The sequence below is a fragment of the Bacillus sp. AK128 genome, assembly GCF_053903075.1.
In genome coordinates, this window is sequence record NZ_CP096379.1 from 4,149,290 (window position 1) to 4,206,960 (window position 57,671).

Here is a 57,671-nt window from a genome sequence, read left to right on the forward strand (position 1 = left end):
GCTTCGCCTAGTTGGAATCCCTTCACCAGAAAAACGTTCAAAGCAATATCCGTTTGAACTTTCAGGTGGTATGCGTCAACGTGTTATGATTGCGATTGCGTTAGCCTGTACTCCAGAGCTATTAATCGCTGATGAGCCAACGACTGCATTGGATGTTACCATCCAGGCACAGATTCTTGATCTAATGAAAAAGCTACAAGAAGAGCTTGGTACTTCATTAATGTTAATTACACATGACCTTGGTGTTGTAGCGGAAATGTGTGATAAGGTTGCCGTTATGTACTGTGGTAAGATCGTTGAATATGCAGATGTAAAAACAATTTTCACAAATCCAAAGCATCCTTATACAGTTGGTTTGTTAAACTCAGTTCCTAAGCACGATCGGGATTACGAGGGAGACCTAGCCGTTATTGAAGGCTCTGTTCCAAGTCCATTTAACCTGCCTAAGGGTTGCCGTTTTGCACCACGTTGTCCTCATGCTAAGGCCATTTGCCACGCAGAGCTTCCAGAGCTAGCAACGCAAGAGGACGGGGATCAAGTAAGATGTTGGATTCATACTGAGAGATGGGAAAAAGAGGAGGTAGGGGCAAGTCATGAGTAAAAAGCCATTATTAGAAGTAAAAAACTTAAAGCAATACTTCCCTATCACTGGTGGTCTTTTTGGAAGAACCATTAATCATGTTAAAGCTGTTGATGATGTTAGTTTTACTGTATACGAAGGTGAAACAGTTAGTATTGTAGGAGAATCTGGTTGTGGTAAGTCAACAACAGGTCGCGCAATTCTTCGTTTAGATAATCCTACTTCTGGTGAAATTAATTTCGAAGGAGAGAACCTTCTTTCTTTAAGCAAGTCAAAAATGAGAAAAAAGCGTAAAGATCTACAGATCATTTTCCAGGATCCTTATGCTTCACTAAACCCACGTCAAACCGTTAGTCAAATTTTAGAAGAAGCACTTGAAATACAAAATGTTGTACCTGCCAACCAAAGACGTCAAAAGATTGTCGAACTTCTTGAAACTGTTGGTATTGGTGGACACCAAATTGACCGTCACCCTCATGAATTTAGTGGTGGACAACGTCAACGTGTCGGGATCGCCCGTGCACTTTCAGTAGATCCAAAGTTAATCATCTGTGACGAGGCTGTTTCAGCTCTTGACGTTTCTATTCAAGCACAGGTATTAAACCTATTAAAGGAATTACAACGTGATTTCCAATTAACCTATTTATTTATTTCTCATGACCTTGGGGTAGTACGTCATATTTCTGATCGTATTATAGTTATGTACCTTGGTAAGATCGTTGAGATTGCAGATAAGAAATCCTTATTTGAAAACCCTCAACATCCTTATACAAGAGCATTACTATCAGCAATCCCAAGTACGAACATTGAGGCAAAGAAGGAACGTATAATTTTGCAAGGAGATGTTCCTTCTCCAATTGATCCACCAACAGGTTGTCGTTTCCATACACGTTGCCCATTTGCCATGGAAAAATGTCGTACGGAAGAACCGAAGTTACAATCAGTTAACGGTGAATCACAACAGGTAGCTTGTCACTTAGTTGATGAAGGTCAACCAGTAGATTACACAAAGATTGTAGCTAATTACTAATTTATTTATGAACTGTCAAAAAGAAGAAGGCATTGCAATTGCAATGCCTTCTTCTTTTGTATTTGTCCCATCTACTGTTCGGTGTTATTTTTAATAAAAGCTAATATACGTTGCTCGGCAACTTCAGGTCTTACCCATAGGTCAGGTTGTATTCCAACTGCTTCAATCTTAATAAGATCAGGATGATAGTTGAAGAATGCTGGTACTTGCAATTCAGCTTTTGAATTTGGTAACATCCAATACAGTGCATCTCCACTAATGATTGCGCCCATTGTATGCATACCGATAACAGTTGTTTGATTTGTAAGCCTTAATTTATATGTCAAATGCTCAGCGGCAGATGCTGTATTGTTGTCCGTTAATACAAAAATATGAGTATCATGATCATTTACACTATGAAACTCATTCTCTATTACTTCCCAAGTTGGTTCAATTGGGAAGTCATACTTTCCTATGAAGGCTTTCTCTTTAAAAAATTCCTCCTCTAAGTTTTGTTCTGAGAGTCCATTTTCCATCATGTGATCAATAGTATCCTGCAAAAACGCATGAGTGGTATTAGATATTAAGTAAATATACTGTGAGGTCCAACTTGGAGGTACTTCAAAAAATTCCTCCAGCCACATTTCAACCATATGCATATTCCCTCCAGTATTCCCCCTTAAATCTAATACGATATACGGTTCATTTTTAAGCTTTTTAGCTGTATTAATGATATCATAGTAATCATAAGGGCTAGCCTCGCCGACGAACATGCTTCGTATTTGTAACCAAGGTACGCCCTCTTTTTCTTCCAAAGAAAATGGTACACCTAACCGTGATTTTGACAATTCTTTTGATTCCACTTTTAACGAGATGATTTCACTTTGTTCTTCTTCATCCTGTTGAAAGACAACTTCCCATTCTCGGTCATTACTACTCAGAGATTCTGAAAAAGTAGCCAACATATATACGATCTCACCATTTTCATTGATTGTCGGCTTTAAGTATGATTCTAGATTTACATCTCCATTAATATTAAGTAATTTTTTAGCTTTCTCTCCTGTTGTCCAAAACTCGCCATTTTGATCCTTAGTAAAGCTGTATAATGAAGTTACATATAACTCGTAATCCGATAGAATAATAGATTCATGTTCGATCCAAAAATGAGTGTCTACAATAAATTGATAATGCTCTCTTATCATGTCTACAAACCTAGATTTTGTCATGGTCTCTTCTTGATGTGACTCAATATCGCTAATAACCTCATCCTTAGCTTTATTAAACGCTTGATCCCCTCCAAAAAATTGATACATAGGATACATATACTTTAAGGTTTGATTAAAGATTTCGATATCTTCTGTCAGTTGTTCTTTTGTTAGATTACTCGATACGTTTTGAGAAGGTCTATTTTTAATCCTCAAAGTTTGTAATACATCATTTGACAGTTCCACATCATCACTATTAGCAAAGTCATATAGAAAGTTCGGATCTTGGACGGCTTTTTCAATAGGGCTTCGGTTTTCTTTCGCAATGGTATCTAAGGAGGAACTAGCTTCTTCTGTGAGTAATGGATTTGATGTACAACCTGTAACTACTAAAAGTATGATTACGATTAGTCCTTTATAATTCCTCATAATACTCTCCCTTCTTCAACTGTTGATTAAGTTATTATGTAAATTTTACCACATTTTGTACAGTATAACTTAAATGAAAAGATAGGTACACTTTGCAAAGCAAAATGTACCTATCTACCTTATTTCTCTAGTTGTTGTATAGAAAACAACTCATAATAAGCACCTTTTTTCTCCATTAACTCTTCATGTGTTCCGACTTCTTTAATTTCTCCGTGATCTAACAACACAATTTTATCAGCATGAGTGATGGTTGAAAGACGATGTGCAACTACACAGGTTGTTCTGTTCTTTGAAAGAAGTGTTAGTGACTCTTGAATTAAATGCTCACTTTCTAAATCCAATGCCGACGTTGCTTCGTCCAATATTAGAATAGGAGGATTTTTCAAGAATACTCTTGCGATTGAGACTCTTTGCTTTTGTCCCCCCGAAAGCTTCACACCACGTTCGCCAACTTTTGTATCATATCCATCTGGAAGTTCCATAATGAAGTCATGAGCATTCGCTGCCTTCGCAGCTTCTATTACCTCTTCATCAGTTGCATCAGGGTTACCCATTAATATGTTAAACTTGACGGATTCACTAAAAAGAATTGAATCCTGTAGGACTAGCCCAATATGGTCTCGTAATGACCGAACCTTGAACTCCCGAATATCTACCCCATCTAGCATAATTGAGCCCGCTGTTACATCATAGAATCGCGGGATCAAACTGACTAGAGTGGATTTCCCTCCTCCACTCATTCCGACAAATGCTACCGTTTCACCCTGCTTCATATGAAGAGTAATATCCTTTAACACCGGTGCTTCTTCCTCTGTGTATTGAAAAGAAACATTATGAAACGATAGTTTACCATCTACTTTAGTAATTGGCTTAGAAGATGATTGGTCCTCAATATCATACTTTTCATCAATAAATTCAAAAACACGGTCCATCGATGCCACCGCTTGCGTTAGTGTAGTCGATGAATTTACAAGTCTTCGCAATGGGCTATACAATCGATCCATAAAAGCAATAAACGCCACCATTGTACCAATTTTAATATCTCCTAGAATTACTTGATAGCTTGCATAACCAATAACAAGTAATGGTGCAACATCCGTAATCGTATTTACCACCGCGAACGTCTTTGCATTCCATCTCGTATGCTCTAATGCTTTCGTTAAAAAGTTTTTATTTTGATGGTCAAATTCCTTCTGCTCATGATCCTCAAGTGCAAACCCTTGAATGATTGGCATCCCTTGTACTCTTTCATGTAGATGTCCCTGCACATTAGCTAATGCTTGTGAGCGGACTCTAGTCAACATTCGCAATTTGCTGTAAAAATATTTCACCGAAAACCCGTAAAAAGGAAATAATAATAACGCAACAATTGTTAAGGTAACATCCATGGTCAACATGATTATAATGGCGATGATGATGGTAATTAAATCCAACCACACATTCATAAGTCCTGTTATGACGAAGGTCTTTGTTTGTTCAACATCATGAATGACACGAGAAATAACTTCCCCTACTCTTGTATTTGCATAGAAACGCAAGCTCAATTTTTGGAGATGGGTAAATAATTGATCACGTATATCATAGAGAATCTTGCTCCCAACCCATTGAGCATAATATTGTCGTATATATTCAATCGGTGGCCTAACTACTAAAAATAAGAAAAACGCTCCACCCATAATGAAAATCAAATGATCAATCTTCTCTTGTTTTGTTAAATTATTCCCATTTATTACATCATCAATTAAATACTGTAAAAGGAGAGGGATTAACAAAGGGATCGTGAATTTGACAACCCCAATCATAACAGTTAAAACAATTTTCCAACGATATGGTCTTACAAACCTCATATAACGCTTTATACTATCCATAAAACACCCATTCCTAGCTTTTTAATCCATTCAGGAACAAAAGGCGCAAGCACCCCGTTTTGCCCCGACAAGCAAATGTTCCTTTGACAAAGAAAAGGCGGTTTTACCTTTTATTTGTCAAAGGGTTATTTGACCTCGAGGGGCTGGGTGCTGGAGTTAGATTACTACCAACACCGTAAATCACTAGACTACAAATTGATATTAATTCTGATATTATTAAAAAACCTGTTGAGTATTTCAACAGGTCATTTTTTTTATGAACGATATAACAAGTACTGTTCGTACCAATTATCAACAAAATCAGGAGCAAAGGGACCCTTTCTCCCGTGTATCCATTGAAGTAAATAATCTAAGTTTCTTTTTAATATATGATCAATTACCTCCGGATATTTCATTTCTTTACGGTGCCGTTCATATTCATCCTCATCTAATAATACATAGGTCATATCAGGAAATACCTTTACATCTAAATCATAATCAATGTATTTCATGGCCTCTTTGTCCCATATAAAAGGAGAACTAATATTGCAGTAGTAGTAAATCCCATCTTCCCTTAACATCCCAATAATATTAAACCAATAGTTGGCATGAAAGTAACATACAGCTGGTTCTCTTGTTATCCATGTACGTCCATCTGATTCTGTTACGGTCGTCCGATCATTCCCACCAATTACAATACTCTGTGTTCCTTTTAGGACAATTGTCTCTTCCCACACTCTATGTATTTGTCCATTATGCTTGTAGCTATGTATCTGAACCTTCTCTCCTATCATGGGAAAACCCATATAAGCTCCCTTCTTTCATTGCCTGTCCCACCTAGCATTTAGGGGTACCATGGTAAATGGTTTAGATAATGTACAAACATTATCCTTTTTTGTTTTTTTATTTAAACTTTTCCGTATATATTTTTCACTTCTTACTATTATAACGGTTCTAGTAATAATTTAAAACAAAAGAGCCACTAAAATTTAGTGGCTCTCTACTTTACAATGCAGTTGTTAAACTAGATTCATGATGCTTATAGGCAGTAATGACATCTTCTGTTTGACGTTCAAAGGTCAGTTGAATTTCTTTTAACTCTGCTTTCATCTTATGAATTTCATCCTTTAGCGATTGCATTTCCGCCTTATTTTGCAGCTCTTTCAACTCGCATTCCAACTCCTGACAGCGCTCAAGCTCCGATTGTAAAAATAAAAGCTTATCCATTGTTTGAAGTTGTTCACGAACCAATAAATCAAAGCGAGACATATGGTCAGCTCCTCTTATAGTCTTTGTATACTAAGTAATTCTTGATATGCTATCAATTCCCTTTGACTATCTATGTAGACTCTTGAGAGGTTTTGTCAAATTGGATAGTTTGGTCGGTTTGAGCTGTGTTTTTATTGTTGTTACTAACTAAATTTCTAGCTTATAAAGTCATTTTTCCAACCAAAAAGCACTTCCCACCGGAATGGTAAGAAGCGCCTTTTTTTGTTAAGTATTAAGAGTTTTGACCTTTATTTGCTTCGGCTTGTGCATTTTGTTGGCGCACTTCTTGAGCGTTAGTTTCAGAAGCGAATTCAGTTCCGAAAGAACCTTGGCCAGCAGATGCAGCGTTTTGCGCACGTACTTCAGAAGCATTAGTTTTAGAAGCTTGACTCTTCTTTGCCATGATTATCACCTCCAACACCTGTTAATCTATCCAGAGGTGAAAATCTTATGCGATAAATTCATTAATTTTTTTCTGTATAAATTTTTAACTTTAGACTAAAAGTGACCTACCGCCATCTACAATAATCGTTTGACCACGAATCATATAGGCTTGATCAGAAAGTAAAAACATGACCGCATTCACAAGGTCACCAGGCTCGACCATTTTTCCGGCAGGTGTATTTTTTCTCGCATCCTCTAAAAGTTCTTCACGATTAGGAAAATGCTTGAGGGCATCTGTATCTACTGCTCCACCTGATACGGCATTCACGACAATGTTCTTTGGTGAAAGCTCCACGGCTAAGTATCTTGTTAAAGATTCTACTGCTGCTTTTGATACACCAACTGTTGTGTAGTTATCAAGATATCTAATCGATCCTAGTGAGCTCAGGCTGACAATATGTCCACCACCACTTTTTTCCATACGCTTAGCTGCCTCTTGTGCACAAAATAATAAGGCCTTGCTATTGATATCCATCGTCCAATCCCAATGTGATTCCTCTAGCTCCATAAGCGGACGAAGCACACCTGAAGCTGCATTACTGACGAAAATATCCAAGCGATTAAAATGCTGATCAATTTCGTTAAACATTTCCTTTATTTTTTCCGGCTTCCCTACGTTTGCCTTTATTACTACTGCTTTCCTACCTAATGCTTCAATTTCTTTTGCTGTTTCCTCTGCGGCAGCACGACTTCTAGCATAGTTCACGATAATATCGTAACCTTTTTCAGCTAACCTGATGGCAATCGCTTTTCCAATCCCTCTACTACTACCAGTTACTAGTGCAACTTTTTGTGTCATATGATTCACTCCTGTTTTTCCATTTCATGTCTCATATTGTACCTTTTTTTAACTAATTTTCACAATTTTTATTGTATAGAGGTGAATTCCCAAACAGAAAATAAGAAGCAGCCTATTTGTGAAAGGAGTGTTCACTATGTATGTTGGACGAGATATGACTGAGCTTTCAATGATGCCTAAAACAAATTGGAAGGATAGCGAGCTTGCATTTTTCCATCATTCTTTTCAACAAATTGTCCCCTATTTAAATGTCGAGGGCCAAACCATCCATCGAGAAATTATTGAGGAAATTGTAGACCGAGGTGGAATGAAGCGAGAAGAAGCAGATTGGACACATGGAACTAGAGTTCAATACGATTAATACCAAGGACATCCAGATTAAACTGGTCAGATAAATGAGCTAGTAGAAAAACAGGAGGCAGCTTAAACGGCTGACTCCTGTTTTCTTTGTAAATATTGCTTCCATATTTTTTGGTGAGACACGGAGAAGGCATATTGTTCTAATTCTTCTCTACTAACCAGTTTTACCTCATCGTTCTCTTGTATATCTTTGCTAATTAGACCTTCATATACAGTCATATTCCATACCAGATGAGTGAACACATGTTGAAAGGTCCCTAACACTTCGTCTACCCTTGGACTATGCTGGTAATTTTCTTTCACATAGTCATGAAGCTGTGTTTTCGGCGTGTTTAACTCCTTGCTAAGTTCCACATTTGGAAACTCCCAAAGCCGGGCTAGTAGACCCGATTCAGGACGTTTATGAATTAAGATTTTCCCCTCTTCTGTTTCAAACACACCCACAGCTAGCTGTAGCTCCTTAGTCGAGTTCTTCTTTGTCTTTACTGGGAGTTCAGCTTGAGTACCTTCCTGAAACGCCTTACAGTGGTCTCTGACTGGACAAAGTAAACAAGACGGAGAGGTTGGTGTACAAACTATAGCCCCTAGCTCCATTAGTCCTTGATTGAAGAAAGATGGATTGTTTTTACTAATAATCACTCTAATAATCTCTTCAAAAATCTTTCGTGTTTTTGGTTTCGCAATATCCTCCCAAATGGAAAATATTCGCGATAACACCCTCATCACATTACCATCCACTGCTGGCTCCGGCACTCCATATGCGATACTTAATATGGAACCAGTCGTATAAGGTCCAATTCCTTTGAGCTTTGATATCTCGCTTGGTGTGTTCGGGACAATGCCGCTGTAGCTCTCATGGACTTCCCTTACAGCAGATTGTAAGTTTCTCACTCTTGAATAATAGCCCAGACCCTCCCAAGCCTTTAAAACCTTTTCCTCATCAGCTTTAGCTAAAGCTTCAATAGTTGGAAATTGTTCAATAAAGTTATGGAAATAAGGAATCACCGTATCCACTCTAGTCTGCTGCAGCATAATTTCAGATACCCAGACCTTATAAGGATCCTGATCTTTCCTCCACGGCAAGTCCCTCTGTTCTCTTTCAAACCAAGTGATGAGGTCTGCTTGGAATTCATCTATTAAAAAATCTTGAATATACTCTTGTCCCTTCATGCGTTATCCCCCATGATGTGTTGTACAGGTAAGAAATTAGAAATAATACCTATCTTCTATTGTACCTTAACCGCATGGATCTGGATATTTTCTAAACCACCTTCTACAAATTGGTCGAGCAGGCCAAAAATGGAATGTCTTTGTTTATTTCTAAGTTTCTTTAACGCCATATAATGAGAGGCAGTTGGTACTGAAAAGCTTTCTAAATAAATATTTTTTTCATAGCTATACCAATTGATTTGATTGGCTCCAAATGATGGTAAATAACCAATTACCTTTTCCATCAAACTTTCATATTCCTTTACATATATAGGGTTTACTTTATATTGGATATAAATTTTATATGTCTTATTCATTAGAGTCTCCTTTTTAAATCCACATAATTTGCACATATTAGTTAGTAGTGAATAGGTTTACTTATATCTAAAATGAGATAAGTAAATATAAGTACCTATTTTTTGAAGGGAGGAATCATCTTACGCATGGATACTGGCACTCACTTTGTGATGGGGATTGCTCTTGGTGGTATTGCCACTGTTGATCCTGTCATTAGTCAAGATCCCTTAGCTCTCGAGGCAGTATTGCTAGGGACTATACTTGGCTCTCAGGCCCCAGACTTAGATACGGTTCTTAAGCTAAGAAATAATGCTAAGTACATCAGGAATCATCGAGGAATTACTCACTCTATTCCCGCTGTCCTTCTTTGGCCACTGATTATTGTTGGTGGAATTAGCTTATTTCTTCCTGCTATAAATTTATTGCATATATGGATTTGGACATTCATCGCTGTAATCCTCCATGTTTTTGTCGACATTTTCAACGCTTATGGGACACAAGCGCTTCGTCCTTTTTCGCATAAATGGATTGCTTTAGGAGTTATTAATACGTTTGACCCGTTTATTTTTTTCGTCCACATCGTGGGAATCATTGTGTGGCAGTTGGGTGTAGAACCTCTCCAAGCTTTTACAGGAGTCTTTTTAGTCGTCGCTGTTTACTATGTAGTCAGATACCAAATGAAGCGAAAAGTGAAGGATACTGTCGAAAAAATTATACCTGAAGTAGAGGAAGTAATTGTATCTCCCACTATTCGATTCAACCAGTGGCATGTTGCTGTAAAATCTAAACATCATTTTCATGTAATTAAGGCTGTTGATGGGACGATTGTGGTATTAGATACATTTGACCGAAGACCAATACCCAAAACCCCTCTTTTGGAAGCAGCTAAACAAGATGACAATATCTCTGCCTTTTTATCCTTTTCTCCTGTTTATCGTTGGGAGATTGAAGAGTACTCGGGTTATACAGAGGTTCGCTTTATTGATCTTCGCTATCGAAGCAAGGACTACTATCCCTTTGTTGCAGTCGTACATCTTGACCGTGACTTTAACATTTTAAATTCCTACACAGGCTGGATTTTTAGTGAGAAGAAGTTGCGGAAAAAGTTAGATATTATACCTTCTAAATAATATAAGGCTCTTTTCTAAAACATAAAAAGCAACAGTCGATATGAAAACAGCCCAATATAAAAAGCACTAAAAGTGTGAGAAACGCTTCACTACTTTTAGTGCTTTAAATGATCTTCATTATTTAATAAAGCTGCATATTTCGGGTTGGTCGCAACAAAGTCATGAAGGTGTGAACCATACCTCATCACCCACTGTGTGACAATTCTCTCGGCCATTTCACTACCCATATAAGGGGCTCCTGCCTTTGCAGAGGATGCCTCAAAATCAGACCATAATAATTCAACCCAGGTTCTTGCTTGGGATGCTGATAAAGAATCGTTCTTCTCTAACAGTAAATCCGTTAATTTGGCAATTTTCTCCTCCATCCAAAATCCTCCTTTCCATATATTCTTTATTATATCGATTCCATACATGAGTCATACTATTACTACGTGCTTAGAAGACCTAAGAAATTCTTTTTAGCACGAGGTTTGTTAATTTATAGAGGAGGTTCTCACAATGGTACGTAACAAAAAACGAGGGTTCCCAAATCAAAGTCATAACAAGTTTGAAGGAGAGCCACGAGCTAAGGCAGAATATGCTTCTTTACGTGCTGATGGGTCAATTAATACTCATCCTCAAGAAAGAATGAGAGCGTCTAATTTAAGATCCGATGAATAGTTAGGGGCATTTTTCAAAAAACAGAAGTCAGGAATTATTTTCTGGCTTCTGTTTTTTTCAGCATAGAAATGGGCAAAGCATCTACTCTTTCCTCACCTGTTAGCTTTGTTCCCCAAGCAAAAATTCCATTCATATACTTGATCTTAAAAAACGTCCCCGGGTCTTGCTCAATTTCATATATTTCATCTGGCTTGAAATCCTCAGGGTTTAACAAATAGGCTTTCGCCATAAGTATTTTACGCTCAAATACTGCTAATTCATTGAGCCTCCCCATTTGTTCAGCCTTCCTAGCTTGTTCATTTAATTGACGAATCTCTTGTGTTAGTTCGAACTCGGTCATTCGGCTGTATCTTTTCTCCATTGTATTCACTCACTTTTTAGTCTATTGTCGGATTTGGACAATCCTCTGATTGTAGGTACTGATCAATTAACTCAATTGAAAACCCTTTTTGATAAAGGTACTGCTTCATTTTTTGAGTATACTCATAGCCACTGAATTTATGGTTCTTTCTGTGAGCTTTTTCCCCCATCTTACAAATTGCTTCCCACTCATTCTCTTCATCACGTTCTGGCATCGTTTCATCTAGAACCATCCTGATGACACCCTGGGTAAAACCTTTACGTATCAGTGAATCCATCATCTTTTGCTTCTGCATTTTTTCCGAACTAGAAGAAGTTTTTCGGTATGTTTTTTCAGCGTACTTTTTTGCAAATTCTATTTGGTCTTCCATTGTATATTGAGATAATACAAGGTCAATTATACCAGCAGATATTCCTTTTTGACCAAGCTCTTGTTTCAACACAATAGGTCCTTTTAAGGAAACCTTGGCATTAGTATTGACATAAGCAATTCCAAATTCTTCATCATTCAGATACTTTAAGCTTGTAAGCTTATGAATCACCTCTTGAATGACAGCATCCGGGTATTCTTTTTCTTTTAAATTTTGAATAACCTCTAATGTTGCTCTCATACGATAGGATAGGAATACAAGCGATTGTTGGAAGGCTTTTGTTACATCATCTGAGAAGCTGATTTCTTCCAAATCAAATTCATCTACTTCTTTTCCTTTTTGTAAGGAATGAGTGATCAATACATCCTCGTGGACACTAAAAGCATATCTTTCTCCTGCCCCATCATCTAGAAAGATATTATATCGGTCTTTACGTTTTTTTTGAGTCGTGATCTTTGTAATAATCGCCACTTCATTCACCTCATGTTTAAATATAGCACATTTTGTGAAAAGGATATGGTAAGAAGAAATAGAATATTATAATCAAGAAGGAGGGGGTTCGGATGAATATAGCGATAACCGGTGGGACTGGCTTTGTTGGTAAAGCCCTTACTAATTCTTTTATAGAGAATGGACATCACGTATATATATTAACAAGAAGCGCTAATAAAGAGGCAACTGCTGAAGGAATTCATTATGTTCAATGGTTAACAGAAGGAAGTGAACCTGAACAGGAATTGAATAATATAGATGTTTTTATTAATTTAGCAGGTGAATCCTTAAATAGTGGAAGATGGACTTCTGAAAGAAAGGCGAGAATCGTAAATAGTCGAGTTACTGCAACCAAAGAGGTTATTCGAATTTTGCAGCTTTTACAAAAAAAGCCTTCTGTGCTCATTAATGCTAGTGCAGTCGGCTATTATGGGATCTCTCGTGAAAAAGAGTTTACCGAAGAAAGTCAGGAACATGGGAATGACTTTTTAGCCGAAACAGTTATAACTTGGGAAAAAGAAGCGTCGGAAGCAAAGAAACTTGGGGTTCGAACAGTATTTACTCGGTTTGGTATTATACTAGACCGAGATGAGGGAGCCTTGCCTAAGATGCTTCTACCCTATCGTCTATATGCTGGTGGAACAGTCGGTTCTGGTGAACAGTGGCTATCTTGGGTACATATTGATGATGTTGTCGGGATGATTCAGTTTGCGATTGATGAATCGAAGATAGAAGGACCATTAAACGTTGTGTCCCCCCAGCCTGTAAAAATGAAGGAATTCGGTAAAACTATAGCTCGAGTAATGAAGAAACCTCATTGGCTTCCTGCACCAAGCTTTGCCTTAAAAGCATTACTCGGTGAAATGAGTATCCTTGTACTAGAAGGGCAAAAGGTGCTGCCAAAAAAAGCAGAACAATATAAGTATGATTTTGTCTATCAACGTCTGGATGACGCCTTAACGAACATTTTAAAATAAACTAATTGTAACGAAGAAAGAGGAATATGAATGAGAACGTTATTTAAACATGCAACCATTTACCCGATTACTTCTGCTCCAATGCATCATGCTGATTTATATGTGGAGAATGGTAAAATTAAAGAAATCGGGTACGAAATTCAACCTTCAGATGACATGTTTGTCATTGATTGTAAAGATCAGTTACTATTCCCTGGGTTTGTTGATGTACACACTCATCTTGGGCTATATGATGAAGGTACCGGCTGGGCTGGAAATGATGCGAATGAAACAATTGAACCACTTACACCACATATACGTGCCTTAGATAGTCTTCACCCTCTTGATACTGCTTTTTCCGACGCTATTCAGCACGGGATTACAACCGCCCATATTATGCCTGGTAGTGCGAATGTAATTGGCGGTACCACGTCTGTAATCAAGACACATGGGCGAAGTGTGGCTAAAATGCTTCTTCAGGAAACAGCTGGTTTAAAAATTGCCCTTGGTGAAAATCCAAAGCGGATTCATAGTCATGGAAGCAACGACTCGATTACTCGAATGGGAATTATGGGTATGCTGAGGGAGGCCTTCTATAAGGCAAAGTACTGTGACCATCCTGAGAACATTAGAGTTGCACCGATTTTAAAAGCTCTAAAAAGAGAAATTCCTGTTCGAATCCATGCTCACCGTGCAGATGACATTATGTCTGCCATGCGTTTTGCAGAGGAGTTTGACTTGGATTATCGAATTGAGCATTGCACAGAAGGACATTTAATCCCTGGTGAATTTGAGGGCAAAAATGCAAAGGTTAGTGTAGGACCAACCTTAACTAGAAGAAGTAAAATCGAGCTGAAAAACAAATCTTGGAAAACCTATCAGGTCCTTGCTGATGTCGGGGTTGAAGTTTCGATTACGACAGACCATCCTTACACTCCTATTCAGTACCTCAATATATGTGCTGCACTAGCAGTTCGGGAAGGTTTAGATGAACAAAAAGCAATTGAAGGTATTACGATTACTCCTGCTAGAAATCTCCGTGTAGCGGACCGTGTGGGCAGCTTAGAAGTCGGTAAGGATGCGGATCTCGTTCTCTGGAGCCATCATCCATTTCATTACTTAGCAAAGGCTCGTTTAACGATGATAAATGGAGAAATAATTTACAAAAAAAATTAACAAAAAAGTAGTATCTTTTTTGAGATTTTTATCGTATTATACTTTAAGTATTCATAAGAATAATCTAATAAACCTAAAATTTTATAGGCACATTTTATAAAATTAGGGAAAGGCAAATGGTGCGCCACCAGCATGACTGGTCCTAGTGGGTTCGATTCCCACCCCGAAATTTTTTTGATCAACATTATAAAAAATTTCGAGGGTGGAGTCCTACCATAGCTATGGACTTTTCTGCCCTCATGATTGGAGGGAATCAGCATGCTGAAAAAACGTGAACTTCACGACTGTCAGGCTCTTTATGAGTTAATGGTACACCCGGATGTCTTTCCTTTTGTGCGTCAAAAGGCTACTACCTATGAAGAGTTTCTGTTTTTAACGAAGCAAACCATCGAAGCTGAAGAGCGCGGTGAAATCATCTCGAGAACGATTTTAGATGAATGGGGAAATCCAATCGGGACCATTAACTTGTTTGATGTTCAAGATCAAGCAGGCTTTCTAGGAACTTGGTTAGGCAAGCCCTATCACGGCTTAGGCTATAATAAACTGGCAAAGGATGCATTCTTCGAAGAGCTTTTTTTCGAATTAGGAATTGAACGGATTTTCATGCGTATTCGTAAGGTCAATGCTCGTTCTTTCAATGCTGCTGAAAAGCTTCCCTACTCCATCTTTGCCAATGAAACAAGAAAAAGCCTTTTCGATCAGCTAAACGCGAAGGAAGATATTTATAATTTATTTGAGATTCCAAAGGATCTTTATAATCTTCATTCTATGAGACAGCCATTTATGTTCCAAGAGGAGCATTTAAAGGAAGCATAATTCAAAGTCTGCCAATACGGCAGACTTTTTTATTTTTTGTGCATAAGTAAGAATGAAAACGGTAACGATGATAATAAGTTCATCGAAAAGTGAGGGATAAAGAATGGCTGATAATAAAAATAAAAGAAAAGACAAATCTAAAAGTACTTTAAGCAGCATGCAAGAAGTTACATATTCACGTGAGTTCAGAATGGCAGACAGAGCTGGTGGATTTATCAGCAATAAGCGTTAATTCCTAATAACTTCCGTTAATAACTTTTCCCCTTCGTGAAAAGATAATCTAGAACAAAGATTAAACTTGTATGGAGGGATCATTAAAATGCCAACAAATCATGGACATAGTAACCGAGATAAGAATACTGCATCATTACCACAAACACCAAGCTATGCAAAATTGCCATCCGATGGCAGAGATATTGAATTTGCACAAGAGTTTGCCGATCAAGACGATTTACAAGCTCAGGCAAGATCAAAAGCAGCTGATGAAAGAGCTAAAGCAAGAAAAGGTAAATAAAACAAAAGGAGGTGGAAGTTTTCCACCTCCTTTTGTTATACACATATTTTGTTATCCACAATACACAGAGGATTGTGGATAACTTAATTTTACCTTTTATTCATAGCTATTTGAAGTTTCTGCTATAAATGTGGATAACTTTAGGATAAAATGTGGATAATGTGTATAAGTCTGTGTAAAACTTTATTTTATAGGTATTTAGGCTAGTTCTCCTCTGTGGATATCTAATTGGGCAGTGAATCGTTAGTATTATTTGCAAATAGTATTGATTAGATTTTTCGGCAAACGTTTTTTTTAAGTAATGGAATTATATTATCCCTTAGGCTCTTTTCGTAAAGATTTTTGCTATTTTTAAAGCTTTGTTAAAGCACTGAGTTGATTGGAGCGAAAGGCACTCGACTCCTGTGGGAGTAGCGGGACAGGTGAGACCCCGGAGGCGAAGCCGAGGAGGCTCACCGCCCGCCCCGCGGAAAGCGAGTGCCTGCAGCGGAAATCAATGGACCCAGTATATAAATTTATTTTTTTGTTAATATTGTAACAAATATGCGGAAACAGACTATTAAAAATGGACGTATTTCAAAGACCAAACAAAAAAACGCAAAGGAATAACTCCCTTACGTTTCTCCGTGTATGATCCTCTTATTTACTTTCTTGTTTAACTGGCCAGCTTTCTACCCCTTTTAAGCCTTCGATATCGTTTGCATAGAATACAGGGTCCATGCCTTTCTTTCTTTGATCTAGATAGTTATCCAATGCTTTAAAGGCATATTTCCCTAATAGACCAATTGCAATAAGGTTAGTAAGTGCCATGATTGCCATAGCAAGGTCAGCGAAGTCCCAAACAATTTGTAGACTAGCTAATGCCCCAAACATGACCATTCCTAGTGCAAGGAGGCGGTATACAAATAGAGCCCCCTTACTCTTGTTGACAAATTCAATATTGGCTTCCCCATAATAATAACTTCCTATAATTGAACTGAAGGCAAACATAAATATAGCAATTGCCACAAAGATACTTGCCCACCCACCAAAATGCTCAGTCATTGAAGCTTGGGTTAACTCAATTCCTTGTAAACCAGTTTTATAAGAATCTGATAATAGAATGATTAACGCTGTTGCTGTACATACAATAAGTGTGTCGAAGAACACCCCTAGTGATTGTACAAATCCTTGTTTAGCTGGATGGGATACAACTGCTGTTGCAGCTGCATTGGGTGCACTTCCCATACCAGCTTCATTCGAGAATAACCCACGTTTAACACCCATCATAATAGCTGAACCTACGCCTCCACCAACTACCTGTTCCAAGCCAAAAGCACTTTTCACAATTAAGGCAAATACAGCCGGAACCTCAGAAATATTAGTGAAAACGATAAAAGCGGCTAATAACAGATAAAAGAATGCCATAATAGGAACAATTGTAGCTGAAAACTTAGCAATACGTTGAACTCCTCCAAAGATAATGACAGCCGTTAATACTACTAGTAAGATTCCTACTACTGCTTCACTAACATTAAAGGAGTTTGTAAATGCAGCAGCTATGGTATTACTTTGAACCGCATTAAAGGTTAAACCGAATGAAATGATGATTCCTAAAGCAAACAATGAACTTAACCATTTTGCACCTAACTGCTTTCGCATATAGTAAGCAGGTCCACCTTTAAATCCTCCGTTCGGATCCTTTACCTTATAGATTTGTGCAAGGGTACTTTCAACAAACGCACTAGCACCACCTAGAATCGCAACAATCCACATCCAAAAGACTGCTCCAGGACCACCTAATGCAATAGCCATCGCCACTCCAGCAACATTACCGGTTCCAATTCGAGTAGCTGCTCCGATAAAGAATGCCTGTAAGGACGAAATCGATTTTTCACCTGGTATCGTTTCATTTTTATCTTTTAAAACTCGTAACATCTCACCTATTTTTAAAAGCTGTACAAACCTCATCCTAATCGTAAAGTACAACCCGAGCCCTAACAATAAACCAATTAGTATATAAGACCAAAGTAGATTGTTTGCATAACCGATTAACTCATGTATAAATTCCATATGATGTTCCCTCCTGATGTCGAATGTTGTAGAATTTTTATAATAGTTGAATTATCTAAAAATTTTGTCCGTTAGTCAATAAAAAAATTAACTAATTGTAAAAATATCTATAATTGGGGCACATCTTTTACCTTCCCCTATGGAAACATTCTTTATTAACTGCTACAAAATCTTGGTTTTAGCGAATAAAAAAGACCTTTGCGAACAATATTAACAATGCTTACCATCAGAAAGGGAGGTGTTCACATGGATGCAAAACGTACACAAGAGATTGCTTCATCGCCTACAATGAAGGATGTTTATTATAATGGGGAAAAGGTTTATATTGAGCATGTCGATCAAGATAAAGGATTAGCGACAGTCCATCCGATCAATGACCCAACTAATAAACTAAGTGTCTCAGTTAACAGCCTAGAAGAGTCTTAATCATCATAAAACTAACCTAAAAAAGAGGTTGTCTCAAGAAGGAACCGTGGAACCATGTCCTTGTTTTTCTTGAGACGACCTCTTTATCGTTTATTTAACGAGAAATTCGCTTTAATAACCCCTATTTTATCATTACGTGCATTGAATACTGGGGCATGAACATACTCTTTGAGCTGATTAAAGAGCTGCTCATCGCCAAGTCCCATTTGCCTAATTACTTCCATAGCTACTACGCTAGTTGCTCGGGGAGTCCCGTCTTCAACTTTAATCGCAATCCCAAGTCCATTTTCAACGATTCCAAAGCATTGAACAGCCTCCGCTCCAGCTTTTGCAACTATATTACCCTTGAAAGCGTTCATTACATCTGTGTCAAAACGGTTTGTTCCTCCGACCATTTCAGGATATTCCATCATAGCATTACGGATTGAGAGTAAGGTTTCCACTCTTTGTGCCCCAAGGTTTGCTTCTGGGCTTGCTAGGAGGGCAAATCCTAATGCTGCATTATACAGAGGTAATCGGTGGACAGGAACTCCACAACCATCCACACTTAATTGAATCTGATCCTTTGGAATCTGGCAAACCTCTTCAATCGCATCTAAAATCCGTTGCTGAACAGGATGTTCTACCTCACGATAACTATATATATCTTCTCGCATATGAACAGCTGTTGCAAGCATTCCAGAGTGCTTTCCTGAGCAGTTACTGAATACAGGTGTGAGTTCTTTTCCTTCCTTAATAAGCTGTTTATAGCTTTCCATATCTCGTGGTATATGAGTTCCACACTGTAAGGCATCTTCCTCTAGCTGGATTCTAGCCATAATATCTAATACCGTTTCTCGATGGAACACTTCTCCACTATGGGAAGCGCAGCTTAACGATATTTCTTTTGGACTATAATGAAATGCCTTAGCAGTACCTGTTTCTACTAACGGGACTGCCTGAAATGGCTTCATACTTGAGCGCGGAAAAGTCAGTCTATATGGATCACCATATGAATATAGTAGTTTCCCTTTATGATCTACTACTGCAATATGAACATCATGGGTACTTTCTATATATTCTCCTCTGTACACTAATATCGGCTTCTCCAAAGAATATCCCCCTTATATAAGATCAAACTGTTATTTTGCTAAATTATAAATGGCACGGGCATAGATGGCAGTTGCCATTAATAGGTCTTCTATTTCAATATACTCGTCCTTTTGATGGGCTGTCATTTCTTTGCCGGGGAAGCATGCACCAAATGCAACACCATTGTTCATAAACCTAGCATAGGTTGCTCCTCCAGTTGATAGAAGAGTTGGTTCAAGGCCTGTTTCACCTTGATAAGCCTCCTGCAAAGAATGGATCATAGAATGATCAGCACTCACATGATGAGGCTTAGATTCTTTAATCTCTTCGACTTGTAATCCCTTTTCAGCAATTGTTGAAGTCAATCTATTCTTTGTTGCTTCAAAATCAGTAGTAACAGGACAGCGGACATTTAGATGAACATGTCCACCTTGGCCTTTTTCATAATAAAGAATACCTGGATTAACTGTTAATGGACCTGTCACTTCATCTTGGTACGAAATTTCTAGTGTTTTCCCTTCAAAATCTTCATGTAATTCGTCTAGGAAATCAAGATAAATAGCAGAGTTACCAGTAAAGTCAAATGCTCTTAGGAAGCTAGCAAGCGTTGTTCCGGCATTTTGACCAACATGAGGCTCCATTCCATGAGCAGATTTTCCAAATAGAGTAATCTCTACCTCATTATCCGTGTGATTAATTCTTCGGCGTAGTCCGTTCTTATTACAAAATCCTTCAAATTCAAGTACTAAATGATCCACATTCCCTTGTATGACGGCTACCGCTTGTTCAGGAACCATATTGCCTCTTTCTCCTGATTTAAAAGAAACGAGTTGGACTTCACCTAATTGATCTTCATTGCTTGAAGGAACGTTTACTTTTACATTTAGCTGACCTTTTTCTGCATTGATAATAGGGAAATCAGCATCAGGTGCAAAGCCAACAGAAGGCATTTTTTCCACCTGCTGATAATGCTTCATACAACTCATACCACTTTCTTCGTCGGTACCGAAAATGATTCTAACCCGTTTTTGTAGAGGTAGCCCCAATTCCTTCACAATTTTCATTCCATAAAATGCAGCCATCGTTGGCCCTTTATCATCTATAGCACCTCTAGCAAAAAGCTTGCCATCACGAATGGTCGGCTCAAATGCAGGACTTGTCCATTCCCCAGTAGCCGGGACGACGTCAACATGGCATAACACACCAACCATGTTCTCAAGATCACCCTCACCTAAATCAGCATAACCTGCATACCCATCAAGATTTTTAGTCGTTAATCCGGCTTCCTCTGAAATTGAGAGCACGTAATCGAGTGCCTCTCCTACTTTCCTTCCCATCGGGTACTGACTAGACTTTGTAGTTTCATCCTTAATACTTTCTATCTTCAATAGACCTTCTAAATCCTTTAAAAGCTCATCCTTTCTTGCTAAAACCTCTTCGTACCAATTCACCATTCTACTCACCTCTTTTATTAAAATAAGCTGCACAAATTAATCCAAAATACGTAGGAGCTTCATACGATAAGAATTCAGTGTGTCTCTCCTCTTTTGGTATTGCACCTGCTAGTACTAGTGTTTGCCAGATTCCATCTGGCTTTGCATGTTCTATGTAAGTTGGGTCAAACTTCGTCATCTTTTCGAGCTCATTGTCTTTGATAAGTTCAACCACTTCAGTGTCTAATTGGTTAGCTGCTTCATGAAAACCATAAGGTCCTGCTTCATCATGAGCATGTGACCAATCACAGCTTGCAATCAATGCAATTCTTTTAGTGGATTGTTGAACCACAGCTCTAATCATTTTTCCAAATTCAATATGCCTCTCAAACGATAGATCTCTAGAAGGCGTAATAATAACAACTGGTACATCTGGCATAAATCGCAAAGGCACAATCGCACCCCAATCCAGTGGTAAGCAAGAAAATGGTCCAGCACTTGTCGCATAATTAATTAAGCCTACTGGAATCTTTTGCTTCTTAGCTTCCTCCCCAAGTGCATGTGCTAATTCTCGATCAATGAAACGCTCCATTTCAAAAGAAGCCCCATTTTCTTCAACTGCTCCAAACATTCGCTCTGAATCCGTAATCGCAAACTGACCATTAATTCTCGTTCCATGAGGTGTTAACAAAATAATCGTATCTGGCTTTGCTGTTGCCATCGCTTGACCAAGTCTTACCATACTCTCTCTTGTCACACTCATTCTAGACGGATCTGATCCCTGAAGCTCAGGAATGATTTCACCACCATGTGGAGCTATACATGCAAATACAAATGGATTCAATTTGAACACTCCCTTTTATTGGACTTATCTTATTACTGCCATAAATTGAGGGGGCGGTCAAGATAAAGGTGTTGATTTGTGTGTTGTATTTGTGTATATAGTCGTAGGTGCTTAATTTGTTGGAGTTAGATGGTTGCAGTTTATTCTAGGAGTTACTTTAGTCGGTGCAAGATATAGCTTCTGGGGCTGAATTATGGCAAGATGCCGATATTTCGTTGAAAATGGCCGATATATGGCGGAAAGTCGCCGATATATTCGAGAAGTTGCTGATATATGCCCTGAAATGAACGATATGTTAAAAATGTCGCTGATATAAGATATTTTCCACCGCTTTACTCAGCTGACTGATCAATCTTCTTGGCAAATTTTCAAGATATCTACTCAAAACACAAAAAACCGCAGAGCCAAATCGCCTGCGGTTCATTTCCATTATAAAACCTTGCTTAAAAATGCCTTAGTTCGATCATTTCTTGGATTGCTAAACAGCTCTGAAGGTATATTTTCTTCTACAATATAGCCTCCATCCATAAAAATAACACGATCTCCTACCTCACGTGCGAAGCCCATTTCATGGGTTACGACTACCATGGTCATTCCCTCTTGCGCAAGCTGTTTCATAACCTCAAGTACCTCTCCTACCATTTCAGGGTCAAGAGCTGACGTAGGTTCATCGAACAGCATAATCTTCGGCTCCATTGCAAGAGCTCTTGCAATCGCAACACGCTGCTTCTGACCACCTGATAAGGAATCGGGATACACACGTGCTTTATCTTCTAAGCCGACCTTCTTCAAAAGCTGCATCGCCTTCTGTTCTGCATCCTTTTTGTTCACTTTACGTACATTCATCGGGGCCATTGTAATATTTTCTAATACAGTCCGATGCGGGAATAGGTTAAATTGCTGAAACACCATTCCTACTTCCTTCCGTACGTCATTTATATTAGTAGAAGGGCTGGTTAGGTCAACACCATCAATCAAAACCTGTCCACCTGTCACAGACTCTAACAGATTTAAGCAACGTAAAAAAGTTGATTTCCCTGAACCAGAAGGGCCAATTACCACGACTACCTCTTGTGACTTTACTTCAGCATTAATGTCTTTTAACACCTCAAGCTGACCAAATGATTTCTTTAAACCTTTTACTTTAATCATTGGGTATTAAGCCTCCTTTCCACATAATTCAATAGATAGGTTAAGGAAAGCGTTAGAACCAAATAAATCAAGGCGACGGTTAAATAAGGTTCCCATACACGATAATACTGCCCTTGTGCGGCACGTCCCCAGTACATTAATTCTGGAGCCGCAATAATCGCTAATAATGATGATTCTTTTAGTAAAACAATGAACTCATTTCCTAATGGAGGAATCATTCGTTTAACCGCTTGTGGTAAAATGACAAGCTTCATAGCTTGAACATGTGACATCCCTAATGACCTAGCAGCTTCCATTTGTCCCTTATCAATAGACTGAATCCCAGCTCTGAAAATTTCAGCAATATACGCTGCAGCATTCAGAGAAAGTGCCACGACCCCGGTTGCAATTGGATTAACAGGAGACATAAAAATTGGCATAAGTCCAAAGTGTATGAGCAAGATTTGAACGAAAAACGGTGTTCCTCTAAATAGGTTAATATACCAAATAAAAGGCAAACGAATAATTGCTATGGATGACATTTTTCCTAAGCCTATTAATAATCCTAAAATTGTCCCAATGAGAATACCTAATAAAGACAAAAGGATTGTCCACATCGCTCCTTGTAAAAAGAACGGGAGATATTCTAAAACGATATTGAATTTAAAATCCATGGTCGGCCCCCTTACTACGAACTTCACTCTATTTTATCATGCACAAATTAGTGTTGCTCATTCTTTCATAAACTCTGTTAAACTTTGTTGTTGATTTTCGTTACAGGACACCCGCTTTCCGCGGGGCGTGCGGTGAGCCTCCTCGGCATTCGCCTGCGGGGTCTCACCAAGGACAAAGCGAATTCCTTTGTCCCTATGTCACGCTTGCTCCCGCGCTTGCACAGGATGTGCTGACCTCTACGTTTGCCACAGGACGTGGCAGCCCTTAGTAGAGGACCCCTATATATTCGCGTCCTTCCACTACAATCAACTGTGCAAGGAACTCAACATTGTACATTAACAGAGCCTTCATAAAAAGAAGCGCAACGTATAATACGTTACGCCAACCTTTTCATTATTCAGCGGCTAATAATTCTTCTACGTTTGGCTCTTTACCAAACCACTCTTTATAGATTTCTGCATATGTTCCGTTTTCAATTACTGTTTTGATCGCTTCATCAAATTCAGCTTTTAATGGACTACCCTTAGGGAACATTAAGCCGTAAAATTCAGAATCAAAGTTTTCAGGATCTTCAATTGCTTCTACTTTTGCATCTGGATTATTCTTTACATATTCATTTGCTACAACATTATCCGTCACAACTACTTCCACGTCACCATTAGCAAGTGCCATGAATGCAACTGCCGTTGTTTCGTACTTAGAAATATTAGCGTTGTTTGCACCTACGATTTTTTCTGCAGCTGATTGACCAGTGGTTCCATTTTGAACACCAATCTTCTTACCTTCAAGGTCATTTGCACTTGTAATGCCTCCGCCCTCATTAAATACGATCATATGAGTAGATTGGAAGTAAGGAGTTGAAAAATCATACGTTTCCTTACGATCATCGTTAATTGTGATACCTGAAATAGCTAAATCAACCTCTTCACCTTGGACAGAAGCGAATAATGGATCCCATCCGATGTTGTTTAATTCAAATTCATAGCCTGCTTCTTCCATTACTGCTGTTAGGAAATCTACGTCAAATCCAACGATTTCACCCTTGTCCATATACTCGAACGGAGCGAATGCTGCATCTGTTCCAACTGTAAGTGTTTTCTTTGCTTCCGTATCTGTTCCTTCTTCTGGCTCTGCTTCACTACCCGTATCACCTGTACCGCTAGTTCCACATGCTGCAAGAACTAACATGAACATCATAGCCAGGATCGCTAATAGATAATTTTTACGTAATTTCATAATAAGTGCCCCCTATATTTTTATTGGAAAATTTAAAATTATTATACCATTAATAAAAGCATAAGTATAATTATACACAATTTTGGTTATTCATCAATAATATTGTGTCGTATTTTGTTGTATTTTATTTATATTTTAATAACCGTCTCTGCAAGATTTATCTGTTCTTCTACCTGATTTGGAGCTGTTCCACCATAGCTTTTACGTGCTGCAACCACATTTTCTGGTGCTAGAACTTCGAAAATATCCTCTTCGAATAAAGGACTAAATCCTTTATATTCTTCTAAGGTTAAATCGAGTAAATACTTCTTTTCTCCAATTGCATATAATACAATCTTTCCGATAACTTCATGGGCATCACGGAATGCTATACCTTTTGTCACTAGATAATCAGCAATATCCGTTGCGTTAGAAAAATCTTGGTTAACAGCACTGCGCATTTGTTCCTTTTTGACCGTCATCGTTTCAATCATTGGGGCAAGAAGCTGTAACGAGCCTTCTAACGTTTCTACAGTATCAAACATTCCTTCTTTATCCTCTTGCATATCCTTGTTATATGCAAGTGGTAGCCCTTTTAGGACAGTTAATAATCCAAATAAATTACCATACACTCGGCCTGTTTTAGCACGTAACAGTTCTGGAACATCTGGATTCTTCTTTTGTGGCATGATACTAGAACCTGTACAAAAAGAATCATCTAACTCAATAAACTGAAACTCTTGACTCGACCAGATCACAAGCTCTTCTGACAATCTTGAGATATGAGTCATCAATAAGGAAGCAATCGATAAAAGTTCTACAATAAAGTCGCGGTCACTTACTGCATCCATACTGTTCGGATAAACCGTTTCAAATCCTAATAGTTCAGCTGTTCTTTCACGATTAATAGGAAAAGTGGTCCCTGCTAAAGCTCCCGCTCCGAGTGGTGACCAGTTCACTCGTTTTAAGCTATCTTGGAAACGCTCCTTATCACGTTGGAACATCCAAAAATAGGCCATTAAGTGATGCGCAAATGAAACCGGCTGTGCACGTTGAAGATGTGTATAACCCGGAATCATCGTATGCACATTTTCTTTTGCCTGGTTCAGAATTGCCTCCTGAACTTCATTTACAAGAATAATTAAAGCTTCGGTTTTCCGTTTTGCATAAAGGTGCATATCAGTAGCTACCTGATCATTACGACTTCTACCTGTATGAAGCTTTCCTCCAACCGGTCCAATCGTATCAATGAGAAGCTTTTCAATATTCATATGAATATCCTCATGCTGAACAGAGTATTCCATTGTGCCAGCCTCTATCTTTTCCTTGATCACTAATAATCCATTCGTTATTTTCTCAACATCCTCCAGTGGAATGATTCCACATTCACCTAGCATTTGGACATGAGCTAGACTTCCTTCAACATCCTCGTTCGCTAGTTTTTGGTCAAAATTGATTGAAGCCGTAAATTCCTCAACGAGCTTATTTGTTTCTTTTGTAAACCGACCACCCCAAAGCTTAGACAATACCATTTCCCCCTATCATTATCCCAGGCCTATTGCTTTTACAAAAAGAAAATAGCCATAGCCATGAAAAAACTCTTAAAAGAAGAAGAGTCTCCTTCCTCTTTTAAGAAGTTTATTTTTCTGGCTATCAAATTAGTAGCAATTAGTTCTTCCCTATTTTGTTACTGACTCTGTTTCTTTATGATTAACCTGTGAATAAACCTTTGTTGTTAATCCCCATAGCTTAATGAATCCAACTGCTGCATTATGGTCAAAAGCATCTCCCTTTGAGTACGTTGCCAGCTCTTCATTATATAGGCTATGCGGTGATTTACGGCCTACTACAGTGTGAGTTCCTTTATGAAGCTTCACGCGAATTGTACCTGAAACAACATTCTGAGTTTCATCGACGAATGCTTCAAGAGCATTTCTTAGTGGTGAATACCATAGTCCCTCATATATGATCTTAGTCATTTGTTGTTCAACTGAAGTTTTAAATTGAGTGATTTCACGTGGTAGTGTTAAGAACTCTAATTCCTTATGAGCGTTGATTAAGATAAGCGCACCTGGATTTTCATACACTTCACGAGATTTAATTCCTACTAAACGGTTTTCAATATGGTCAATTCTACCTACTCCATGCTTTCCGCCAAGTTCATTCAGCTCTTCAATAAGAGCAACAAGACCCATTTCCTTTCCGTTTAACGACACCGGAAGTCCTTTTACAAACTCAACCTCAACATACTCTGCTTCGTCTGGAGTAAGGTGGATTGGATTCGTCCAGTCATAAGCCGCTTCTGGTGCTTCTGCCCATGGATCTTCTAGGACACCAGCCTCACAAGCACGCCCCCAAATATTTGCATCAATAGAGAAAGGATTATCTAGGTCAACTGGAATCGGAATCCCTTTTTCTTCTGCATAGGCAATTTCTTCATCCCTTGTCATTCCCCATTCACGCACAGGTGCGATTACTTTCAAATCAGGGTTTAATGCCTGAATAGATACTTCAAATCGTACCTGGTCATTTCCTTTACCCGTACAACCGTGAGCAACTGCTACTGCACCTTCCTTCTCCGCTACTTCTACTAGTAACTTAGCAATAAGTGGACGTGATAAAGCAGAGGATAGAGGGTATTTTCCTTCATATAAACAATTTGCCTTTAGAGCTGGAGCAATATATTCTTCAGCTAACAATCCCTTGGCGTCAATCATATAAGCCTTAATGGCACCCACTTGAAGTGCTTTATTTTTAACAGTCTCAAGATCTTTACCTTCTCCTACATCAAGACCTAGCGCAATTACATCATACCCATATTTCTCTTGAAGCCATTTTATAGAAACAGAAGTATCTAATCCTCCTGAGTATGCTAACACGATCTTTTCTTTTGCCATTTTTTACAATCCCCCTAAAGCTTTTATCGAATTAATATTTATAATAATGTATTTTTATTCATTTTGCACTAAAAAAATTTAACCATTTTAATCCATTAATGCTTTTAAGATTGCTTTCTGGGCGTGTAGACGATTTTCCGCTTCATCGAAAACAACTGAATGTGGGCCATCGATAATGTCAGACGTTACTTCTTCACCACGATGTGCGGGTAAACAATGTAAGAAGATAAAATCTTTTTTCGCATGCTCACAAAGCCCTTGATTAACTTGAAAAGGCTGGAATGCTTTTAGACGCTCTGCTTGTTCTGCTTCCATTCCCATTGACGTCCATACATCCGTAACAATGACATCTGCACCTGTAGCTGCCTCGATTGGATCTGATGTTACCTTAACCGATCCACCTGTTTGCTCTCCATCCAATGCTGCTTGATTTAAGATTTCTGCATTTGGTTCATATCCCACAGGCGAGGCTACACTAATATGCATTCCTACCTTAACTGCTCCTTCAATAAGGGAATGGGCCATATTATTGTTTCCATCTCCTACATAGCACATTTTCAAACCAGCTAGCTTTCCTTTATGCTCAAGGATCGTTTGTAAATCTGCAAGCACCTGACAAGGGTGGTGTAGATCTGTTAACCCATTTATAACAGGAACCGTCGCATTCTTTGAAAACTCTTCAATGGATGAGTGACTGAATGTTCGAACCATCAAACCGTCCACATATCTTGATAACACCTTTGCTGTGTCAGAGGCTGTTTCTCCTCTTCCCAACTGAATGTCCTTTGAACTAAGGAAGATCGCATGTCCTCCTAATTGAAGCATCCCCACCTCAAAAGAAACCCTTGTTCTTGTTGAAGATTTCTCGAAAATTAACCCTAACACCTTACCGCTCAAGTAAGGATGTGGGATACCTTGTTTTTGGAGCTTTTTCATATGGATAGCATCTGATAGTAAAGACAAGATTTCCTCAGATGTACACTGACTGATTGCCAGAAAGTCCTTTTGATTCATTTTTGTTCCAACCCAATCCTGATGCTGCCACTTTACCTTATTTAACATAATGTCCACCCTTCTACATGCTTATTTTTTCGTGTTTACTTACGTATTCCTCTATCGACTTTACTTGAATGGTTTGATTAGTTTTTAGCTTCATCACCATTTTAAAGGTGTCTAAACTTGTGAAGCATGGTATTTGAAAGCGAGTCGATAGCTCTCGGATGAAGTAGCCAAGCTTTTGGTCATTTCGACCTTGAGTTGGGATGTTTAGTACGACCCCTAATTTCCCTTCCTTCCAAATTGCCTCTAGCGTATCCTTTGTATTTGTTACGACCTCAGCGTCGATTCCATTTTCTTTTAAGAAAGAAACCGTTCCTTCTGTCCCAATAATTTGGTAGGATTGCAAGGCAAGTTCTTTCATCACGTCTAGGCTTTCTTGCTTGGCAACCTCAGATACTGAACAAAATACTACCTTCGTGTTGATTTGATGCTGCTTATCATCAAATAGAATAGCTTTTTGTAAGGCTTCCTCTAGGGTATGCCCGACACCTAATACTTCACCAGTCGATTTCATTTCAGGACTTAAGATATGATCAACACCCTTTAGCTTTGTAGCAGAGAAAACAGGTGCTTTTACTGAGTAATAATTCGGTTCCTGTAATAAACCTAGCTTCATTGATATGCTCTTTAATGAGTCACCAAGTTGAACATTGGTTGCCCATTCTACCATCGGAATGCCTGTCACCTTACTCATGATTGGAACTGTTCTAGAGGAACGTGGGTTCACTTCTAATACATAAACCGTTTCATTTGAGATAACAAATTGAATGTTCATCATTCCAATAATTGATAAGGAAGTGGAAATTCTTGTTGCATAATCAATTAATGTTTCTTTTATTTGTTCTGATAATGTAACAGGTGGAAAAACGGTTACACTATCACCCGAATGGACTCCTGCTTTTTCGATATGCTCAAAGATTCCTGGAATCACTATATCCTTTCCATCACTAATTACATCTACTTCACACTCTAAACCAGGAATATACGAATCTACTAATAACGGCCAAATCCGTTCATTTCCACTAGCTAGTAATCTTGAAATATAGCTGATTAAATCTTCTTCTTTATGGAAGATGTACATGGACTGACCACCAATTACATAGGAAGGTCTTACTAAAACAGGATATCCTAGTGCATTTGCCTGTTGTATCAGTTGATCCGGTTTGGAAACCGTTTCCCCTTTTATATGAGGGATTTCAAGTTTTTGTAGCGCATCATAAAATTGCTTCCGGTCCTCTAGGGTATCTATGGCTTCTACAGAAGTACCTAGTAAATGAACGCCTTCTTCCTTTAATGACTGTGCTAGATTTATAGCCGTTTGACCACCAAATTGAATGAGCACACCATGTACCTGCTCTTTTTCAATCACATGAAGGACATCCTCAGTCGCTAACGGTTCAAAATATAATCGATCGGCAACCGAATAATCCGTGCTAACTGTTTCTGGATTATTATTAATAACGATTGCTTCGTATCCTTTTTTCTTTACGGCTAACGCTGCATGGACAGAACAGTAATCAAATTCAACCCCTTGACCAATTCGGATTGGACCTGAGCCAATAACAAGGATTTTCTTCTTAGATGAAGATACTTGCACTTCATCACTTCCCTGCCAGGTTGAGTAATAGTATGGCGTTACTGCATCAAACTCAGCCGCACAAGTATCAACTAGCTTATAGCTAGGCTTCCAATTTAGTTGTTTTAGCTGATCTCTGATTTCCTTCTCAGGAATGTCAAAAAGCTGAGCTAATCGGTTGTCTCCAATATTTTTACGTTTCGCCTCTTTTAGTAAAGTAACAGGAACTTCTTCAAACACATAGGAGTTTAGCTTCTTTTCAAGACTCACAATGGATAATAGTTTTTCTAAAAACCAGAGATCAATACTCGTCATGTCATGAAGCTCTTCCACGGTTTTCCCTCTCCATAACGCTTCAGAAAGCGCAAATAAGCGAAGATCGGTTACTTGCTTGATTAACACTTCAATCTCTTCGTCTGAGAGAGATTCTAGTTTCTTCATCTTTAGACCACTGACATTCATTTCTAACGAGCGAATTGCTTTATTTAACGCTCCCTCAAAAGAACGATCGATTGCCATGACCTCGCCCGTTGCTTTCATTTGGGTTCCGAGGGTACGGTCTGCCTCTGAAAACTTATCAAATGGAAACCTTGGAAGCTTTACAACAATATAATCTAACGCTGGTTCAAACGATGCATATGTTGAGCCTGTGATCGGGTTTAAAAGTTCATCCAAGTGATAACCAATCGCACATTTAGCTGCCATTCTTGCAATCGGATAACCGGTTGCTTTAGATGCTAATGCTGAGGAACGACTGACACGAGGATTTACCTCAATAATGTGATATTGATTGGAATGTGGATCCAAAGCAAATTGAATATTACATCCACCAACAATCTTTAACGCGCGAATTACTTTTAAGGATGAGTTACGAAGCATTTGGTATTGAACATCTGTTAACGTTTGGGAAGGAGCCACCACAATCGAGTCACCTGTATGCACACCAACCGGGTCCATGTTTTCCATGTTACATACAATGATGCACGTATCATTCACATCTCTCATTACTTCATATTCGACTTCTTTCCAACCTTTGATGCTTCGCTCAACAAGAACCTGATGAATCGGGCTAGCCTTTAAGCCCTTCTTTAAAATAACCTCAAACTCCTCGTCATTATGTGCAAAGCCACCACCCGCTCCACCAAGTGTATAGGCGGGTCTTATAATGACTGGATAACCAATTTGCCCAACAAACTGTACACCCTCTTCATAGCTATGGATAATGCTTGATTCAGGTATAGGTTCCCCTATTTCAAGCATGAGGTTACGGAACTTTTCACGGTCCTCCCCCTTCTGGATTGAATCAACTGATGTACCTAGAAGCTCTACACCATATTGTTGGAGAATGTTTTGTTCGAAAAGCTGAACCGTTAAGTTTAAACCTGTTTGACCTCCAAGTGTTCCAATCATGCCATCTGGCTTTTCCTTTTGAATAATCTTTTCTAAAGATGCTACCGTTAATGGCTCCATATAAACCTTATCTGCTATTTCAGAATCTGTCATAATCGTTGCTGGATTATTATTAACGAGGATGACTTTAATTCCCTCCTCTTTTAAGGCGAGGCAGGCCTGTGTTCCTGCATAATCGAATTCCGCCGCCTGACCAATAACAATCGGCCCCGATCCGATGACAAGTACTTTAGTTAGATTTTTACTTAATGGCATAGTTGACTACTCCTAAGGACGAGATTTGTTGAAGGAATTCGGTAAAAATATGTTCTGTGTCACTAGGTCCAGGATGTGCTTCTGGATGAAACTGAACAGATTGGATCGGGTATTTACGATGCTTGATGCCCTCGACTGTTTTGTCGTTCACATTTCGATAGGTGATGATTAATTCATTTGTATCAATGCTTTCCTCTGTTACAACGAAGCTATGATTCTGCGAAGTCATTCTTACCTTTCCAGTCAAAAGCTCCTTTACCGCATGATTGCCACCGCGGTGTCCAAAGGTTAGTTTTTCAGTCTTTGCCCCGTAGGCTAAAGCGACAAGCTGATGTCCGAGACAAATCCCTAGTGTCGGGAAGTGTTGAGTAATTTTTTTTATTTCCTGAAATTGTTTCTGAAGCTCCATCGGATTACCTGGTCCGTTGCTTAACAACACACCATCAGGTTGCAAGGCTCTTACTTGTTCATAAGTAAAATGATAAGGAACCACTGTTACTGAACAATTTTCCTGTAAGAGTGCATCCAAGATTGACTTCTTATAGCCAAAATCCATTAATACAACATGTGGTCCTGAGTTTTTGTAGGTAACGACTTCACTTGTTGATACCTTTTCTACCCAAAATGGAGATTGATAATGTTCTAATGAACTCTTATTATAGGAGGGATTCATCGTAATCACTCCTCTAACCGTTCCTGATTTACGGATGCTCTTCACTAAAGAGCGTGTATCGACACCTGTAAGTCCGGTGATTCCAGCTTGCTCAAGCTGAACTGATAGTGATTTAGCTGCTAGGTAGTGACTCGGTTTTTCACAAGCATCACCCATAATAACTCCGGAAACTGCTATCTTTTTACTCTCATCATCTAGTAAATTAATTCCGTAATTTCCGATTAGCGGATAACAGAATGTAAGAATCTGCCCTGAATAAGATGGGTCTGTCATCATCTCTTGGTATCCAGTCATCCCTGTATTAAATACAACCTCACCGATACAGTCTTCAACTTTTCCTATGATTGTTCCCTCAAACACTTCACCCGTTTCAAGGATTAAGTACCCTTGATCCATTGCTTATTCCTCCTAACCTAGCCTTCTAGCTGTTAAAATAGTTGCTTTAATATATGAATAAACTGATCAACCTCAGCTTTTGTTGTGTTTAATGGTGGTAAAATTCTTACCACATTTGGACCTGCTGTTAATATTAATACCTTATGCTCACGAGCTTTCTCTACCACCTTAGCCGCATCTTTAACGACTATGCCTTGTAGTAATCCTTTTCCACGGACCTCTTCGATTTGGGGAGATGTTTGCTTTAGCTCATGTAGCTGTTCTTCTAAATAGCTACCCATCTCTTTTGCATGCCCAATGATCTCACTTGTTACTAGGTATTCCACCGTTGCGAGACCAGCTGAACAAGCAAGTGGATTTCCACCAAATGTACTACCATGAGTACCTGGTTCAAATCCTTTGGCTGCTTTTTCATTAGCAATGATTGCTCCAATCGGAAAACCTGATCCTAACCCTTTTGCCACACTGATTACATCTGGTGTGATTCCATACTGTTCGTATGCAAACAGGCTCCCTGTTCTTCCCATTCCAGTTTGGATTTCATCTACCATTAATAATAGATCATGCTGTTTACAAAGCTTTTCTAGCTCGGTTAACCATTCCTTGTTTGCAGGAACAACTCCCCCTTCACCTTGAACTAGTTCAAGGAGGACAGCACAAGTTTTTTCGGAGACAAGCTCTTCAAGAGCGTCCACGTCGTTATATGGGAGATATCTAAAACCTGGCAGTAATGGATAAAAACCTGCCTGAAGCTTTTCCTGCCCCGTTGCTGATAACGATGCCAACGTCCTTCCATGAAAGGACTGCGTGAAAGTAACCACCTCATATGCATCTGTCCCTTTCACCTTTTGCGCATATCTTCTTGCTAGCTTTATAGCCGCCTCATTTGCTTCAGCTCCACTATTACAAAAGAAAACATGATCTCCGACACTATTTTCGACTAGTAAAGCAGCAAGCTTTTCTTGAATCGGAATATGATATAGGTTCGAGCAATGCCACAATGTTTGAAGCTGACTTTCTACTTGATTTTTTACGACGTCTGGAACATGACCTAAGTTACAGGTTGCAATTCCTGATGTGTAATCTAAATATTGAGTTCCCTGTTCATCCCACACATAGCTTCCTTTTCCTTTCACGATCGTTAATGGAAAACGATTATATGTGGCCATGAGTGGACTACTTTTCACATTAGTGGACATAATGTCCCTCCCCAGTTAGCACAAGCTTTGTGCCGATTTCTTTTCCAGCTGCAAAGTCTAGTAAGCTATTTGACTCTAACCCATTTATAATGGCGACTTCAGGAATACCATGAAGGAGTCCATCAAGGGCAGCTTTCACCTTAGGAATCATTCCTCCAGCTATGACTCCGTCTGCTATCATTTGCTCAGCATTCTGTTTGGTAACTTGCTTTAATGTTACTTTTTCACCATTTTTCTCTGTATAGATTCCAGGTATATCACTGATCATACAAAGCTTCGCACCAAGCGATTTTGCTACTGCTGATGCTGCTACATCACCATTTATGTTATAGCGCTGACCAACCTCATCAATGCCGATTGGAGAGATCACCGGAATATAGCCTTGATTAACAATGGCTTCAATTAATTGGCTTTGGACCTCAACCACTTCGCCTACAAACCCTACTTGATCGGCATTCTCTATTGGTTCTGCCTTAAGTAGCATCCCGTCTACCCCACTAATTCCGTAAGCCTTTCCCTTCACTTGTAAAAGCTTCCGAACCAATTGCTTGTTAACGGTACCACTTAGCACCATCTCAACAAGATCTAGCATCTCAGGTGTCGTCACCCGCAGGCCATTCACAAACTTTGTTTCAACATCAAGCTTTGTTAAAAGAGAGGATATGAGTGGTCCACCGCCATGAACAATAACCGGCTTTACCTTTCCACCTTGATGTAATTGAACGATATTTTCATAGAATGACTTTGGTAAGTTCTCCATTACACTTCCGCCACATTTTATAACTAAGTACTCCATATTCGTAAGTCTCCTTTACGTACGATAAGAAGCATTGATTTTGACGTAATCATAAGTTAAATCGCAGCCCCAAGCCGTTGCAGATGATTCACCTTGCTGTAAATCAATAAAAATCTGGACAAGCTCATTTTGTAAATATTCCTTAGCTTCATCCTCATTAAATGGATAGGGTAAACCTTTTTCAACTACAGTTATTGGGCCAATCTTCACCGATATACTATCGGGATTAATTGGCTGCCCACTATAACCTACTGCACAGATGATTCTTCCCCAGTTTGCGTCCGTTCCGTATATCGCTGTTTTTACTAAGTTTGAAGAAATGACTGATTTACTAACCGCTCTTGCCGTTTCAACATCTGTCGCATGGTCAACATGAACCTCAATTAACTTCGTTGCACCTTCTCCGTCTCTAGCAATCTGCTTTGCAAGCGATTCACTAACAATTTTCAACCCATCTACAAAAAGAGGCCAGTCAGGATGAGCTTTAGTTAATATCTCATTTTTCGCTTCGCCATTTGCCATCACAAGCACCATATCATTTGTACTTGTATCTCCATCGACTGTAATCATGTTAAACGTTTGATTGGTCACGTCTTTTAAGGCCATTGTTAAGTCCTCATAATTGATCGCTGCATCTGTTGTAATAAAGCCTAACATCGTGGCCATATTTGGATGAATCATTCCAGAACCCTTGGCAGCACCACCAATCGTGACTACCTTACCGTCAATGTTCAGCTGAACACATACATTTTTCACGCCTGTATCCGTTGTTAGAATCGCCTTTTCAAACCATTCAGCACCTATATTCTCAGCTTCAAGCACATGGTTGATTCCGTCTTCAATCTTATCCATTGGTAAGTGAACTCCGATTACACCCGTTGATGTGACGGCTACATAATGATTAGGGACTTCTAATTTTTCAGCAAATAGACTTTGCATTTTATAGGCATCCTGTAATCCTTGCTCTCCTGTACAAGCATTGGCATTACCGGAGTTAACTAGGATTGCTTGAATCTTTTGCTCTTTTTCAATACTTTCCTGCGTGACCTTTAAAGGAGGTGCTTGAAATAAATTTGTTGTATATACACCAGCTGTAATCGCTGGAACATTTGAATAAATATAACCCAGATCCAATCTCTTTCTTTTAATTCCACAATGTACACCACCCGCTTTAAAACCAATAGGTGTTGTTACATTTCCATTTGCTATAACTTTGATGCTTTCCTTTTCCACAACCTGCATGAGGCACACCCTCTCTATTTATGGATACATCGGTACTTGTAATAGTCCGCTTCTTACATCCCATCCATTTATGATGTTTAAGTTTTGGACTGCCTGACCAGATGCACCTTTCATTAAATTATCAATCACTGAGACTATTACGACTCTGCCTGTTCTTTCATCCACATGAAATCCGATATCACAGTAATTACTTCCTGACACCTCTTTCGTAGCCGGAAGAACGCCTTCCTTCCGTATCCTTACAAAAGGATCGTGTTCATAATAAGCTTGATAAAATTCAATGATTTCCTTTGTTGTCTTCATTTCATTGAGCTCTGCATAAATCGTACACATAATTCCTCTCGTCATCGGTACTAAATGAGTCGAGAATGAAATCGTCACTGGCTCTCCTGATTCATTTTGTAGAACCTGCTCAATTTCTGGTATATGCTGGTGAGCACCAAGCTTATAGGCCCTTAGATTTTCATTAATTTCACCATAATGCGTTCCCAGTGATAGGCCTCGGCCCGCTCCTGAAACCCCTGATTTTGCATCAATAATGATAGATTGATTGTTTATAAGTCCATGTTGAACAGCAGGAGTTAATGCGAGTAATGTCGCAGTTGGGTAACAACCAGGGTTGGAAATAAATGATGTCTTTCTTATTTCCTCCTTGTAGATCTCACTTAAACCATAGACTGCTTGATTTAAATATTCTTCATCAGCAGGATCGTGTTTGTACCACAACTCATAGCTTTCTCTAGACTTCAAGCGAAAATCTCCTGATAAATCGATACAGGTTACTCCTTTACCAAGAAATTCAGGAAAAAGATCCTTACTAATTCCTGATGGAGTGGCAAAAAATACAACATCTGCATGCTGACATATTTGATCAGGCTCTAAGCCCGCTAATGGCGTTTCTATTACATCCGTTAAATGTGGATAGATGTCTTGTAGTTCGTTTCCTGTTTTTGAATGAGATACTACTGTGTTTAACTCCACATAAGGATGATGGTGTAGTAACCTTATAAGTTCAATCGCACTGTAACCCGTTCCCCCGATAATAGCAGCCTTCAAACCACTCAACTCCTAAACCCGTTAATATTGTATGATTATAATACCCTTGGTATTTTTATGCAATAGACTTTATAAAAAAAGATGAATATATTCATCAAGTAGGCTAAATATATAGTTTTATAAAAACCACCATTCATGTTTATGCATGAATATTTATATGAATGACTAATATTTTGGTTGTTTTGCATACTTTACTTCTTTTTATCAAAAGGTCTTTTAAAGGTTGTTGTTGATTTTCGTTGCAGGACACTCGCTTTCCGCGGGGCGTGCGGTGAGCCTCCTCGGCATGCGCCTGCGGGGTCTCACCTGTCACGCTGCTTCCGCAGGAGTCTCGCGTCCTTCCACTTCAATCAACTCTGCAATAATCAACACTGTACTTTAACACAGCCTATCAAAAAATTCTTAATTAGTCGTTGTTTTGTTCTTTCCAATCTTATCTATTGTAATTTCCAGTGGTTTGAGATACTTTTTAGTCATAACTATTAAAGAGGGTGTCGTAGATTTGTTACATTGTAAAGAAGAGGTTCTATTTCTAACGAAACAACTAGTTCATATAGAAAGTATTGTTAACACAAGTGGAGAGAAAGAAATTGCCCGAGCCTTATATACCTTACTCTCATCCTATCCTTATTTTAAAGAAAATCCTAGCCATATACAGATGACAAAAACGGTTAATGATGACCAAGAGCGTTACAATGTACTTGCCTTCGTTAAGGGTCATAAAGGAGGTTCCCCGTCTAACGAAACAGTGATTTTGATGGGACATATGGATACAGTTGGGATTGAGGATTTTAATCATTTAAAAGATCAAGCCATTCATCCTGATGAGCTCCTAGAAGAAATCAAGAAAGAAACTCTTCATGATGAAATCGTAAAGACACATGCCCATTCTAATGAGTGGATGTTTGGCCGTGGTGTTTTGGATATGAAAAGTGGTTTAGCTAGTCATATTTATCTATTAAAATATTATTCCGAGCATCCCGAAGAGCTAAAAGGAAATCTCGTGTTCGTAGCAGAATGTGATGAAGAGGATGGATCACATGGTATCTTATCTGCATTAAAGGACCTAATCGCTTGGAAAGAAGAGCATCACTTTCATTATATAGGCGCAATTAATGCTGATTTTGTCTCCCCTCGATATGAAGGAGATGAAAATCGCTATATTTATAAAGGAACCGTAGGGAAACTACTACCTTCCTTCTTTATTACTGGAGCTGAGACTCATGTAGGATCATGTTTTGAAGGACTAGACCCAAATTTCCTAGCAGCTGAATTAACTAGGCAGATTAATTATAACCCTTCATTATCCAATGAAGCTTACGGTGAAACTACGGTCCCACCGGTTTCTCTTAAGCAAACCGACTTAAAGCCGTCTTATACGGTTCAAACAGCCCTTTCTGCTTATGTTTATTATAACTTCTTCATCCATTCTTGGTCGCCTAAGGATGTGTTAGAGAAACTAAAGACTGAGGCAAATATTGCATTTGAAAATGCCCTCCAATTGTATCGAGAACGATATCATACCTATTGCAGTATTAGTGGTGAGCCATATAAAGAGTTAGTCTGGACTCCACGTGTTTTTACGTATGAAGAAATGCATGAACACTTATTGAATGAACACGGGGATGCCTATACTGCACATATGGAAATCTTTAAAGAGCAACTTCTATTAGATCAAAGTTTAGATACTAGAATGTTTGCGGCTAAGGTGGTAGAAGAAGCGTGGAAGTGGATGACGGATAAACGTCCCGCGATGATTTTATTTTACTCCTCTCTTTATTCACCTAGGATTGAATTAAGTGGAAAAACTGAGGCTGAGGAAAAATTAATTGGCGCACTAGACAAGGCTGTTGACATAATCCAACCTAGTTACCAGCATCCAATTGTGGTAAGAAACTTCTTCCCGTATATATCTGATATGAGCTTTGTTGCTTTAAGTGATGACCCTAGTGGAATAGAAGCTGTTGCGATGAACAATCCTGGCTGGGGGACGAAGCACTATGTTAATTACAATGATATCCGTGAAATTAATGTACCCGTGATCAACATCGGACCATATGGATTTGATGCTCACAAGAAGTATGAGCGAATGGAATTAACCTACTCGCTAGAAGTAGTTCCTAATTTAACAAAGCTCGTGATTGAAAAGCTTTTAAACAAATAGCCAATGCCCAACTTTCCTATTGAAAGTTGGGCTTAGTTTATAAGAAGTATAGCGTTATTGTAACTGAATTCTATCGAGATCCCACTGACTGGAATCCTCGTTTAATATTTTTCTCTTTATACATTTTTGCATCAGCGGTAACAAATAGCTTACTCATATTCCCGATTGAGTGATCATTATAGGAATATCCTATTGAAACTTTAATTTGAAACGCTTCACTTGTTTTATTATATTGATCAATTGTATTTCTTAGGTCATTGATAAGCGTCTCAGCATGATCCTTCCCTTCTTTTTCTAGAAGAATCGCAAATTCATCTCCACCAATCCTTGCCACCACTGTTTCACGATTTGAAAACTGATCCAATAGCATTGCCGTTTCTTTTATTAACAAATCCCCTGTCCGATGTCCTAATGTATCATTAATTTGCTTCAACTCATCTAAATCACATAAAATGACGGCTACTGCTGTGTCTAATTCTTTATTATAACGTTCCATTCTTTGGTCAAAATAACTTCGATTATATATACCAGTGAGAGAGTCATGTGAAATACGGTATTCTAGATCCTGCTGTAGCTTAACTTTATCGTCAATATTCCGGATAATCCCTTGGATCGCTACTATTTCGCCATCCTTATATATGGGTGTTGCATATTCCTCAAAAACTATGTAATCTCCTTGTGGATTTCTCCAGCGTTGAATAATCGGTTTATTATAGTCTAGTTTGCCTTGAAACTTATTCAGAAGCAATTCGTGATCATCTGGATGTATTAAATCAATGGGTGTATTTGGATTCTTTAGACTTTCTGCTACTAGTCCTTCTCCTAGCATGGTTTCAATAGAAGGACTTAAGTATTTAAATTTTCGCTCGGGTTTGACCTCATAGTAATAAATGATGTCCTTAGAATTTTCCACTAAATTATAAATTCTTCTTTCATTAGCCCAACGTTCCTTCACTTTTGCTTTAATGATATGTTTATAGAATTGTAGACTAATTGCCCCTAGAAATAACCCAATAAATAAATACACAATCTCCATATCTTACACCTATTGCCTTCCTATCATAAATTTTCAGAAGCAATAAAAATAGACTAATCTAAAACCCGATTAGTCTATCTGTCAGCAAAATGAAGATGTTCTATCGGTAACTGGCTGGCATAATCAAGTTTAAATTAAGCCCCTTTAGCTTTGCGTCCCCACCTTTCGATGAGTTTGCCTTTATCATTGTCTATTTAATTAACTATCTAATTACATAATATAGGAATATATTCCTATATGCAATAGTGAAACAGGAATATGTTCCTATTGATTAGGAAAATTTAGTATATTTATGAATGTTTGTAGTACCTTTTAACTATTTTAGTTCTTTCACCTTATCTATTGTATTTCTATAACCTAGTGGTCTGCACGCAAACTGTATTTTCTGCACACCCAGTTGTATATACAGTGAATAAATCTTAACTTATATTCCAACATTCTGATAAGAGAAACGTTTTTCTAAATAATAAAGGTTTTTACTTATCTTATATGGAACTAATAAGAGGCTATAAAATTATGTAGGAGTGGTCAGACTTGATTCATAAAATTGAACTTAAAAACGAAAACTTACACGGTTCCTTTAGCAGAAGCTACGAGCCGATTATAACTGTTCAGTCAGGAGATACCCTTCATTTAACAACGGCTGATATTCAGTGGGGATATTCTAAATCAAAGGAAGAAGAACGAACGATTTTCACTTCACGAGAAGGTGAAGAACGTCCAGGTCATCCAATCATTGGGCCAATCGCTATTAAAGAAGCGAAACCAGGAATGGTGCTTGAGGTCAGAGTAAATGACCTGATTCCAGGTTGGTATGGTCGTAACTGGGCTGGGGGATATAAGAGCTGGCAAAATGAAAAGTTAGGGTTAGTAGAAGCGACTTCCGTTCAACTGGACTGGGAATTAGATCAAGTTAAGATGACCGGTACCTGTTCGATTGGAGGTAAGCCATTCCATGTTGGTTTACAGCCGTTTATGGGATTGATGGGTGTTGCTCCTGCTGAGGATGGTGTTCTTCCAACAGCTCCTCCACGGTATGCAGGAGGAAATATTGATTGTAAAGAACTAGTTAGAGGAACTAGCTTGTTCTTACCTATTTCTGTTGAGGGTGCATTATTTTCGATTGGAGATGGTCACGCTGCCCAAGGTGATGGTGAGGTGTCTGGAACGGCGATTGAATGCCCGATGGATCATGTTGATATTACTTTGATTGTCCATGAAGAACTTGAATTAAACATGCCTAGAGCAAAAACTCCAACAGGCTGGATCACATTTGGCTTTAATGAGGACTTAAATGAAGCTACAGCCACAGCTCTTGATGAGATGGTTATACTCATGCAAAGTTTTTATGGCATTGAAAAAGCAGAAGCTTTGGCATTAGCTAGTGTAGCAGTTGATTTACGAGTCACTCAAGTGGTAAATGGGGTAAAGGGTGCTCATGCAATGCTTCCTCACGGGATAATTAGGTAGGACCCATCAAAAAAGCGCTGGTGCTTACAGCGCTTTTTTTATATCTAATTTATATTTCAAGTCCTAATTCTATATTGATCCCTTCCATCTTATAGCCTAGTGAGAGATAAAGAGGAATAGCTTCCTGGTTTTCTCCAAATACACCAAGAGTTGCTTCCGTCTTTCCCTTGGCTTTCAAGAAAAGCAAGGCTTCAGTAATCATCGCTTTTGCAATCCCCTTTCGTCTCCACCTTGGTAGAACAAAAATACTCTCAGTCGCACTTCTACTTTCACCTAATCCCCATGTCATCACACTTCCAACAATTTGATCCCCTTCAAAAGCTGTGAACGTATCCCACTCGCCTCCTGCTTTCGTCCAGCGCAACTGGTTAAGACTCCAAGACACCCCATCTTTATCACTCTCTGACTCGGCTCTTAGATAACGCTCCTGTTCTTCTTCAGATTCCATCTTCCAGTTCAAGATTTTTATAGACTCAGCAAAGTGGTGAGGTGAGATCGGTTCCGTTAAATCCCTTTTCATAATGAGATGATTTCGAATAATCGTAAACCCTTTTGAAAGATAAAAATCAATTTCTTCTAGATCATCAGAAGAAATAACATGGTTTACACTTATTTTTTTATCAGGATATTTTGCTCTTAGCTCCTTTGCTCTTGTTAACAGGTGTGCAAAAAGTTCCTCAAGCACATTTTCACTAGATGGTTGGTTAAAATTCAAGGAAATATCCATCGTTAATTTATAAACAAAATCCGACGGATCATTATTCTTCACTAGTAAAAACCATGTTTGATCTGGTACTAAGTGTCCTACACCTAAAATATGGCCTTCTGAATTAACTGCACAAAATATATTACTCGGTTCGTAATCACGGTTATACTTGTATGCTAGCATTCCCATAAAATCAAACTGACCGATTTCTTCCGCATCCATTTCTTGATAGTTTCTTATTGTATATGGCTTTTCATTTACTTGTATCATTGATATCCCTCTCTTGATTACCATTATAAAACTCTATCCTTATATTCTATTAATATCCTATATTTCCCTTTTTATATACTAAACCCAAAAACGAGACCGCTACAAAATAGCAAGTCTCGTTTCAAAGGTTTATTTAATTGTATGCTTCACCTCTTGATTCACACTTTTTATATGTAAATCTCGTTGAGGAAATGGAATTTCAATATTATTTTCAGCTAGAATACGGTTAATTCTAAAATTTATATTACTTTTAATAACAATAAATTGATTTGGATCTGCAATCCAGACAAATAATTCAAAATCTAGTGAAGAATCACCAAATCCTACAAAATTCACAAAAGGCTCAGGAACTGTAAGTACCGTGGGTGAGGCCAGATTTTCCTCTCTTGCAACTTCAAGTAATAACTCCCTTACTTTTTCCACATCTGTTCCATATGCAACACCAATCGGAAGAACAAGTCGAAGCTTCGGGTCACTAAAAGAACGATTGACAACCTTCTCCTCTAAAAAATAGGAGTTGGGAACAATGATATGCTCATTATCAAGCGTTTTAATAATCGTTGCTCGCATGTTAATCTTCTCCACATCTCCGATTATCTCATCTACAATCACCCGATCCCCTACCTTAATAGGTCTTTCAAATAAAAGAATAATTCCGGAAATAAAATTAGAAGCAATATTTTGAAGCCCGAATCCAATTCCCACACTTATAATTCCGGCAAAAACTGTTAGTGCACTTAAATCGATTCCAACTGTCGTTAAACTCGTTATGACAGCAATAACCATAATAGAATAATGAATCATTCGGTCAAATGTAAATCTTAGCCCTTTATCTAAATTATATCGATCATAAATATTTGGTAAAAGCACTTTAGTGGATATTTTAGAAATTCGGCTCGCTAATGAGATAATTAAAATGGCAACAATAATTAAGAATAAGGTAATTTCGACATTTCCTACCTTATAAATACTTGCAAACATCCAGTCTGATTTTGAAAAATATAGCAATAAGAATATGAGGGTTCCATAAAAGGTAGCCCAATTGATGATACTTCTTGCTGCTTCATGATTGGTTTGAAACCGTTTTGTACTCCATAATAAAACAAAGCGTAAAAGTAAGATGGCCACCACCACAGCGATGACAATAAATAAATCTTCGTAATTGAATTTCTCCAACCACTCCATTAATGTTGTCACATCATTACCTCCCTATGTTCCTTTAATTATAAACTATTTAAATTTTCAACACACTTAACTGACCTCCACCTTTAGTTCAAGATTCTTGAGCATAGATTATTTGTCGCTGTTAATCTTAGCTATTAATTAGGTCATTCCTAGTATCTGAGTTATAAAAAAAACGGAGCTTAGTTGCTCCGTTTCATCAATACCTTTCATTTAAACCAGCCTTTTTCCTTAAACCTTTTAATGGCTTCAATTCTATTAGTCACTTCCAGTTTATCTAAGATGACTGAGACGTAGTTCCGAACAGTTCCTGTCGTAATAAAAAGCTGACTGGCAATTTCCTTCGTACTTTTTCCCTCTGCCATTAATTCAATAACAGCACTTTCCCTTTCAGTCAATGGATTCTCTTGGCTATACGCTTCATCAATTAACTCTGAAGCATAGATTCTACGACCATCCATCACGCTTCTAATCGAGTTTGCTAATTCTTCACTTGGACTATCTTTAAGCATATATCCGTTCACATTTGCTTTAACTGCTCTCTCAAAATAACCAGACCTAGCGAAGGTGGTTAAAATGATAATTTTGCACCCAAGCCCCTTTAGCTCTTCTGCTGCATCCAGTCCACTTTTTCCCGGCATTTCAATATCCATGATACAAATATCCGGTTTATGAAGGTGAACAAGTTTCACTGCATCTTCCCCATTGCTTGCTTTTCCAACTACCTCCATATCCTCTTCTAAATCTATTAATGCTGCAAGTGCACCTAACAGCATATTTTGATCCTCTGCAATCACAATTCGAATCATTTTCCCACCTCCTTTTGCCTATGATCATAAGGCACTCTTATAATGATGGTTGTGCCTTTATTTGACTCTATTTCTAATCGACCATTCACAAACTCTAGTCGTTCAATCATACCTTGTAGCCCATTCCCCTTGAAATCCTCATCTATATTCTCAATACCTATTCCATCATCTTGTACATGAACCAATAGCTCTGTTTCGGTTGGTTCAATTTTAAGGATACAAACATGTGCCTGACTATGTTTGACCACATTGGTGACAGCTTCCTTAATACACATACTCACCACATTCTCAGCAATTAAAGAGATGTTCGCAAGCTTTGGTTCACCCTCTAGCTTAAAATTGATTTGTGCAGCTTTAAGAATCTGTTGAACTCTAGAAAGCTCATCCTCTAATTTAGTTCCTCGCATCTGAGTTACCATTTCACGAACCTCTTTTAGAGCAGTTCTAGCGGTTTGCTGGACATCATAGATCTCATTTTTCGCTTGATAGGGATCTTTATCAACTAATTTCCCAGCCAAATCGCTCTTTAAGCCAATTAATGAAAGTTTTTGGCCAAGTGTGTCATGAAGATCACGCGCAATTCTTTGGCGTTCTTCTAACTTAACTAACTCGGAAATCCTTTTATTTGCATCCTCAAGCTTCCCCTGAAGCAGATCCTCTTTATTTTTATTATAAGTGCTAATAGGTAGCAATATAACCGCCAGTATACTCAAAAAGACAAACGGCAATTGCGTAAAAAACACCTGGTTTCCAGTTACAAATCCATAGTTAACAGTAGCAAATGTACTGGTTAATAAAATGATATATAAAATAAAGAAAGCTACTTTATTTTTGAGGTGACCGATCAGAAAAGCAAGAAATAGTGAAAAGTAAATATAACCAAATAAAAGACTCATCACACTTGATATCGCAATTTGTAAACTAGTCCAAAAATAGACTAGCCAGCCATTTGAAACAAATGAAAGCACATAACAAATAAAAAACATGACAATCATCGCAATCCCGAAGGCAACCTGATAAGGTGAGGAAGAATGAAATATAAAATAGAATGGAAGTATATAAAAAATCACCCATACAAAAGGACTTAACCCTGTATTTTTCCTAAATATACTTCCCCATTTCTTCACATGTTTCACTTCCTTTCAAGAAGGCAATAATTAACTATTATTTTAGCATAGAATGAACCCCACTCCTTACAAAGTGGGGTTTCCTGCTTTACTTAGTCTGAAAACTTGGTCTTTTCGGCTTCATATCCTCAACGATTTCTTTTCCCTTATTCACAGGATTTGGCTTCTTTAGATCCTTAAAGCTAATAAACGTCTTTCGATCCTCATCCCAAAGTCGATATTTAAGTGATTTGAAGCTTGTTGCAATTGTAATTGTCGTTGCTTTTTGAAGGGGTGGAGTTGAATTATGAGCCATTTCTAAATTATAGTTAGGCACTCTAGGGCTTAAATGATGTACATGGTGGAATCCGATATTACCTGTGATCCACTGTAACACCTTCGGAAGCTTATAATAAGAACTTCCTTCTACCGCTGCCTGGACATAGCTCCAGTCTTCTTCATTCTCAAAATAAGAATCCTCGAATTGATGCTGAACATAAAACAACCATATTCCCATCATCCCAGAGATCAAGAAAATTGGACCTTGAATGATAACAAAGGTTTGCCAACCAACGATCCAGCACAATAAACCATATAAACCTACGATTGAAAGATTGGTAACATACGTATTGATGCGCTCTTTTCTTCTCGCACCTTTTCGATTAAGACGATATTCAATTAAAAATGTTGCAATCGGTCCGATTCCTAACATAACGATTGGATTACGATATACGCGGTACTTTAATTTAGTCCAAGCTGAAGCTTCTGTGTATTCCTTCACAGTCAGCAACCACATATCTCCAGTACCTCTTTTATCAAGATTACTACTTGTCGCATGATGAACAGAGTGGCTATGCTTCCATTGCTGATAAGGAACTAATGTCAAAACTCCAGTAATGGTACCTAAAATGTCATTGGCCGTACGGTTCTTAAAGAATGATTGATGACAACAATCATGAAACAATATAAAGGTTCTAACTAAGAACCCTGAAGCAACGACTATAATAGGTAAGGTTAGCCAATAAGAAACGGAAAGACTTAAATAGGCTCCATACCATAGTATTAATAATGGACCGAGTGTATTTATGATTTGTATAATACTCTTTTTTGTATCTGTTTTTTCATACGGGGCAACATCTTTTTTCAACTTTGCAATATTTGAATTACTCACTTATGTGCTCCTCCTTTGCAATCGCCTATATTCTCTCACTTTATAAGGCGTCTAATACGTTAATTGTAGATTGATTTCAATCATTAGTTAAGTCATAAACGTCACAGTGCAGAGTATGACAAATGTCATATAGTTGTCCAGATTGAAAGATAATTGAATGAAAAAAAGCAGGAGCCTATAAGCTCCCACTCTATTCAGGTGGCCTTTAAATTACTCAAAACTCTTTAAGCGAGAACGAATATAAAGACCCGCTTCTGTTAACTCCTCGTCACTCCAAACTTGATCCTCTCCAGGGTCAAGGTTAGTATCAGGCATAAACGCAGCAGAAGATTCATACTTGTTAGAGGCTGACCAGTTTACCCAGCTGATGTGATGTTCATCCAAGAAATCTAACCACTCGTCTGATTCTTCTACATAAGGACCATTATGTCCATTCGCTTCACTTGTTCCAAATTCAGAAACAAAAACAGCTACCCCATTTTCTAAAGCGTATTTCGCATTATTCATCACATATCCATCATTATGAGTGCCAGAATAAAAGTGAAGGGTATAAGCAGTATTGTCATCATCAATTGGATCATCTGCTGCTAAATCAGGTCTTTGTGTCCAGCTAGGCGAGCCGACAAGAACTAAGTTTTCATTTCCACTATCTCGAAGCATTTCAATAATAGGTTCAGCATAAGTCTTTACCTTTAACCAACCTTCCCTATCATTCGTGACGCCATCTCCACGCTCACTCGGCTCATTAGCTAATTCATAAATAATATTAGGATGATTAGGATATAAGGTTGAAATCTCCTTAAAAAAGTCCATTGCTCCTGCATACTCTTCATGATTAGGATCACCCGGATAATGAACATGCCAATCGACAATGACATATAAATCATTTGCAATGGCAAGATCTATTCCCTTTATCATTTTCTCCATCATCGCTTCCGGATTTTTAGCATAGCCATTTTCACCAATATATAAAGGTAGCCTAACTACATTCGCATTCCAATCATTCTTAAATGCAGCGAAAGCGTTTTCGTTAAGAATACTAGAATACCATTGTAATCCATGTGCACTCATACCTCTTAGTTGAAGAATTTCTCCGTCATCATCGACTAGTGTTTTTTGTCCATCAACTTCTGCAATCGAGATTTTACTTACGTCTGAAGGACTGAACATCTTCACTCCAAACCATACCAAAATGATCAGAATTAGGCCTATACCCATCATGTAGTACATCTTATTTATTTTTTTCATCGTTATTCCCCTTTTTATTAAGCGCTTTCAATGATAGTTACATTATATTCGAATAAAGATTATAAATCTATCTTTTTTGGATCACTACCAGTAAACACCAAAATAGAAGTTGCTCTTATTAAGATCAACTTCTATTTTCACCTTACTTAGTCAACTTTCGCCACTACTAAGAAAACCTACAAGGTTGAAATAATATAAAAAAGAGAGATCGATATCATAATAAAAGAAAATAAAATGCCGAACACAATTGCTATAAGGTTTGATTTCCAAGTATAACCCTTCAAGTCTGTTTGGGAATTGGAACGATCAACCTTTCTAATATGGATAAGTATACTGATATTAATCATAATGATTACAATCGAAATCATGATACTAAAAAACATTGGCTCCAGTTTAAAAATATCCGTTGAATCCCGATTCCAATATGCCTGTAGAAAGAGTAAACCGCTTAATAACAAATTCCAAACATACGCGGACTTTCTTTGTTTAGACCACTCCCTACCCATTTTTTCTTTCTCATAGATGGCAACTTGTTCAAAAATGGGGAAAATGGATTTTGTAGACTCTCCCTTAAGTAATCCCAAAATACCTTGTATTAATATGAGAGATGCCATTATTAAGAAGAAGATTGAAAATTTAACAGTAAACACACTAATGACCATGAACAATAGGATCGTGCCTACAACTATTAGACCGTTGGTTAATAAGATTTGCTTCACTCTCATATTTCGTAGTTCTGTTGGTTGCATATCCTTTATCCCTCCCTTAAGGGTGTACTCGTAAATTTTGAGTGATTAATTCTCTTAGATGATTGGTAGTTTTGGAGGTTGTTATATATGTTTCCCTTTCTCCTACCATATACATAAATGCACTTATTTCATCTTCTTCTCCTAACCATAAATGAATGGCATGAGCAGGGAGCCCCTCTCCATATTCTACCATTATATCAAAGTCAGGCTGTCTCTCATCAATCGATGATCCCTGTTTAACCGCAGTTAGAATTGCATTCTCAAAAGCCTTTATGGATGTTCGATCCTCAAAAGTAAGAATAATGTCTTCATTCATACCCCCTACTCCATTTGAGTATGATAGATTAACTCGGGCGACTTTTTCCTCTAATAGAACCATCCTATTTTCTTGTTGTTGATTTTCACAGCCTACTATAAAGGCCGAAAGTACGAGTAATGAATACATTGCTTTTATCATCAGTATCTCTCCTATATTATATTGAAATAAACTTGGAGGGTTCTACCATTATTCTTACTTTATTATAAGGGCTTTTATCATAACTTTCTCCCTTTTCATACAGAAATAGATTTTTCTATTTTCAATTTTAATTAGGCATTTTTCTTAAACCGTCACCAATTCTTGAAATAGCTTTACCTAAAGCAATCCATTCCATCGTTAGCACCCTTCTTATAAAAATCAGTGGTATCTGTTATACGAATGATTCATCTTTTGGTGTCATAAGTTTTGGATTTTCTCCATTTAATACCGGAGTTCGCAGCAACGAAAATTAACGGTCAAATTGCGGAACATTTCATTTTAAAGCAAAAAAAGTGAAGAAAAATGCTTAGTCATTTCTCTCCACTCCTAGTTTTTTATTGATTATATTAGATATGTAATGAGAGTTTTACTTTTCCTCTACATGGTTTTTACATATAAACCTATTTTAGAATTCCCTCACCTTTATCTCTTCAAAAAGTTAAAAATAAGCGAAATAATAAATAATATAATGAAAATATAGAAGATAAATTTAGCAATTTCGATTGCTGCACCTGCTATTCCGACAAAACCTAAAAATGCTGCTATAAGTGCAACAATAAAAAATATAATTGACCATTTTAACATGATATCCTCGCCTTTCATTGTGTGTATACATAACAATACCCCTCCTAAGGTTATGTAAACACACAGGAAAAAGTCCCCTTGTAAAAAGGAAATCCCTCAGAGATTGTAGTCTGAGGGAAAATACGATTTTCTATTATACCTGTATAACCAAAATAAACCCTTCCGAAAATCCCCACCTCAAACCCACATTCTTCCGACGAGTTAAAATAAAGATTTCCGACCGAACCCCTATTTTGGACAATTTTAGATTCAAAAATGACCGTTTTTCCTCCTGTTTTTCTAAACTTTTTTAACGTTTTTTCGGTAGTTAAAATAAAGTCTTTTGATAATGGAAGAAGAATAGAAGGAGAAAAGAATAAGGGAAATAAGAGAAAACATTGAGAAAAGAAGGGAAGAGACCTTCGGTCTCTTATTGAATAGCTGCCTGAGTAAACTATTGAAAAAAGCCTGATACAGCAAGGGTTTAGTAATAGTAAATACTGATAAAACTATTGAAATTTGATTGATATTCTATTGAATTATTTCAAAAAAATCCCGGGTTCCTAATGTGGAAAAACCGGGATCATATTGAATCAGAATCGAAAATCGGAAATGTTTATTTTAATTGAAATCGGTTCCGAACTGGAAATGTTTATTTTTGTTCGGAAGAGTTTATATTGTTGTTACATAGGAAGAATAAAGAAAAGTAGGAGATATGAATAAGTCAGTTTCCCAATTAGCATCAATTCTTCAAGCTCAAATCTGTTCATATTAATTAAATAATGATTTCTTAGACCTTAATCAATGATTAGAGGCACATTCTACACAAAAACCATTGCCACCATCATTCTCTATGTTGATTTTTCTCGCACAATCCGGGCACATACCGTAAGCATCTGGAATATCATCATAGTCATCTTCAAAACAAGAGCGATAATATCCTTCCTCAAAATCACTAGAAATAATTTCTACGGAGTCAAACTCACTTGAATCTTCAAAATCCAGCAACATATCCACGGTTCTAATAACTCTGATTGTGACTTCCCCCACTACCCCATGCTGATAGGCAGGTGAGGTGACAACTTCTTTAGTATCTTCATCTCTTCCCCAATAATCATAAGAATTGCTGCTCATTTGCACATTGTATACCAATTCATATATTATTTGATCACCATCACGTTCAACCATAGCAAAACTACTTAGATCAAAATTATCAATCTCCCAGTCATCAATACCCTCAGAACCTGAATATGTCAAAACAGACTCATCAACATAGCTATATCCAGAATATGTAAGATTGTTAATTACAGAATCAAAAACTCGATATTGAATACTTTCTATGAAATCTCTATCAGTAATTTTCAGTGCTTGATCTACTACATCGGATTTTGGAACCCCCATACTCTTAGAAACAGCTTCATAAAAATCTGCAGAAACAAATGGTACAATTTTCAACGAAGGTCCAGTAACACCACCATTTGTAGATGCCCTAATCTTTGTATCTCTTACAAATTCCTGAACCAGTTGTGGCAAAAATTCATATTTTTCACTTTCAATTTTCCACCAGTCTGGTTTAACATCATCTGTCACAAAAATAATATTCTTCTGCTCTTCTTTAGCAAATCTTATTACTTCTTTCCAAAAAATCAAATCACTATATTTACGAATCCCATCTTTTTTCTTTCCATCTTTATATCCTGGAGGTATCTCTTTCTTATATCTATTTTCACCATCTTCACAAATCCCATATATCTCATCTCTGGTGAAGTCTTCCATTATCTGATTATTGTCAAGTAAATCTTGGACTAATTCCTTTACCACATTACTTTTCCAACTATCTTGTATAAGCGTTAAGACACTTCTCTCATCAAAGTAATCTGTAAGCATACTTTTTAATTCATCATATTTTTTATCAATTTCACCCTGGAATTCCTCTGCTCCTGGAAATTGGCGTGTAATTAAAGTAGCACAACTGTTTTTTAATTTATTCCTCTGAGTTTCAAATAAATTCATGGTGTCCTGTATTGAATGTTCAATAACATCTTGACGACGTTTGAATAGAGCTTGATAGTGCTTATGATATTCAACTTTAACTGTATACGGAAGCATTAGATGTGCTCGAATTTTCTTTAAACATTCCAAAGCAAAATTAGCATAATCCGGTGAAAATCGGTACAAACCTAAATATACATTGGTATCACAAACGACAACATAATTATTTGAAATAAGTGTAGAAACATCAACAGAATCACTACTGATGAATGCTAAATTTTCTATTTGATTAGTCATTAGATAGCCTCCTCTTCTAAAAATTTTATGAACGGGTGAAGTTTCATGCTGATCCTTCATAATTTCTTTATAATACCATTTGTCTTTTTATCATGATGAAGTATTTTTTATCACTCTAACACGTACTACACACAAGCATATGATATTTTTCTTCATACCCAAAATCTTCCGAAGGTTCCATGCAACCACATTTCAGACATTTGGCAAGCTCTTGATAGTCAAATAGTTCTTCAGGGTCGACTTCTAAATTCGTAAATGATTCAAAATAGCTCTTTGAAACATTGTAAAGTTGCTCAATAACCGGATGCTTCCAATCATCTTCCATATATTCTTCGTTACCAGGTACATAAACAATATTCCTAGAATAATCTCTTGGATCTAGCCCTCCATTATACATAATAAAAACACTACAGTTAGCTTCATTTATAACATCCTGTAATAGTTGTTTTAATTCATTAGCAGCATCTAGTGAAATTTCGCTAATAATACTTTCCCAACTAACATAAAAACCTATATCACGTAGCAAATTTTCCTTTGTCAGCAAACAAGACCAAACCCTGTCTCGTAGTTCTAAAAACTTATTATGCAACTTACGAAGTTCTTGTTTGTAAAATGAACCTTCTAAATCTCCTAGCTGATATTCTTCACATTGCGTAATACAATAATCAATTTCTGACAGCAAATCTTGCCTTTCTTCATAATCAGTAATTGGCCAGCTTTTATCTTCAATTTCGGTAAAATTCTCTAGTAAACCAACATACTCCATTGCATACTTTTCATCAAATACACCTTCTGGCAAACAATCTGCCGAACAATATACCTCTGAGCCTCCATTCCAAACAAACTCTTTTCCGTAAATTGTTTGCTTACAACTTGAACATTGTTTCATCTTTATCAACTCTCTTATCGTTAATTAAATATATTTATAGGGATATTATTCGGTATAGTTAAACAAGACTAAATCGACTATATATAATGCAGGAACCTTCATTTTTTCTGAAAAACGATTAAGTTGTAAGCCAACCTCATTATTTTCAAAGAACTCTTTTAATCCGAATACATATGCGTGATATTTTGAATATGTCTGTTTTGAAGTAGGCCCATATATTTGTTTACATACCTTTGTATCAAAAATAGGAAAAAGATTAGGGCACATAAAATGTAAGAGCTTTGTTGTTGAGGAGAGTTGAGTATCCAGCCTTTCCGTTCCGTGCAACAGTTTTCCTGCAGGAATTAAAAAATCCCTCAATCCCATATCATAATATCCATTGTAAGTGCAGAAAGCTGTTTCTCCTTGATATTCGTATCCTTGATAGGCTGTTCTATCAATTGACGAAAGTTCAGCATCATAAAAGTTTTGCTCTATCTCTGTCAATATATTAATAATTTCTTGTATCTCTGTTAAATCAGATGCAAATGAAGAACGTGGAATTTTGGGCAGCCATGAGTATACTAAAGCAACTCGCTCAGCCCATACATCTATATCAGAAGCACCTCTAGTTTCGTTAAACCTTTTTACAATTGGTCTATATGAATTCTTGTACCAATAATTAGAGTTTTGAAGTGTCTCTATTTGTTTTTCTATCACGTCATATGTAAGTATTTCATTTAATTTGTTTAACACAACTGCTTTTAAATCCCCCATTTTCCTCCTCCATCTCTTCATAAATTACATCAGTAATATCACGGCCATCCTCACTTTCCCAAACCAACCAATCATCCTCTTCCTTATCCCAAACTTCTAAACAATACATATTTGGATTTACCTCTTTTGCTCTGGATAACTCTGAAATAGTTATATGTAAAATTGTTTTAGCAGTTTCAAAATCCGATACAGGATAATACCTAAACTCCCTCTCTGCATTTTGATTTAATTCTGTAAATGTTACTCTCAATTTTTGTCCCATAATAAACCTCCTTTCGACTAATTTAACTAATCGGTAACTGTTCACCATTTTTAAATCTTTTGCTTTTCTGCTAATTTCACACGCACGCTTGCATATTCTATTAATCTCTCAATAAAGTCCGACCCTTCCTTAATTGAAATCGAATCATGTGCTGGTAATGTACCAAGATATACTTTACCGTTCAAAATAAGCTCAGGAGTCAACTGGCTTACTTTTTCTATTACTTGATGATTTTTTAATCCATTTCTCCGTCCATTATGGAAAATCTCAAATGATTTTTGTTCTTTAGAGTATGAGCTAAACTGATCAATGTTTAATTGAAGAATACTCGTAGAAAGTCCGGAATTATCAACTGCAACGGTAAGATAAGTATTTCCATTTCGATTCCCATATACAGGGTCATTCACCATTACTGCTGTACCAAAGATTCCAATTCGATAGATTGAATGTTTCCCATCTATATCTTTTACAATAAAACTTCGATAGTACCCTGGAAAACCTCCACCACTGGCGTTTCCAAATGAAAATGTACCATATGATAGATCCTCAATAATTTTTGTCCTGTAGTTGCTACTAATATCTACTTCACCACATAATATAAAATTTTGAAGTCCCGAAATAAAAGGATGCATTTTAGTCGGAGTACCTTCACCAATATATCCTTCTTTGAGTAAAAACTTAACATAACGGTCATACGTAGCTAATTCATATGATAATCGTCGTAACTCACGAAATTTCGTATATTCAACCTTTCCCCTTAACAATTCCGAGTATGTATATAGTTCATTTGTTAAAGGGATCGTATTCCCTTTATTTACTTCATATAACTGCATGTGTTTACCATTAGAAATCCCTAAATATTTTGCTTTAAGAATTTCGTTATATGATTGAACTTGCTCTAATGTATGATTCGTTAATTCAATATGGTTAGCCTTTATTTCTAATACTAATAGGGCATGTTCATTACCGTCTCTATCTTTATGCCAAACTACTATATCGGCCCTTTGTCTTGATGTTGGATCAATTTGATTAAGGGCAAACTCTGTACTAATTGTGTCTCTAGGCATCTCCATTTCCTCAATCAAGACCTGAATTGTTTTTTGCCTTACCTCCTCTTCAGGAGTATATTGCAGCAAAATTTGACGGCATGGATCAAAAATTAACTTCTTTCTTCCGTTTTTATATATTTTCATATATTTTCTTCCCTTTTATAGAATTTAATTGGATAACGATCAACCACTCCCACATCTATAAATTCAACATATCCCTTTGCTAGAAAACCTAACTCAGTTGTAATTGTTGAATGTTGTTGCCTCGATATGTCATAAAGAATCACATTATCTTCGAAATCATCAGAATGTAAAACAAGGAAAGTGGTTAGCATAGGGTCTTCTCTTTCCAAGCTCTCATTTATAATGGCATACACTCCATATGGATTATTTTTAAATAATCCATTCAATTCACTTTTAGTTAAATGACTATCAATAATTTGATATGTTTTCTTTCGTATTCTTATATCCGCAGGAAACATAAAATCAACCCCTTCTAGGAATATTGTACCAAATCTAGCAGAATTATGAATATTGATATAATTTTCATAACAATAGTCTTCATATTTCCTAAATGGGGGAGAGCATAATGCAAAAAAGAACTGTGAAACTAATCCAAATTGATTGGGAGGGTCCATTCACATTGAATGAATTGAATTTCTTAACCGAGGATTCTCATGACTATGGAATCTATCAAATCTAGGTAAACACTTAGTATATGGGAAAGATGTTTTACTATATATAGGAAAGGCTGACCAACAAACCATTGGGAAGATAGTATCACAAGAGAATTGGTGGAACACAAACGATCCAAACATCTTAAATCTATGCAGGCCGTATAGCTGGGGAAAGAACTTCCAAGGAGGATATATGGTCAAAGGAAATTGATCTGGCCGAAAAACTTCTAATCAATGTACACAAACCAGCCTATAACTCAAAAAGTCTCACTTCCATACCAGATGCTGAGTTAAAGGATATTCATATTTTGAATTGGGGAGAACAGAGACCTGCTTCCTGAAATTTCGGGGCTACGATGGACTAGCAAATTTGATTATATGGACTATAATACTTACAAATTAATCAATAGAGAATGAATAATAAGAAAAGTTGTTAGACATAATTTTTTGCTATGGGTTTTTAAGAAGGAACACAGAACAATTAAAAATAATATAAAAGATCCGAATTCGCAAAGAATATCAAAAAAATCCCGGATTCCTAATGTGGAAAAACCGGGATCATATTGAATCAGAATCGAAAATCGGAAATGTTTATTTTAACTGAAATCGGTTCCGAATCGGAAGAGTTTATTTTGATGTTACAATACCCGTTCTAGCAATGCAACAACCTCTACATGTGAGGTATGAGGAAACATGTCAACTGGCTGTAAATAGTTAACTTTATATAAATGACCTAATGCTGCAATATCTTTAGCAAGTGTGGACGGATTACATGATACATAGACAACCTGTTTCGGTTTTACCTTTTTTAAAGTCTCTAGTAGACCTTGATCACAGCCTGTTCTTGGTGGGTCTACGATTACGACGTCTGGTTTCCATCCTTCTTTTACCCACTTTGGTAAAACTAGTTCTGCTTTCCCTACCTCATATTTTGCATTTGGGAACCCATGCTTGCTTGCATTTTTTCTTGCGTCATCAATCGATTCTGGGATTACATCCATACCCCTAATCTCTTTTGCTGCAGGAGCAAGCCAAAGTCCAATTGTCCCAACTCCGCAATAAGCATCTAAAACTTTTTCATTTCCGGTTAGACTAGCTGCCTTTTTCACTTCATCGTATAACTTAACTGTTTGAGAAGGGTTGAGTTGAAAGAATGCACGCGCTGATAACTCAAAAGATAAATCACCTAATACCTCTTGAATCGTTTCTTTACCAGCCATATGTAAGGTCCGATCACCAAAGATTAATGAGGTTTTTTCCCCATTTATATTTTGCATAATCGATTTTACTTCTGGTAATCTCTTTTGAATTTCTTCAATTAAAAGTTCTCTCCGTGGGATCTCTTTTTGAGTGGTAATCAGGATTACTTGAAGCTCCCCTGTTTCTATTCCTACTCTTGTGACGATGGTTCGGACGAGTCCCTTTCTA

57 protein-coding genes and 1 riboswitch (2 of these 58 running past the window's edge) are annotated in these 57,671 nt (G+C 37.6%); of the genes, 13 read left to right on the top strand and 44 right to left on the bottom strand.

Annotation, left to right across the window (positions count from 1 at the left end; translation table 11 throughout):
- Both M1D60_RS20815 and M1D60_RS20820 read left to right on the top strand, forming a co-directional pair.
- Nucleotides 1–601, top strand: partial view of an ABC transporter ATP-binding protein gene (locus tag M1D60_RS20815; RefSeq protein WP_456276716.1) — the 3' portion only. The gene continues 410 nt to the left of window position 1, outside the view; only the last 601 of its 1,011 coding nucleotides appear in the window; its start codon lies beyond the left edge, outside the window; the stop codon is at nucleotides 599–601.
- The gene (locus tag M1D60_RS20820) at nucleotides 594–1,610 is read left to right on the top strand and encodes an ABC transporter ATP-binding protein (protein WP_456276717.1); all 1,017 of its coding nucleotides are present in this window, start codon (nucleotides 594–596) and stop codon (nucleotides 1,608–1,610) included. The genes M1D60_RS20815 and M1D60_RS20820 overlap by 8 nt, the downstream gene beginning before the upstream one ends.
- Nucleotides 1,611–1,681: 71 nt before the next feature.
- Here the strand turns inward: M1D60_RS20820 and M1D60_RS20825 are convergent, their stop codons facing one another.
- The 6 genes from M1D60_RS20825 to fabL form a co-directional block, all read right to left on the bottom strand.
- Entirely contained in the window at nucleotides 1,682–3,223 is a 1,542-nt protein-coding gene (locus M1D60_RS20825; RefSeq protein ID WP_456276718.1) for a S41 family peptidase, read from the bottom strand.
- 119 nt (nucleotides 3,224–3,342) lie between these two features.
- Complete coding sequence (locus M1D60_RS20830; protein ID WP_456276719.1) at nucleotides 3,343–5,091, bottom strand: ABC transporter ATP-binding protein; 1,749 nt, start codon at nucleotides 5,089–5,091, stop codon at nucleotides 3,343–3,345.
- Nucleotides 5,092–5,345: 254 nt separating this feature from the next.
- A complete protein-coding gene (ntdP, locus tag M1D60_RS20835) occupies nucleotides 5,346–5,876 on the bottom strand; it encodes a nucleoside tri-diphosphate phosphatase (RefSeq protein ID WP_456276720.1) in 531 nt (176 codons plus the stop codon).
- Nucleotides 5,877–6,075: 199 nt separating this feature from the next.
- Nucleotides 6,076–6,339 (bottom strand): YgaB family protein, encoded by a 264-nt coding sequence (locus tag M1D60_RS20840; protein ID WP_456276721.1) that lies wholly within the window; start codon nucleotides 6,337–6,339, stop codon nucleotides 6,076–6,078.
- Nucleotides 6,340–6,571: 232 nt separating this feature from the next.
- A complete protein-coding gene (locus M1D60_RS20845; protein ID WP_456276722.1) occupies nucleotides 6,572–6,742 on the bottom strand; it encodes a gamma-type small acid-soluble spore protein in 171 nt (56 codons plus the stop codon).
- 90 nt (nucleotides 6,743–6,832) lie between these two features.
- Nucleotides 6,833–7,582 carry an enoyl-[acyl-carrier-protein] reductase FabL gene (gene fabL, locus M1D60_RS20850; protein ID WP_456276723.1) on the bottom strand — a complete coding sequence of 250 codons (750 nt, stop codon included), beginning with the start codon at nucleotides 7,580–7,582 and terminating at the stop codon, nucleotides 6,833–6,835.
- Between the two features lie 136 nt (nucleotides 7,583–7,718).
- Between fabL and M1D60_RS20855 the strand changes: the two genes are divergently transcribed.
- Nucleotides 7,719–7,943: a hypothetical protein gene (locus M1D60_RS20855; RefSeq protein ID WP_456276724.1), complete on the top strand. Its 225-nt coding sequence runs from the start codon at nucleotides 7,719–7,721 to the stop codon at nucleotides 7,941–7,943.
- Between the two features lie 62 nt (nucleotides 7,944–8,005).
- Here the strand turns inward: M1D60_RS20855 and mutY are convergent, their stop codons facing one another.
- Nucleotides 8,006–9,112 carry an A/G-specific adenine glycosylase gene (gene mutY, locus M1D60_RS20860; RefSeq protein WP_456276725.1) on the bottom strand — a complete coding sequence of 369 codons (1,107 nt, stop codon included), beginning with the start codon at nucleotides 9,110–9,112 and terminating at the stop codon, nucleotides 8,006–8,008.
- Between the two features lie 56 nt (nucleotides 9,113–9,168).
- Nucleotides 9,169–9,468: a hypothetical protein gene (locus M1D60_RS20865; RefSeq protein WP_456276726.1), complete on the bottom strand. Its 300-nt coding sequence runs from the start codon at nucleotides 9,466–9,468 to the stop codon at nucleotides 9,169–9,171.
- A gap of 126 nt (nucleotides 9,469–9,594) precedes the next feature.
- Here M1D60_RS20865 and M1D60_RS20870 point away from each other — a divergent pair, with 126 nt between their 5' ends.
- Complete coding sequence (locus M1D60_RS20870; protein ID WP_456276727.1) at nucleotides 9,595–10,578, top strand: metal-dependent hydrolase; 984 nt, start codon at nucleotides 9,595–9,597, stop codon at nucleotides 10,576–10,578.
- 95 nt (nucleotides 10,579–10,673) lie between these two features.
- Here the strand turns inward: M1D60_RS20870 and M1D60_RS20875 are convergent, their stop codons facing one another.
- Nucleotides 10,674–10,943, bottom strand: coding sequence for a YfhJ family protein (locus M1D60_RS20875; protein ID WP_456276728.1), 270 nt, complete (start codon nucleotides 10,941–10,943; stop codon nucleotides 10,674–10,676).
- A 133-nt stretch (nucleotides 10,944–11,076) separates the two neighbouring features.
- Between M1D60_RS20875 and M1D60_RS20880 the strand changes: the two genes are divergently transcribed.
- On the top strand, nucleotides 11,077–11,238 hold the full coding sequence (locus tag M1D60_RS20880; RefSeq protein ID WP_163180814.1) for a small, acid-soluble spore protein K: 162 nt from the start codon (nucleotides 11,077–11,079) through the stop codon (nucleotides 11,236–11,238).
- A gap of 34 nt (nucleotides 11,239–11,272) precedes the next feature.
- On the opposite strand, the gene M1D60_RS20885 is transcribed toward M1D60_RS20880, so the two are convergent.
- Nucleotides 11,273–11,599, bottom strand: coding sequence for a YfhH family protein (locus M1D60_RS20885; protein WP_456276729.1), 327 nt, complete (start codon nucleotides 11,597–11,599; stop codon nucleotides 11,273–11,275).
- Between the two features lie 16 nt (nucleotides 11,600–11,615).
- Complete coding sequence (gene recX / locus M1D60_RS20890) at nucleotides 11,616–12,440, bottom strand: recombination regulator RecX (RefSeq protein ID WP_456276730.1); 825 nt, start codon at nucleotides 12,438–12,440, stop codon at nucleotides 11,616–11,618.
- A gap of 92 nt (nucleotides 12,441–12,532) precedes the next feature.
- On the opposite strand from recX, the gene M1D60_RS20895 reads away from it, so the two are divergent.
- The 5 genes from M1D60_RS20895 (at nucleotide 12,533) to M1D60_RS20915 (ending at nucleotide 15,923) form a co-directional block, all read left to right on the top strand.
- Nucleotides 12,533–13,438, top strand: coding sequence for a TIGR01777 family oxidoreductase (locus M1D60_RS20895; protein ID WP_456276731.1), 906 nt, complete (start codon nucleotides 12,533–12,535; stop codon nucleotides 13,436–13,438).
- 30 nt (nucleotides 13,439–13,468) lie between these two features.
- A complete protein-coding gene (locus tag M1D60_RS20900; protein WP_456276732.1) occupies nucleotides 13,469–14,593 on the top strand; it encodes an amidohydrolase in 1,125 nt (374 codons plus the stop codon).
- A gap of 258 nt (nucleotides 14,594–14,851) precedes the next feature.
- Complete coding sequence (locus M1D60_RS20905; RefSeq protein WP_456276733.1) at nucleotides 14,852–15,409, top strand: GNAT family N-acetyltransferase; 558 nt, start codon at nucleotides 14,852–14,854, stop codon at nucleotides 15,407–15,409.
- A gap of 103 nt (nucleotides 15,410–15,512) precedes the next feature.
- The gene (locus M1D60_RS20910) at nucleotides 15,513–15,641 is read left to right on the top strand and encodes a YfhE family protein (protein ID WP_456276734.1); all 129 of its coding nucleotides are present in this window, start codon (nucleotides 15,513–15,515) and stop codon (nucleotides 15,639–15,641) included.
- Between the two features lie 87 nt (nucleotides 15,642–15,728).
- Nucleotides 15,729–15,923: a YfhD family protein gene (locus M1D60_RS20915; RefSeq protein ID WP_456276735.1), complete on the top strand. Its 195-nt coding sequence runs from the start codon at nucleotides 15,729–15,731 to the stop codon at nucleotides 15,921–15,923.
- A 639-nt stretch (nucleotides 15,924–16,562) separates the two neighbouring features.
- Here M1D60_RS20915 and M1D60_RS20920 read toward each other — a convergent pair.
- On the bottom strand, nucleotides 16,563–17,975 hold the full coding sequence (locus tag M1D60_RS20920; RefSeq protein WP_456276736.1) for an alanine/glycine:cation symporter family protein: 1,413 nt from the start codon (nucleotides 17,973–17,975) through the stop codon (nucleotides 16,563–16,565).
- 246 nt (nucleotides 17,976–18,221) lie between these two features.
- Here M1D60_RS20920 and M1D60_RS20925 point away from each other — a divergent pair, with 246 nt between their 5' ends.
- Nucleotides 18,222–18,401 (top strand): H-type small acid-soluble spore protein, encoded by a 180-nt coding sequence (locus tag M1D60_RS20925; protein WP_456276737.1) that lies wholly within the window; start codon nucleotides 18,222–18,224, stop codon nucleotides 18,399–18,401.
- A gap of 83 nt (nucleotides 18,402–18,484) precedes the next feature.
- Here M1D60_RS20925 and M1D60_RS20930 read toward each other — a convergent pair whose 3' ends face one another.
- The 15 genes from M1D60_RS20930 to argC all read right to left on the bottom strand — a co-directional run bounded on the left by M1D60_RS20930 (nucleotide 18,485) and on the right by argC (nucleotide 37,329).
- Complete coding sequence (locus M1D60_RS20930) at nucleotides 18,485–19,492, bottom strand: asparaginase (RefSeq protein WP_456276738.1); 1,008 nt, start codon at nucleotides 19,490–19,492, stop codon at nucleotides 18,485–18,487.
- A 30-nt stretch (nucleotides 19,493–19,522) separates the two neighbouring features.
- Complete coding sequence (gene pepV / locus M1D60_RS20935; protein WP_456276739.1) at nucleotides 19,523–20,926, bottom strand: dipeptidase PepV; 1,404 nt, start codon at nucleotides 20,924–20,926, stop codon at nucleotides 19,523–19,525.
- A 1-nt stretch (nucleotide 20,927) separates the two neighbouring features.
- Nucleotides 20,928–21,749, bottom strand: a complete 822-nt coding sequence (locus M1D60_RS20940) for a DODA-type extradiol aromatic ring-opening family dioxygenase (protein WP_456276740.1) — start codon at nucleotides 21,747–21,749, stop codon at nucleotides 20,928–20,930.
- 429 nt (nucleotides 21,750–22,178) lie between these two features.
- On the bottom strand, nucleotides 22,179–22,901 hold the full coding sequence (locus M1D60_RS20945; protein WP_456276741.1) for an amino acid ABC transporter ATP-binding protein: 723 nt from the start codon (nucleotides 22,899–22,901) through the stop codon (nucleotides 22,179–22,181).
- A complete protein-coding gene (locus M1D60_RS20950) occupies nucleotides 22,898–23,554 on the bottom strand; it encodes an amino acid ABC transporter permease (protein WP_456276742.1) in 657 nt (218 codons plus the stop codon). Before M1D60_RS20950 ends, M1D60_RS20945 begins: the two co-directional genes overlap by 4 nt.
- Nucleotides 23,555–23,948: 394 nt before the next feature.
- Nucleotides 23,949–24,791 carry a basic amino acid ABC transporter substrate-binding protein gene (locus M1D60_RS20955; RefSeq protein ID WP_456276743.1) on the bottom strand — a complete coding sequence of 281 codons (843 nt, stop codon included), beginning with the start codon at nucleotides 24,789–24,791 and terminating at the stop codon, nucleotides 23,949–23,951.
- 128 nt (nucleotides 24,792–24,919) lie between these two features.
- Nucleotides 24,920–26,296, bottom strand: coding sequence for an argininosuccinate lyase (gene argH, locus M1D60_RS20960; RefSeq protein ID WP_456276744.1), 1,377 nt, complete (start codon nucleotides 26,294–26,296; stop codon nucleotides 24,920–24,922).
- A 153-nt stretch (nucleotides 26,297–26,449) separates the two neighbouring features.
- On the bottom strand, nucleotides 26,450–27,667 hold the full coding sequence (locus tag M1D60_RS20965) for an argininosuccinate synthase (protein ID WP_456276745.1): 1,218 nt from the start codon (nucleotides 27,665–27,667) through the stop codon (nucleotides 26,450–26,452).
- A gap of 87 nt (nucleotides 27,668–27,754) precedes the next feature.
- Complete coding sequence (gene argF / locus M1D60_RS20970; RefSeq protein ID WP_456276746.1) at nucleotides 27,755–28,729, bottom strand: ornithine carbamoyltransferase; 975 nt, start codon at nucleotides 28,727–28,729, stop codon at nucleotides 27,755–27,757.
- Nucleotides 28,730–28,742: 13 nt separating this feature from the next.
- Nucleotides 28,743–31,967 (bottom strand): carbamoyl-phosphate synthase (glutamine-hydrolyzing) large subunit, encoded by a 3,225-nt coding sequence (carB, locus tag M1D60_RS20975; RefSeq protein ID WP_456276747.1) that lies wholly within the window; start codon nucleotides 31,965–31,967, stop codon nucleotides 28,743–28,745.
- Entirely contained in the window at nucleotides 31,954–33,036 is a 1,083-nt protein-coding gene (locus M1D60_RS20980; RefSeq protein WP_456276748.1) for a carbamoyl phosphate synthase small subunit, read from the bottom strand. The genes carB and M1D60_RS20980 overlap by 14 nt, the downstream gene beginning before the upstream one ends.
- Before the next feature lie 32 nt (nucleotides 33,037–33,068).
- Nucleotides 33,069–34,235: an acetylornithine transaminase gene (locus M1D60_RS20985; protein WP_456276749.1), complete on the bottom strand. Its 1,167-nt coding sequence runs from the start codon at nucleotides 34,233–34,235 to the stop codon at nucleotides 33,069–33,071.
- Entirely contained in the window at nucleotides 34,225–35,031 is an 807-nt protein-coding gene (gene argB, locus M1D60_RS20990) for an acetylglutamate kinase (RefSeq protein WP_456276750.1), read from the bottom strand. The genes M1D60_RS20985 and argB overlap by 11 nt, the downstream gene beginning before the upstream one ends.
- Nucleotides 35,032–35,046: 15 nt before the next feature.
- Nucleotides 35,047–36,273: a bifunctional ornithine acetyltransferase/N-acetylglutamate synthase gene (argJ, locus tag M1D60_RS20995; protein ID WP_456276751.1), complete on the bottom strand. Its 1,227-nt coding sequence runs from the start codon at nucleotides 36,271–36,273 to the stop codon at nucleotides 35,047–35,049.
- 18 nt (nucleotides 36,274–36,291) lie between these two features.
- On the bottom strand, nucleotides 36,292–37,329 hold the full coding sequence (gene argC, locus M1D60_RS21000) for an N-acetyl-gamma-glutamyl-phosphate reductase (protein WP_456276752.1): 1,038 nt from the start codon (nucleotides 37,327–37,329) through the stop codon (nucleotides 36,292–36,294).
- A 502-nt stretch (nucleotides 37,330–37,831) separates the two neighbouring features.
- Here argC and M1D60_RS21005 point away from each other — a divergent pair.
- A complete protein-coding gene (locus tag M1D60_RS21005; protein WP_456276753.1) occupies nucleotides 37,832–39,493 on the top strand; it encodes a M20/M25/M40 family metallo-hydrolase in 1,662 nt (553 codons plus the stop codon).
- Between the two features lie 70 nt (nucleotides 39,494–39,563).
- On the opposite strand, the gene M1D60_RS21010 is transcribed toward M1D60_RS21005, so the two are convergent.
- Nucleotides 39,564–40,529, bottom strand: coding sequence for a sensor domain-containing diguanylate cyclase (locus M1D60_RS21010; RefSeq protein ID WP_456276754.1), 966 nt, complete (start codon nucleotides 40,527–40,529; stop codon nucleotides 39,564–39,566).
- A gap of 102 nt (nucleotides 40,530–40,631) precedes the next feature.
- Nucleotides 40,632–40,718, bottom strand: a riboswitch (cyclic di-GMP riboswitch).
- Between the two features lie 345 nt (nucleotides 40,719–41,063).
- Between M1D60_RS21010 and M1D60_RS21015 the strand changes: the two genes are divergently transcribed.
- Nucleotides 41,064–41,999 (top strand): acetamidase/formamidase family protein, encoded by a 936-nt coding sequence (locus M1D60_RS21015; RefSeq protein ID WP_456276755.1) that lies wholly within the window; start codon nucleotides 41,064–41,066, stop codon nucleotides 41,997–41,999.
- A gap of 49 nt (nucleotides 42,000–42,048) precedes the next feature.
- Here the strand turns inward: M1D60_RS21015 and M1D60_RS21020 are convergent, their stop codons facing one another.
- The 16 genes from M1D60_RS21020 to rlmD all read right to left on the bottom strand — a co-directional run.
- Nucleotides 42,049–42,975, bottom strand: a complete 927-nt coding sequence (locus M1D60_RS21020) for a GNAT family N-acetyltransferase (protein WP_456276756.1) — start codon at nucleotides 42,973–42,975, stop codon at nucleotides 42,049–42,051.
- Between the two features lie 129 nt (nucleotides 42,976–43,104).
- Entirely contained in the window at nucleotides 43,105–44,172 is a 1,068-nt protein-coding gene (locus M1D60_RS21025) for a mechanosensitive ion channel family protein (RefSeq protein ID WP_456276757.1), read from the bottom strand.
- A 194-nt stretch (nucleotides 44,173–44,366) separates the two neighbouring features.
- On the bottom strand, nucleotides 44,367–44,966 hold the full coding sequence (locus tag M1D60_RS21030; protein WP_456276758.1) for a response regulator: 600 nt from the start codon (nucleotides 44,964–44,966) through the stop codon (nucleotides 44,367–44,369).
- Nucleotides 44,963–46,093, bottom strand: a complete 1,131-nt coding sequence (locus M1D60_RS21035; RefSeq protein ID WP_456276759.1) for a histidine kinase — start codon at nucleotides 46,091–46,093, stop codon at nucleotides 44,963–44,965. The genes M1D60_RS21030 and M1D60_RS21035 overlap by 4 nt, the downstream gene beginning before the upstream one ends.
- A gap of 88 nt (nucleotides 46,094–46,181) precedes the next feature.
- Nucleotides 46,182–47,243, bottom strand: a complete 1,062-nt coding sequence (locus M1D60_RS21040) for a fatty acid desaturase (protein WP_456276760.1) — start codon at nucleotides 47,241–47,243, stop codon at nucleotides 46,182–46,184.
- Nucleotides 47,244–47,453: 210 nt separating this feature from the next.
- Nucleotides 47,454–48,491 (bottom strand): glycoside hydrolase family 5 protein, encoded by a 1,038-nt coding sequence (locus M1D60_RS21045; protein WP_456276761.1) that lies wholly within the window; start codon nucleotides 48,489–48,491, stop codon nucleotides 47,454–47,456.
- A gap of 176 nt (nucleotides 48,492–48,667) precedes the next feature.
- Nucleotides 48,668–49,240, bottom strand: coding sequence for a hypothetical protein (locus M1D60_RS21050; RefSeq protein ID WP_456276762.1), 573 nt, complete (start codon nucleotides 49,238–49,240; stop codon nucleotides 48,668–48,670).
- A gap of 16 nt (nucleotides 49,241–49,256) precedes the next feature.
- Nucleotides 49,257–49,697: a hypothetical protein gene (locus M1D60_RS21055; RefSeq protein ID WP_456276763.1), complete on the bottom strand. Its 441-nt coding sequence runs from the start codon at nucleotides 49,695–49,697 to the stop codon at nucleotides 49,257–49,259.
- Between the two features lie 483 nt (nucleotides 49,698–50,180).
- A complete protein-coding gene (locus M1D60_RS21060) occupies nucleotides 50,181–50,342 on the bottom strand; it encodes a DUF1328 domain-containing protein (protein ID WP_456279511.1) in 162 nt (53 codons plus the stop codon).
- 780 nt (nucleotides 50,343–51,122) lie between these two features.
- Nucleotides 51,123–52,610, bottom strand: a complete 1,488-nt coding sequence (locus M1D60_RS21065) for a PIN-like domain-containing protein (protein ID WP_456276764.1) — start codon at nucleotides 52,608–52,610, stop codon at nucleotides 51,123–51,125.
- A 115-nt stretch (nucleotides 52,611–52,725) separates the two neighbouring features.
- Entirely contained in the window at nucleotides 52,726–53,499 is a 774-nt protein-coding gene (locus M1D60_RS21070; protein ID WP_456276765.1) for a hypothetical protein, read from the bottom strand.
- Between the two features lie 45 nt (nucleotides 53,500–53,544).
- The gene (locus M1D60_RS21075; protein WP_456276766.1) at nucleotides 53,545–54,255 is read right to left on the bottom strand and encodes a hypothetical protein; all 711 of its coding nucleotides are present in this window, start codon (nucleotides 54,253–54,255) and stop codon (nucleotides 53,545–53,547) included.
- Nucleotides 54,215–54,517 (bottom strand): hypothetical protein, encoded by a 303-nt coding sequence (locus M1D60_RS21080; RefSeq protein ID WP_456276767.1) that lies wholly within the window; start codon nucleotides 54,515–54,517, stop codon nucleotides 54,215–54,217. The genes M1D60_RS21075 and M1D60_RS21080 overlap by 41 nt, the downstream gene beginning before the upstream one ends.
- Before the next feature lie 50 nt (nucleotides 54,518–54,567).
- Entirely contained in the window at nucleotides 54,568–55,710 is a 1,143-nt protein-coding gene (locus tag M1D60_RS21085; protein ID WP_456276768.1) for a type I restriction enzyme HsdR N-terminal domain-containing protein, read from the bottom strand.
- Entirely contained in the window at nucleotides 55,707–56,048 is a 342-nt protein-coding gene (locus tag M1D60_RS21090) for a hypothetical protein (RefSeq protein WP_456276769.1), read from the bottom strand. The genes M1D60_RS21085 and M1D60_RS21090 overlap by 4 nt, the downstream gene beginning before the upstream one ends.
- 833 nt (nucleotides 56,049–56,881) lie before the next feature.
- Nucleotides 56,882–57,671: the 3' portion of a 23S rRNA (uracil(1939)-C(5))-methyltransferase RlmD gene (rlmD, locus tag M1D60_RS21095; RefSeq protein ID WP_456276770.1), read on the bottom strand. The gene runs 602 nt beyond the window's last position; only the last 790 of its 1,392 coding nucleotides appear in the window; its start codon lies beyond the right edge, outside the window — the gene reads right to left on this strand; it ends in the stop codon at nucleotides 56,882–56,884.

Coding starts and splice junctions, on each gene's coding strand:
- M1D60_RS20820 (WP_456276717.1), top strand. CDS start 594: ATGAGTAAAAAGCCATTATTAGAAGTAAAAAACTTAAAGCAATACTTC.
- M1D60_RS20825 (WP_456276718.1), bottom strand. CDS start 3,223: ATGAGGAATTATAAAGGACTAATCGTAATCATACTTTTAGTAGTTACA.
- M1D60_RS20830 (WP_456276719.1), bottom strand. CDS start 5,091: ATGGATAGTATAAAGCGTTATATGAGGTTTGTAAGACCATATCGTTGG.
- ntdP (WP_456276720.1), bottom strand. CDS start 5,876: ATGGGTTTTCCCATGATAGGAGAGAAGGTTCAGATACATAGCTACAAG.
- M1D60_RS20840 (WP_456276721.1), bottom strand. CDS start 6,339: ATGTCTCGCTTTGATTTATTGGTTCGTGAACAACTTCAAACAATGGAT.
- M1D60_RS20845 (WP_456276722.1), bottom strand. CDS start 6,742: ATGGCAAAGAAGAGTCAAGCTTCTAAAACTAATGCTTCTGAAGTACGT.
- fabL (WP_456276723.1), bottom strand. CDS start 7,582: ATGACACAAAAAGTTGCACTAGTAACTGGTAGTAGTAGAGGGATTGGA.
- M1D60_RS20855 (WP_456276724.1), top strand. CDS start 7,719: ATGTATGTTGGACGAGATATGACTGAGCTTTCAATGATGCCTAAAACA.
- mutY (WP_456276725.1), bottom strand. CDS start 9,112: ATGAAGGGACAAGAGTATATTCAAGATTTTTTAATAGATGAATTCCAA.
- M1D60_RS20865 (WP_456276726.1), bottom strand. CDS start 9,468: ATGAATAAGACATATAAAATTTATATCCAATATAAAGTAAACCCTATA.
- M1D60_RS20870 (WP_456276727.1), top strand. CDS start 9,595: ATGGATACTGGCACTCACTTTGTGATGGGGATTGCTCTTGGTGGTATT.
- M1D60_RS20875 (WP_456276728.1), bottom strand. CDS start 10,943: ATGGAGGAGAAAATTGCCAAATTAACGGATTTACTGTTAGAGAAGAAC.
- M1D60_RS20880 (WP_163180814.1), top strand. CDS start 11,077: ATGGTACGTAACAAAAAACGAGGGTTCCCAAATCAAAGTCATAACAAG.
- M1D60_RS20885 (WP_456276729.1), bottom strand. CDS start 11,599: ATGGAGAAAAGATACAGCCGAATGACCGAGTTCGAACTAACACAAGAG.
- M1D60_RS20895 (WP_456276731.1), top strand. CDS start 12,533: ATGAATATAGCGATAACCGGTGGGACTGGCTTTGTTGGTAAAGCCCTT.
- M1D60_RS20900 (WP_456276732.1), top strand. CDS start 13,469: ATGAGAACGTTATTTAAACATGCAACCATTTACCCGATTACTTCTGCT.
- M1D60_RS20905 (WP_456276733.1), top strand. CDS start 14,852: ATGCTGAAAAAACGTGAACTTCACGACTGTCAGGCTCTTTATGAGTTA.
- M1D60_RS20910 (WP_456276734.1), top strand. CDS start 15,513: ATGGCTGATAATAAAAATAAAAGAAAAGACAAATCTAAAAGTACTTTA.
- M1D60_RS20915 (WP_456276735.1), top strand. CDS start 15,729: ATGCCAACAAATCATGGACATAGTAACCGAGATAAGAATACTGCATCA.
- M1D60_RS20920 (WP_456276736.1), bottom strand. CDS start 17,975: ATGGAATTTATACATGAGTTAATCGGTTATGCAAACAATCTACTTTGG.
- M1D60_RS20925 (WP_456276737.1), top strand. CDS start 18,222: ATGGATGCAAAACGTACACAAGAGATTGCTTCATCGCCTACAATGAAG.
- pepV (WP_456276739.1), bottom strand. CDS start 20,926: ATGGTGAATTGGTACGAAGAGGTTTTAGCAAGAAAGGATGAGCTTTTA.
- M1D60_RS20945 (WP_456276741.1), bottom strand. CDS start 22,901: ATGATTAAAGTAAAAGGTTTAAAGAAATCATTTGGTCAGCTTGAGGTG.
- M1D60_RS20950 (WP_456276742.1), bottom strand. CDS start 23,554: ATGGATTTTAAATTCAATATCGTTTTAGAATATCTCCCGTTCTTTTTA.
- M1D60_RS20955 (WP_456276743.1), bottom strand. CDS start 24,791: ATGAAATTACGTAAAAATTATCTATTAGCGATCCTGGCTATGATGTTC.
- M1D60_RS20965 (WP_456276745.1), bottom strand. CDS start 27,667: ATGGCAAAAGAAAAGATCGTGTTAGCATACTCAGGAGGATTAGATACT.
- argF (WP_456276746.1), bottom strand. CDS start 28,729: ATGTTAAATAAGGTAAAGTGGCAGCATCAGGATTGGGTTGGAACAAAA.
- carB (WP_456276747.1), bottom strand. CDS start 31,967: ATGCCATTAAGTAAAAATCTAACTAAAGTACTTGTCATCGGATCGGGG.
- M1D60_RS20980 (WP_456276748.1), bottom strand. CDS start 33,036: ATGGATCAAGGGTACTTAATCCTTGAAACGGGTGAAGTGTTTGAGGGA.
- M1D60_RS20985 (WP_456276749.1), bottom strand. CDS start 34,235: ATGTCCACTAATGTGAAAAGTAGTCCACTCATGGCCACATATAATCGT.
- argB (WP_456276750.1), bottom strand. CDS start 35,031: ATGGAGTACTTAGTTATAAAATGTGGCGGAAGTGTAATGGAGAACTTA.
- argJ (WP_456276751.1), bottom strand. CDS start 36,273: ATGCAGGTTGTGGAAAAGGAAAGCATCAAAGTTATAGCAAATGGAAAT.
- M1D60_RS21010 (WP_456276754.1), bottom strand. CDS start 40,529: ATGGAGATTGTGTATTTATTTATTGGGTTATTTCTAGGGGCAATTAGT.
- M1D60_RS21020 (WP_456276756.1), bottom strand. CDS start 42,975: ATGATACAAGTAAATGAAAAGCCATATACAATAAGAAACTATCAAGAA.
- M1D60_RS21030 (WP_456276758.1), bottom strand. CDS start 44,966: ATGATTCGAATTGTGATTGCAGAGGATCAAAATATGCTGTTAGGTGCA.
- M1D60_RS21045 (WP_456276761.1), bottom strand. CDS start 48,491: ATGAAAAAAATAAATAAGATGTACTACATGATGGGTATAGGCCTAATT.
- M1D60_RS21050 (WP_456276762.1), bottom strand. CDS start 49,240: ATGCAACCAACAGAACTACGAAATATGAGAGTGAAGCAAATCTTATTA.
- M1D60_RS21055 (WP_456276763.1), bottom strand. CDS start 49,697: ATGATAAAAGCAATGTATTCATTACTCGTACTTTCGGCCTTTATAGTA.
- M1D60_RS21060 (WP_456279511.1), bottom strand. CDS start 50,342: ATGTTAAAATGGTCAATTATATTTTTTATTGTTGCACTTATAGCAGCA.
- M1D60_RS21065 (WP_456276764.1), bottom strand. CDS start 52,610: ATGACTAATCAAATAGAAAATTTAGCATTCATCAGTAGTGATTCTGTT.
- M1D60_RS21070 (WP_456276765.1), bottom strand. CDS start 53,499: ATGAAACAATGTTCAAGTTGTAAGCAAACAATTTACGGAAAAGAGTTT.
- M1D60_RS21075 (WP_456276766.1), bottom strand. CDS start 54,255: ATGGGGGATTTAAAAGCAGTTGTGTTAAACAAATTAAATGAAATACTT.
- M1D60_RS21080 (WP_456276767.1), bottom strand. CDS start 54,517: ATGGGACAAAAATTGAGAGTAACATTTACAGAATTAAATCAAAATGCA.
- M1D60_RS21085 (WP_456276768.1), bottom strand. CDS start 55,710: ATGAAAATATATAAAAACGGAAGAAAGAAGTTAATTTTTGATCCATGC.
- M1D60_RS21090 (WP_456276769.1), bottom strand. CDS start 56,048: ATGTTTCCTGCGGATATAAGAATACGAAAGAAAACATATCAAATTATT.